Source organism: Streptomyces sp. NPDC005141 (assembly GCF_053599975.1).
In genome coordinates this window covers 57672-112610 of the sequence record NZ_JBSFYW010000018.1, presented here as the reverse complement: position 1 = coordinate 112610, position 54939 = coordinate 57672, and the positions used below count along the sequence as shown (strand labels likewise).

Annotated in this window: 46 protein-coding genes and 8 pseudogenes (1 of these 54 cut by a window edge); 27 read left to right on the top strand and 27 right to left on the bottom strand. The window is 68.6% G+C overall.

Translation table 11 applies throughout. From position 1 onward, the window contains the following. On the top strand, positions 1-1331 hold a 1331-nt coding region (locus ACWD68_RS16920; protein WP_451807194.1), incomplete at its 5' end, for an FG-GAP-like repeat-containing protein. 143 nt (positions 1332-1474) lie between these two features. Here the strand turns inward: ACWD68_RS16920 and ACWD68_RS16915 are convergent. Continuing rightward, a pseudogene (locus ACWD68_RS16915) lies at positions 1475-1686 on the bottom strand (S8 family serine peptidase); the annotation flags it as partial. 30 nt (positions 1687-1716) lie between these two features. After that, entirely contained in the window at positions 1717-2361 is a 645-nt protein-coding gene (locus ACWD68_RS16910; protein ID WP_451807193.1) for a DsbA family oxidoreductase, read from the bottom strand. 588 nt (positions 2362-2949) lie between these two features. Here ACWD68_RS16910 and ACWD68_RS16905 point away from each other — a divergent pair. Continuing rightward, positions 2950-3162: pseudogene (locus ACWD68_RS16905) on the top strand (IS630 family transposase); the annotation flags it as partial. Positions 3163-3255: 93 nt separating this feature from the next. On the opposite strand, the gene ACWD68_RS16900 reads toward ACWD68_RS16905, so the two are convergent. After that, complete coding sequence (locus tag ACWD68_RS16900; protein ID WP_451807192.1) at positions 3256-3729, bottom strand: VOC family protein; 474 nt, start codon at positions 3727-3729, stop codon at positions 3256-3258. An 892-nt stretch (positions 3730-4621) separates the two neighbouring features. Then, a complete protein-coding gene (locus ACWD68_RS16895; protein WP_451807191.1) occupies positions 4622-5077 on the bottom strand; it encodes a MarR family winged helix-turn-helix transcriptional regulator in 456 nt (151 codons plus the stop codon). A 191-nt stretch (positions 5078-5268) separates the two neighbouring features. Here ACWD68_RS16895 and ACWD68_RS16890 point away from each other — a divergent pair, with 191 nt between their 5' ends. The 4 genes from ACWD68_RS16890 to ACWD68_RS16875 all read left to right on the top strand — a co-directional run bounded on the left by ACWD68_RS16890 (position 5269) and on the right by ACWD68_RS16875 (position 11206). Continuing rightward, the gene (locus ACWD68_RS16890) at positions 5269-6306 is read left to right on the top strand and encodes a hypothetical protein (RefSeq protein ID WP_451807190.1); all 1038 of its coding nucleotides are present in this window, start codon (positions 5269-5271) and stop codon (positions 6304-6306) included. A gap of 135 nt (positions 6307-6441) precedes the next feature. Next, positions 6442-6717, top strand: a complete 276-nt coding sequence (locus ACWD68_RS16885) for a hypothetical protein (protein ID WP_451807189.1) — start codon at positions 6442-6444, stop codon at positions 6715-6717. Further along, the gene (locus tag ACWD68_RS16880; RefSeq protein ID WP_451807188.1) at positions 6704-7459 is read left to right on the top strand and encodes a transposase; all 756 of its coding nucleotides are present in this window, start codon (positions 6704-6706) and stop codon (positions 7457-7459) included. The genes ACWD68_RS16885 and ACWD68_RS16880 overlap by 14 nt, the downstream gene beginning before the upstream one ends. A 369-nt stretch (positions 7460-7828) precedes the next feature. Then, positions 7829-11206, top strand: coding sequence for a S8 family peptidase (locus ACWD68_RS16875; protein WP_451807187.1), 3378 nt, complete (start codon positions 7829-7831; stop codon positions 11204-11206). Positions 11207-11349: 143 nt separating this feature from the next. Here the strand turns inward: ACWD68_RS16875 and ACWD68_RS16870 are convergent, their stop codons facing one another. The 4 genes from ACWD68_RS16870 to ACWD68_RS16855 all read right to left on the bottom strand — a co-directional run bounded on the left by ACWD68_RS16870 (position 11350) and on the right by ACWD68_RS16855 (position 13405). After that, on the bottom strand, positions 11350-12348 hold the full coding sequence (locus ACWD68_RS16870) for a helix-turn-helix domain-containing protein (RefSeq protein ID WP_451807186.1): 999 nt from the start codon (positions 12346-12348) through the stop codon (positions 11350-11352). A 219-nt stretch (positions 12349-12567) separates the two neighbouring features. Beyond that, positions 12568-12705 (bottom strand): VOC family protein, encoded by a 138-nt coding sequence (locus tag ACWD68_RS16865; protein WP_451807185.1) that lies wholly within the window; start codon positions 12703-12705, stop codon positions 12568-12570. Continuing rightward, a complete protein-coding gene (locus ACWD68_RS16860) occupies positions 12705-12887 on the bottom strand; it encodes a hypothetical protein (protein ID WP_451807184.1) in 183 nt (60 codons plus the stop codon). Before ACWD68_RS16860 ends, ACWD68_RS16865 begins: the two co-directional genes overlap by 1 nt. Before the next feature lie 38 nt (positions 12888-12925). After that, positions 12926-13405 (bottom strand): winged helix-turn-helix transcriptional regulator, encoded by a 480-nt coding sequence (locus ACWD68_RS16855; protein WP_054236497.1) that lies wholly within the window; start codon positions 13403-13405, stop codon positions 12926-12928. 60 nt (positions 13406-13465) lie between these two features. On the opposite strand from ACWD68_RS16855, the gene ACWD68_RS16850 reads away from it, so the two are divergent. Then, a complete protein-coding gene (locus ACWD68_RS16850; protein WP_451807183.1) occupies positions 13466-14923 on the top strand; it encodes an MFS transporter in 1458 nt (485 codons plus the stop codon). A gap of 382 nt (positions 14924-15305) precedes the next feature. Here ACWD68_RS16850 and ACWD68_RS16845 read toward each other — a convergent pair. From ACWD68_RS16845 to ribH, 3 genes and pseudogenes are all read right to left on the bottom strand, one after another. Continuing rightward, positions 15306-15608: pseudogene (locus ACWD68_RS16845) on the bottom strand (cytochrome b/b6 domain-containing protein); the annotation flags it as partial. Positions 15609-15884: 276 nt separating this feature from the next. After that, positions 15885-17720, bottom strand: a complete 1836-nt coding sequence (locus ACWD68_RS16840) for a glycoside hydrolase family 15 protein (RefSeq protein ID WP_451807182.1) — start codon at positions 17718-17720, stop codon at positions 15885-15887. 167 nt (positions 17721-17887) lie between these two features. Beyond that, positions 17888-18331, bottom strand: coding sequence for a 6,7-dimethyl-8-ribityllumazine synthase (gene ribH, locus ACWD68_RS16835; RefSeq protein ID WP_451807181.1), 444 nt, complete (start codon positions 18329-18331; stop codon positions 17888-17890). Between ribH and ACWD68_RS16830 the strand changes: the two genes are divergently transcribed. Next, positions 18268-19161, top strand: a complete 894-nt coding sequence (locus ACWD68_RS16830; protein ID WP_451807180.1) for an alpha/beta fold hydrolase — start codon at positions 18268-18270, stop codon at positions 19159-19161. The genes ribH and ACWD68_RS16830 overlap by 64 nt on opposite strands. A 422-nt stretch (positions 19162-19583) precedes the next feature. On the opposite strand, the gene ACWD68_RS16825 is transcribed toward ACWD68_RS16830, so the two are convergent. Continuing rightward, positions 19584-20153, bottom strand: coding sequence for a CGNR zinc finger domain-containing protein (locus ACWD68_RS16825; RefSeq protein WP_451807179.1), 570 nt, complete (start codon positions 20151-20153; stop codon positions 19584-19586). A gap of 225 nt (positions 20154-20378) precedes the next feature. Between ACWD68_RS16825 and ACWD68_RS16820 the strand changes: the two are divergent. After that, a pseudogene (locus tag ACWD68_RS16820) lies at positions 20379-21072 on the top strand (Bax inhibitor-1/YccA family membrane protein). A gap of 302 nt (positions 21073-21374) precedes the next feature. Here ACWD68_RS16820 and ACWD68_RS16815 read toward each other — a convergent pair. Both ACWD68_RS16815 and ACWD68_RS16810 read right to left on the bottom strand, forming a co-directional pair. Beyond that, positions 21375-21821 carry a MarR family winged helix-turn-helix transcriptional regulator gene (locus ACWD68_RS16815; RefSeq protein WP_451807227.1) on the bottom strand — a complete coding sequence of 149 codons (447 nt, stop codon included), beginning with the start codon at positions 21819-21821 and terminating at the stop codon, positions 21375-21377. 291 nt (positions 21822-22112) lie between these two features. Further along, positions 22113-22436: pseudogene (locus tag ACWD68_RS16810) on the bottom strand (TIGR02611 family protein); the annotation flags it as partial. A gap of 218 nt (positions 22437-22654) precedes the next feature. Between ACWD68_RS16810 and ACWD68_RS16805 the strand changes: the two are divergent. After that, on the top strand, positions 22655-23128 hold the full coding sequence (locus ACWD68_RS16805) for a VOC family protein (RefSeq protein WP_451807178.1): 474 nt from the start codon (positions 22655-22657) through the stop codon (positions 23126-23128). A gap of 220 nt (positions 23129-23348) precedes the next feature. On the opposite strand, the gene ACWD68_RS16800 is transcribed toward ACWD68_RS16805, so the two are convergent. Next, a complete protein-coding gene (locus ACWD68_RS16800; protein WP_451807177.1) occupies positions 23349-24797 on the bottom strand; it encodes a dihydrolipoyl dehydrogenase family protein in 1449 nt (482 codons plus the stop codon). Between the two features lie 952 nt (positions 24798-25749). On the opposite strand from ACWD68_RS16800, the gene ACWD68_RS16795 reads away from it, so the two are divergent. Beyond that, positions 25750-26832, top strand: a complete 1083-nt coding sequence (locus ACWD68_RS16795) for a DUF475 domain-containing protein (protein WP_451807176.1) — start codon at positions 25750-25752, stop codon at positions 26830-26832. A 938-nt stretch (positions 26833-27770) separates the two neighbouring features. Next, positions 27771-28865: a hypothetical protein gene (locus ACWD68_RS16790; RefSeq protein ID WP_451807175.1), complete on the top strand. Its 1095-nt coding sequence runs from the start codon at positions 27771-27773 to the stop codon at positions 28863-28865. 1241 nt (positions 28866-30106) lie between these two features. Here the strand turns inward: ACWD68_RS16790 and ACWD68_RS16785 are convergent. Then, entirely contained in the window at positions 30107-30901 is a 795-nt protein-coding gene (locus tag ACWD68_RS16785) for a hypothetical protein (RefSeq protein ID WP_451807174.1), read from the bottom strand. 161 nt (positions 30902-31062) lie between these two features. On the opposite strand from ACWD68_RS16785, the pseudogene ACWD68_RS16780 reads away from it, so the two are divergent. Next, positions 31063-31226: pseudogene (locus ACWD68_RS16780) on the top strand (IS5/IS1182 family transposase); the annotation flags it as partial. A 184-nt stretch (positions 31227-31410) separates the two neighbouring features. Here ACWD68_RS16780 and ACWD68_RS16775 read toward each other — a convergent pair. Then, positions 31411-33000 (bottom strand): hypothetical protein, encoded by a 1590-nt coding sequence (locus ACWD68_RS16775; RefSeq protein ID WP_451807173.1) that lies wholly within the window; start codon positions 32998-33000, stop codon positions 31411-31413. A 550-nt stretch (positions 33001-33550) separates the two neighbouring features. On the opposite strand from ACWD68_RS16775, the gene ACWD68_RS16770 reads away from it, so the two are divergent. The 6 genes and pseudogenes from ACWD68_RS16770 to ACWD68_RS16745 form a co-directional block, all read left to right on the top strand. Further along, on the top strand, positions 33551-33694 hold the full coding sequence (locus ACWD68_RS16770) for a hypothetical protein (RefSeq protein WP_451807172.1): 144 nt from the start codon (positions 33551-33553) through the stop codon (positions 33692-33694). Positions 33695-33759: 65 nt separating this feature from the next. Next, positions 33760-36087 carry a tetratricopeptide repeat protein gene (locus ACWD68_RS16765; RefSeq protein WP_451807171.1) on the top strand — a complete coding sequence of 776 codons (2328 nt, stop codon included), beginning with the start codon at positions 33760-33762 and terminating at the stop codon, positions 36085-36087. Positions 36088-36643: 556 nt separating this feature from the next. Continuing rightward, a complete protein-coding gene (locus tag ACWD68_RS16760) occupies positions 36644-37426 on the top strand; it encodes an intradiol ring-cleavage dioxygenase (protein ID WP_451807170.1) in 783 nt (260 codons plus the stop codon). 340 nt (positions 37427-37766) lie between these two features. Next, on the top strand, positions 37767-39974 hold the full coding sequence (locus ACWD68_RS16755; RefSeq protein ID WP_451807169.1) for an ATP-binding protein: 2208 nt from the start codon (positions 37767-37769) through the stop codon (positions 39972-39974). Between the two features lie 771 nt (positions 39975-40745). Continuing rightward, positions 40746-40997, top strand: coding sequence for a hypothetical protein (locus tag ACWD68_RS16750; RefSeq protein WP_451807168.1), 252 nt, complete (start codon positions 40746-40748; stop codon positions 40995-40997). 63 nt (positions 40998-41060) lie between these two features. Further along, positions 41061-41262: pseudogene (locus ACWD68_RS16745) on the top strand (IS5/IS1182 family transposase); the annotation flags it as partial. A 527-nt stretch (positions 41263-41789) separates the two neighbouring features. On the opposite strand, the gene ACWD68_RS16740 reads toward ACWD68_RS16745, so the two are convergent. Next, on the bottom strand, positions 41790-42908 hold the full coding sequence (locus tag ACWD68_RS16740; protein ID WP_451807167.1) for a fatty acid desaturase family protein: 1119 nt from the start codon (positions 42906-42908) through the stop codon (positions 41790-41792). Positions 42909-42915: 7 nt separating this feature from the next. Continuing rightward, positions 42916-43971: a ferredoxin reductase gene (locus tag ACWD68_RS16735; RefSeq protein WP_451807166.1), complete on the bottom strand. Its 1056-nt coding sequence runs from the start codon at positions 43969-43971 to the stop codon at positions 42916-42918. 87 nt (positions 43972-44058) lie between these two features. On the opposite strand from ACWD68_RS16735, the gene ACWD68_RS16730 reads away from it, so the two are divergent. After that, on the top strand, positions 44059-45198 hold the full coding sequence (locus tag ACWD68_RS16730) for a PucR family transcriptional regulator (protein ID WP_451807165.1): 1140 nt from the start codon (positions 44059-44061) through the stop codon (positions 45196-45198). A gap of 410 nt (positions 45199-45608) precedes the next feature. On the opposite strand, the gene ACWD68_RS16725 is transcribed toward ACWD68_RS16730, so the two are convergent. Genes ACWD68_RS16725 through ACWD68_RS16715 form a run of 3 tightly spaced genes read right to left on the bottom strand, consistent with a single transcriptional unit; the run spans position 45609 to position 47361 of the window. Further along, positions 45609-46055 (bottom strand): DUF6069 family protein, encoded by a 447-nt coding sequence (locus ACWD68_RS16725; protein ID WP_451807164.1) that lies wholly within the window; start codon positions 46053-46055, stop codon positions 45609-45611. A 5-nt stretch (positions 46056-46060) separates the two neighbouring features. Continuing rightward, positions 46061-46357: a hypothetical protein gene (locus ACWD68_RS16720; RefSeq protein ID WP_451807163.1), complete on the bottom strand. Its 297-nt coding sequence runs from the start codon at positions 46355-46357 to the stop codon at positions 46061-46063. A 5-nt stretch (positions 46358-46362) separates the two neighbouring features. Continuing rightward, a complete protein-coding gene (locus tag ACWD68_RS16715) occupies positions 46363-47361 on the bottom strand; it encodes an RNA polymerase subunit sigma-70 (RefSeq protein ID WP_451807162.1) in 999 nt (332 codons plus the stop codon). Between the two features lie 82 nt (positions 47362-47443). On the opposite strand from ACWD68_RS16715, the gene ACWD68_RS16710 reads away from it, so the two are divergent. The 4 genes from ACWD68_RS16710 (at position 47444) to ACWD68_RS16695 (ending at position 50460) form a co-directional block, all read left to right on the top strand. Further along, on the top strand, positions 47444-47587 hold the full coding sequence (locus ACWD68_RS16710; protein WP_451807161.1) for a hypothetical protein: 144 nt from the start codon (positions 47444-47446) through the stop codon (positions 47585-47587). 117 nt (positions 47588-47704) lie between these two features. Continuing rightward, entirely contained in the window at positions 47705-48589 is an 885-nt protein-coding gene (locus tag ACWD68_RS16705) for a hypothetical protein (RefSeq protein WP_451807160.1), read from the top strand. Between the two features lie 732 nt (positions 48590-49321). Next, positions 49322-50041, top strand: a complete 720-nt coding sequence (locus ACWD68_RS16700; RefSeq protein ID WP_451807226.1) for a DUF4142 domain-containing protein — start codon at positions 49322-49324, stop codon at positions 50039-50041. Between the two features lie 59 nt (positions 50042-50100). Beyond that, positions 50101-50460 (top strand): hypothetical protein, encoded by a 360-nt coding sequence (locus ACWD68_RS16695; RefSeq protein WP_451807159.1) that lies wholly within the window; start codon positions 50101-50103, stop codon positions 50458-50460. 59 nt (positions 50461-50519) lie between these two features. Here ACWD68_RS16695 and ACWD68_RS16690 read toward each other — a convergent pair. Both ACWD68_RS16690 and ACWD68_RS16685 read right to left on the bottom strand, forming a co-directional pair. Beyond that, positions 50520-50792: pseudogene (locus ACWD68_RS16690) on the bottom strand (PepSY domain-containing protein); the annotation flags it as partial. A 25-nt stretch (positions 50793-50817) separates the two neighbouring features. Further along, complete coding sequence (locus tag ACWD68_RS16685; RefSeq protein ID WP_451807158.1) at positions 50818-51054, bottom strand: DUF5302 domain-containing protein; 237 nt, start codon at positions 51052-51054, stop codon at positions 50818-50820. A gap of 378 nt (positions 51055-51432) precedes the next feature. Between ACWD68_RS16685 and ACWD68_RS16680 the strand changes: the two genes are divergently transcribed. Further along, positions 51433-52896, top strand: coding sequence for an FG-GAP and VCBS repeat-containing protein (locus ACWD68_RS16680; RefSeq protein WP_451807157.1), 1464 nt, complete (start codon positions 51433-51435; stop codon positions 52894-52896). 275 nt (positions 52897-53171) lie between these two features. Next, positions 53172-53582 carry a DUF3224 domain-containing protein gene (locus ACWD68_RS16675; protein WP_451807156.1) on the top strand — a complete coding sequence of 137 codons (411 nt, stop codon included), beginning with the start codon at positions 53172-53174 and terminating at the stop codon, positions 53580-53582. Positions 53583-53686: 104 nt separating this feature from the next. On the opposite strand, the gene ACWD68_RS16670 is transcribed toward ACWD68_RS16675, so the two are convergent. Beyond that, positions 53687-54268, bottom strand: coding sequence for a dihydrofolate reductase family protein (locus ACWD68_RS16670; RefSeq protein WP_451807155.1), 582 nt, complete (start codon positions 54266-54268; stop codon positions 53687-53689). Between the two features lie 65 nt (positions 54269-54333). After that, a complete protein-coding gene (locus tag ACWD68_RS16665) occupies positions 54334-54519 on the bottom strand; it encodes a hypothetical protein (protein WP_451807154.1) in 186 nt (61 codons plus the stop codon). Between the two features lie 75 nt (positions 54520-54594). Here ACWD68_RS16665 and ACWD68_RS16660 point away from each other — a divergent pair, with 75 nt between their 5' ends. Next, a complete protein-coding gene (locus tag ACWD68_RS16660; protein ID WP_451807153.1) occupies positions 54595-54753 on the top strand; it encodes a hypothetical protein in 159 nt (52 codons plus the stop codon). A gap of 92 nt (positions 54754-54845) precedes the next feature. On the opposite strand, the gene ACWD68_RS16655 is transcribed toward ACWD68_RS16660, so the two are convergent. Beyond that, positions 54846-54939: the end of a hypothetical protein gene (locus ACWD68_RS16655; RefSeq protein ID WP_451807152.1), read on the bottom strand. The gene runs 131 nt beyond the window's last position; the window shows 94 of its 225 coding nt (coding positions 132-225); the start codon falls outside the window, past its right edge; it ends in the stop codon at positions 54846-54848.

Genomic DNA, 54939 nt, shown 5'->3' with positions numbered 1-54939 from the left:
TCGCCGCGGACGGCAAACCCCCCGCAGGCAGACCCGCCATCACCACCACCGTCACCATCGGCCGCACCGACCTGACCCAGACCAACGGCAGCGTCCTGTCGGCCATCCGGCTCGTCCCACATGCCGACCGGGATCTGGTGCTCGTCAAACTCGCCGCCAGGATCACTGACCCCGCCATCAAACCCGTGCCGTTGGCGACCACGCCCGCCGCTGCGGGAGAGGAGCTGGTGAAGGCCGGATTCGGACGCACCAAGACCGAATGGGTGCCCGACAAGCTCCACACCGGCACGTTCACCGTCGCCTCCACCACGGACACGACAGTGGACCTCAACGGCTCCGACACCGCGACCGTCTGCAAGGGCGACGCCGGCGGTCCCGCCCTGCGCACCGTCAACGGCACCAGCGAACTCGTCGCCATCAACTCCCGCTCCTGGCAAGGCGGATGTTTCGGCAACGATCCCACCGAAACCCGCACCGGTGCCATCGACACCCGCGTCGATGACATCGGTAATTGGGTCGATCACGCCACCTCCCGCAATCCGGACGACCTCACCGGTGACGGCAAGGCCGACCTTGCGGCCATCAAGTCCGACGGCATTCTGTGGATCTACCCCGGCACCGGAAACGCGAGCGGCAGCACCCTCGGCACCCGCTTCCAGGCCGGCACCGGCTGGCAGAGCCAGGACGCCATCACCACCGGCGACCTCAACAACGACGGCATCGGTGACCTCCTGTCCCGTCAGGCATCCGACGGCACGTTGTGGGTCTACCCCGGCACCGGAAAGCCCGGCATGGAGGCCTTCGCCACCCGCTACCAGGTCGGCAGGAGCTGGCAGACCCAGAACGTCACCCGCACCGGGGACTTCAACAGTGACGGGCTCACCGATGTACTGACCCGTCAGGCATCCGACGGCACATTGTGGGTCTACCCCGGCACCGGAAAACCCGGCATGGACACCCTCGGCACCCGCTACCAGGCCGGCACCGGCTGGCAGAGCCAGGACGCCATCACCACCGGCGACCTCAACAACGACGGGCGCACTGATGTGTTGTCCCGTCAGGCATCCGACGGCACATTGTGGGTCTACCCCGGCACCGGCAAGGCGAGCGGCAGCACCCTCGGCACCCGCTACCAGGTCGGCAGGAGCTGGCAGACCCAGAACGTCACCCGCACCGGGGACTTCAACAGTGACGGGCTCACCGATGTACTGACCCGTCAGGCATCCGACGGCACATTGTGGGTCTACCCCGGCACCGGAAAACCCGGCATGGACACCCTCGGCACCCGCTACCAGGCCGGCACCGGCTGGGGACCGTACCGCATCATCTGAGCGGCGGGGACGATCTCCGATACTTCCCCGCACCCCTCTCAAGGGTGCGGGAAGATCGGTGCCCAGTTGCTCCTCCTGAGGCATGCCCTCCTTTTCCGCCGCCTCGGCAACGAGTTGGGCAGCTTCCGAAGTGTCACCGGCTGGACCTTGCCGTTGAGGATCCGGGCTCCCGGCGCCACCCGTTTGTATCTCCCCCGGACTTGGCCCCGGTCCCGGCCGCGATGGACGCTGCATGGGTGCCGTGGCCGTAAAGGTCCTGTGTCGTCGGTGCGTCGGAAAAGTTGCGCTCGACCACAACCTGGCCTGCAAGATCGGGGTGGGCGGTGTCGATGCCGCTGTCCGGAACGGCGAGCCGCCGGAGACCCGGACCCTGGAGGAGACGGCTTCACGCCGCCGCTCGATCCGCCCAGGCCCTTTCCAGCGCCTGCGTGAACATCTCGGCCGACTGGACGCCATTCACCGCGTATCGCCGGTCCAGAACAAAGAAGGGCACGCCGCTGACGCCAACATCGGACGCGAGTCGCTCGTCGGCCCGCACCTCTGCGGCGAACGCCTTCGGATTGTCGAGCACGCTGCGAGCTTGCGCCCCGTCCAGCCCCGCTTCGACGGCCAGACTTACCTGAGTCTCCCTGTCGTAGACCGAACGCTCTTCCGCGAAGTTCGCCCGGAAGGCGAGATCCATCAGCTCGGCCTGCCGCCCATGCTGCTTGGCGAAGTGGATGAGACGGTGCACATCGAAGGTGTTGCCGAAGACCCTTCCACCGATGCGGTAGCCCAGCCCCACGGCTCGCGCCATGGCCGCGGCCTGCTCTTCGCGGGCGACCTGCTGCTCACGTGTGCGCCCGTACTGTGCCGCGACCGCGTCGATGATCGGCACCGCACCGTTCTCGGCCCGGGGATTGAGCTCGAACGACCGGTGGATGACCTCCACCTCGTCCCGATGGGCGAAGGCTGCGAGCCCCTGATCGAAGCGAGCCTTGCCCACGTAGCACCAGGGGCAGGCAATATCGGTCCAGACCTCAATATGCATGTCCATATCTCCTGTCATCTTCTCGGTAGGGTTCCGCGGCCCTCCCATCACGCGAGGGATCGGGCGGGCGACCTGCAATATAGACGACCGCCCGTCTATGCCATGACAGCGAGCTTGACGGGCGTGGTGTCCATGGGTCTGTTCCGTTCGAAGGGGGGATCCGATGGCTAGTAGCCGACCGGTCGTCTAACTCGCAAAAGTAGACGCCCGGTCGACGAGAGTCAAACGAGAACGGCCGTGAGGAGCGACACTCGACAGGGAGAGCCGGGATCGGGCGAACCCCATCAGCGCCGCCCCGGAAACCGGCCGGCGAACGTGGGGTGCCACCGAGAGCCCGAGCCTGACCCGGGTGGCAACTGGCCTCAGCTGCCTTGGAGTAGATCTGTCGGCTTCCGGCCCTGGGCGGCGCTTGCTGCCCTCGCACTCGACGAGGCAGGGAAAAGAGGGCGGTGGGCACCTGACTTGGTAGTCCGATCGGGCTGGTCCGGGAAGCCTGGGCGCCGAGCCACTTCGCGGAGTCCAGCAGGTTCACCGCGATGAGATGCGAGGTGAGGCGGGTGATCACCGGGAACCGTACAGCGTCCGCAGCACCCGACCGCAGACTTGCGTGAGTTCTTAGCGGCGAACACCGGCGTGCCTCACTGCGTTTCAGCTGCCTTCCCACGCCCCGGACCTGAACCCGCGGAAGGTGTGCGGTCTTTGGTCAAGCACGACCTCGGCAACCCCGCCGCTGCCGACCTGGGTCAGATCAACCGGACCGTGAAGCGCAAGCTCAGGATGCTGCCGTACCGGCCCCAGTTGCGCTGGGAGCCTCGACGAGCCGGGGACCGCGAGTCCAGAGGTGGCGTCGGTGCGTCGCGGTTCCAAGCTCGGTCAGGCTCCGCCGCCAGGATGTCAGCGGCCGGGGAAGCGCTCGGTGATCTCCTGAAGGACCCAGCCGTTGCCGTCGGGGTCACTGAAGGTGGCGTAGGAGGCGTAGGAGTCGCCCTCGGGGTTACGGCCCGCGATGCGCTCCTGGCCGGGGAGGTCGTGTGTGATCCTTCCGCCGGTGTGGTTGTGGAAGAACCGCCCCCGAGCGTCATGGAACACCTCGCTCACCTCGACGCCTCGCTCCAGGAGGTCCTTACGGGCCGCCTCGATGTCGGTGACTACGAGATAGAGGCCCTGAGTGGAGCCGGGCTCGGCAGAGGTGAGGCCTTCACCAAAGATGATCGATGCCTCGGATCCCGGCGGCGTGAGGTGGACTGCGCGCCACTCCGCGATGGGGGCGGCGTCTATGTCCAGGCGGAAGCCTGCCTTCTCGTAGAAGTCCTTGGCGCGGTCGACATCAGAAACGGGCAGGACGAGGAGCTCGAGCTTCAGGTTCATGGTTTCGTCTACTTCCTGTGAGTCAGGCGTCCGGAGCGAAGTCGTCACCGGTTCAACTGGTTACGAGCATGCGGCGCCACCCGTCACCTGTCAAGCAGGTGACGTGTTGATTTGGATCCAATTCGGGCATCCACGCGCCCACAAGCGGGCGTCTCCCCAGCCCAGACCTACGGAAGCCAGCAATAGGCCACCGTTCAGCGAGTCCGAAATGTCTAAAAAATTCACCCCGCAGCCCACCCGTCCGAGCCCTCGCCTTCAAGGTGCGATGTCGAGGAGCTTGGCGATTGGCGATTCCCGCGGTGTGCCATCTGAGGCGATCTGAGGCGCACGCAGAGTGGCGGACCGGCGTCTGAGCGCCGGGCGCTTCGGGAGCGGTTGCACAGGAAGGCGGCCGAACGGTTCGCCAGAGGTAACGAGCGTCCACTTGGCGCCTACGACCTGTGCGTCGCATCCGCTCGGTGCAGTGCCGCCGGAAGGCTTGGAACGAAGACGGGCCGAGGACGGACGGCAGAGCCTGACCTCGCAGGGCTCGACCTCACGGCCGCCGCTGAGTAACTAGCTGTTCGCAGTCCTCGATCTAGCCGGACGAGGGCGCGGCCGCACACGGCCGGCAGCACCAGCACCAGCACCAGCACCAGCAGGATGTCGTCGGCCCCGGCGGAAGGAACGCAATGGCTGTGCCGCGCTCCACCACACACCTTGATCTCGCGGGTACTTACTGAAGCATCGGCAGCGGGCGGCGACCGGGTACGCCTACTCCTGGACAGACAGCGCCACCTCGCCCGGGTACGCGGTTCACACGCGCGCCGCGGGGGCCGGCTGCGGCTTTCGTGAAGGTGCGGGCCTGGCAGAGAGGGAGGGCCCACCCGAGGCGCTCCCGGTGATCCGCCGCTTACTCGGCCCAGGGGTCGAAGCCTGCCTCGAGGACGTCCTCGAGGGTTGCGCGGAGCCGGGCGGCCCGATCCGCACCGAACTTCTCTTCGAACTGGGCCTGCACCGTGCGCCAGTAAGGAAGCGCGGCCTCCATACGGCTCTGGCCGTCCGGCGTAATGGAGACGACACGGGCGCGGCGGTCGGTCGAGGAGGTTTCGACGGTGACCAGGTTCTCTCGGGCCAGCGGTTTGAGGTTGGTGGCCAAGGTGGTGCGGTCCATGGCGATTATGTCGGCGAGGGCAGTGATCGTTATGGCCTCGCGGCCGCTCAGATGCCGGAGGATGCTGAACTGCGTCGTACGCAGGCCCGTCGGGGCGAGAGCCTTGTCGTAGGCGGCGCCCAGGTATCGAGCCGCCTTGCGCAGAGCAAGGCTGTTGCACGCGTCTACAGCATCCGTCGCCTCTGTGAGGGCCATGATCTCCTCCAGATTTCAGATCAAAATTAAGAGTACATGCGCCTAAGCGGCCTCGGATGCCGCCCCCGCCTCGCGCAGGAGGCGTCAGGGGCCACGCTTGCCATACCCTCAATAGGAGCATATGCTCCTATCTCCGAGGAGATGCTCTCCAGCCCTGCACTCCCCTCCCCCACTAGGCCAAAGGTCACCTCATGACTACCGCGACCGGATCGCCCGCCGAGCGCGAGCAGACACCCCCTTCGACAGGACGAGCCCCGAAACCGAGTCAGGGCGCTCGTAGGCCGCCGCTGAAGGCGTGGCTCCAGCCGACGCTCATTTCCCTGATCGTCGTGGCGGCCTTCATCGCCTGCTACGTCGGCCTTCAGCGCGATCCGCAGCCGCATCAGGTGCCGATCGCCGTCACCGGGCCCAGTCTGCCGGGAGAGGTTCAGGAGGCCCTGGGTGACACGGTCGAGGTCCGCCCCGCCGCAGACGCCGCGACGGCACGCCATGCACTGGAACAGCACGACGTTGTGGCGGTGCTCAGCGCCGAGACTCCCGATCACTTGAGCCTGAAGATCGCCGGAGCCGCCGGTACGTCCACCACGTCGGCCGTGAACGAACTCATCGACGCCTATGCCCATGGCGCCGGAACGCACGTCACCACCGAGGACGTCATACCGCTCGCGAAGCATGACGCTCGCGGCCTGGCGGGCTTCTACGTGGCGTTCGGCGTGTCGCTGGCCGGCTTCGTCCTGGGCTCGAACGTTCTGGGCCTGACCGGCATCATGCGTCTGCGCCACCGGCTGCTTCTGCTGACCGGCGCCTCCGTCGCCATCGGGATCGTGGGGGCGATCCTCGTCGGCCCGGTCCTGGGCGCCGCCCCTGCACCGCTCATCCCCCTCATGTTCGTCCTGGCCCTGCTGGCCGCGTCGGCCGCATTCACCACCAAGCTCCTGGGAACCCTCCTCGGACCGATCGGGTTGCCGATAACCACCCTCGTACTACTGACCGTCGGCAACGCCACCAGCGGCGCCGTCATCGGAGCCAACCTGCTGCCCGCCGGGGCGAGGGCGATCTCCGCACTTCTGCCGCCCGGCGCTGCCGTCCGCGCTATCGCCGATCTGAGCTACTACGGCGGTTCCCACCTGGCCATCCCCGCGATCACGCTGGCCCTGTGGGCGGCAGTCGCCGGACTCGTACTGGCCTGGCATCCCCGCCTGGCGCGACGCCGGGCAGTTGCCGGCTGACCGTCACCTCACCGAACCCGCTGTTCCGCCCGGGACAAACCCGGCACGAGCAGCGGTTTCGTTTGAGCCATGACCAGCGTTCGCCAGTTCCCTGACGGGTGACGTCGGACTTGCGGCCATACCGTCACCCCTTGATTGAGTGACAAGGCGGTCCGGTCAGTCCAGGCCGCCAAGGCGTCCGGGATGGTCTGCCTGCGCGTCCCGCACGACACCATCGACGGCCGACGGATCCAGCAGGTCTGGAACGTCGCCTCGACGACCAACGCGATCCTGGAACTCGGCGACAAGCTGGTCTGCCAGGGGATCGAGCGGGTGGTGATGGAGGCCACGGGCTCGTACTGGCGCCCGCGCTGTCTCGGACCTGTTCGGCATGTCCGGGCGGGCCATGCTCGACGCGATGGGCGCCGGTGAACGCAACCCCCGCACCCTCGCCGACCTGGCCAAGGGCAGTCTGGTCAAGAAGAAGCCAGCCCTCATCGAGGCCCTGACCGGCCAGTTCGAGGATCATCACGCCCGGCTGCTGCACGTGCTGTTGGCCACCGTCGACCATCTCACCGCACAGGTCCAGGAAGTCGACCGGCTCATCGCCCGCATGCTGGAGGAGGTCACCACCCCGTGCGACGGGCCGGGAACGGGACTGTCCACCCGCGGCGTGGACGCCCGCATCCTGGCCGAGAAGCTGGACGTCGTCCCTGGGATCGGGCCGGCCACCGCGCAGATCATCATCGCCGAGATCGGCGCGGACATGAGCCGCTTCCCCACCCCTGAACACCTGGTGTCCTGCGCTAAGTTGCGCCCCCGCACGATCCAGTCCGGTGCGAAGAACACCACAGGCCCGGCCGGGCAGGGCAATCCCTGGCTCAAGGGGGCGCTTGGCGAGGCCGCCAACGCCGCCGCCCGCACCGACACCTTCCTCGGCGCCCGATACCGGCGCATCGTCAAACGCCGCGGCCACGCCAAGGCCCTGGTCGCCGTCGCCCGCTCGCCACTCGCCATCACCTGGCATCTGATCAACGACCCGGATGCCTTCTACCAGGAGCTCGGCTCCGACTGGCATCAACGCCATCTCAATCCCGCACGCAAGACCCGCGACCTCGTCCGGCAGCTCCAGGCCCTCGGCCACCAGGTCACCCTCGAACCCGTATCCGTCTGACCGAGCCCGTCCCGACAACCGGTCCGCAAGCGGCCCGGATGCTGCCGCCTGCCCTCCCGAACCTCGATTTTCCGATCAGCTTCAGAGTCAAGCTAAGGGCTCTGGGTTACGGCACAGTACTCGCCGCCGAGGGCAGCAGAAGGGCTTCCGGTCGAGCCGGCAAGGAAAGACTGTGCGTGATCTCCGGCGGCCGGCTTGACACCACCCGGGGAGCGACTCGCTCGGTTCGTCCATGAGCCGCCAACCTGGCCACTTTTGCCCTCTTTATGAAGTATGGGGGTTGGCGTAAAGGTGACTTGACGCCTGGTGGACAGGGCAAACTGCTGACCTCGGCACTTGACGGCACCACGCTGTCCTCCCATGAGAGACATGAACAACAGGTGGCGTCCCGGGATCCGCCCTCCCCGGCCTCGGCATTCGGCGGCGGCCGCCGCCCTCGTGGCGCTCGTGGCCGGTCTGACCGCCGCCCCCGGCGCCGCTCAGGACCTCGGCCCGCACACCGGGCGAACGGAAGCCGCCGCGCAGACCGGAGCGGCCCGGTCGCCGATCATCTCCCGGCATCAGCTCACCCTGATCACCGGCGACCGCGTCACGCTGGAGACGGACACCTCGGGCAAGCAGAGTGTGTCGGTCGAGCCCGCCGAGGGCCGCGATCGAGTCGCGTTCATCAAGCGCCAGGCCGGTCGCGACTGGACGGTCATACCCGCCGATACACTGCCGCTGCTCGCGGCGGGCCGCCTCGACAAGGCGCTGTTCAACGTCTCTGCCCTGGTCCGGGGCAAGTACGCGCAGCGGTCGAGCCTGCCGCTGATCGTCGAGTACGCCGGGGACGCGGGCACCGCCCGGCGACAGCTGACCGCCGCCGGTGCCGACACCGTCCGCCCCATCGGCGGGACCACCTTCGCGACCCTCGGCGAACACCGCGCGGACGCCGCCGGGTTCTGGAAGGGCATCGCCCCCGGCCGGGCGGACGCCACGTCCTTCGGAGCGGGTGTGCGCCGGGTCTGGCTGGACGGCCACTCAAGGATCCAACTCGACAGGACGGTGCCGCGCATCGGGGCCCCGCACGCCTGGGAGAAGGGCTACACCGGCACCGGCGTCAAGGTCGCCGTACTCGACACCGGTTACGACCCCGACCACCCGGACCTCAAGGGCCTCGTCACCGAGTCCGCGAACTTCACCACCGAGCCGAACACTGACGACCTGAACGGTCACGGCACCCATGTGACCTCCACGGTCGCCGGTTCCGGCGCGGCCTCCGACGGCAAGTACAAGGGTGTGGCACCCGGTGTGCAGATCCTGTCCGGCAAGGTGTGCACCGCGGACGGCAATTGCGACAACTCGAACATCGTCGAGGGACTGGCCTGGGCCGCGCAGCACGGCGCCAAGGTGATCAGCCTCAGCCTGGGCGACACGGACACGCCGGAGACCGACGCCCTCGAGGCGATGGTCGACACCGTCACCCGCGACTACGGCACGCTGGTCGTGGCTGCGGCCGGCAACAGCGGCCCCGACAAGGTGTCCTCCCCCGCCTCCGACGACAATGCCCTGGCCGTCGGCGCGGCCGAGGACGACGACGACGTCGCCGTCTTCAGCTCGCTCGGTCCCCGGGTGGGCGACTCCGGACTCAAGCCGGACATCATCGCCCCCGGCGTCAACGTCGTCGCCGCGCGGGCGGGCGGTACCACCGCCGACGACGGCTATGTCGCGATGAGCGGCACCTCCATGGCCACGCCCCATGTGGCCGGCGCGGCAGCCATCCTGTTCCAGGAGCACCCCGACTGGACGGCGGAGCAGGTCAAGCGCCAGCTGATGCAGTCGACGAACGGTGCCAAGGAGCACGGCGCCTACTTCCAGGGCGCCGGACGCGTCGACATCGCGCGGGCGGTCGACCAGAACGTCGGCGCCGACACCACGGCGCTGGACTTCGGGCTGATCCGGTGGACGGACGGCAAGCGGCCCCCGGTGACCAAGACCCTCACCTACCGCAACCCGGGCGCCGCGCCGGTCACCCTTCGGCTGAAGGACAACCCGAGCAGCGGGAAGAAGGACGTGCCAGCCACCGCCGGGCTGTTCCGGCTCAGCGCCGACACGGTCACCGTGCCCGCGCACGGAACGGCGGACGTCACCCTCACCGCGTCCCCGGAAGCCGCCACGACGTACGCCCCTTACAGCGGTGTGGTCACCGCGAGCACCGCGGACGGCCAGGTGTTGGTGCGCGTCCCGTTCGGCATGGACGTCGAGCAGCCGTCGTACGACCTGCGCATCGACATGAAGAGCCGCACGGGCGCGGCCCCCGACAACGCCTACCTGCTGGTCAACTCGGCCGACGGCAAGGCGTACGAGGTCGAGGCGCTCGGCAGGAGCAGCACGGTGGTGCGGCTGCCGAAGGACACCTACTCGGTGAGCGGCTTCTACTTCGACGCCTCCTTCACCGAGGGCACCATCGTCGGCGTGCCGAAGGTCGTGATGAGCGCCGACCGGCAGGTGACCATCGACGCCCGGAAGGCGAAGCCCGTCACGGTGTCTGCACCGAGTCGCTCCGCGCGCATCATGTCCGCAGAGATCGGCACCATCAGCATGGCCGACCAGCTGCTCTCGGTCACCATGAACAACGCGATCGGCACCGACCACATCGACGGCGTGTACGCGGTGCCGACGGCCCGGTCAAAGGATTCGAAGTTCACGTACCTCGTCACCAGCGTCTGGGGCGACCCGGCCGGCCCGGACGGGAACCCCGCCTCGGTCTACTACCTCACGCGACCGGTGCACGGTGCCATCCCGGCGGATCCCGCCTACCACCCCCGCAAGTCGGAACTGGCCAGGGTGAACACCACGTTCGCCGCCACCACGCCGGGGACGACGGCCATGCGCCTCGTGTGGACGTACGTCGACAACATCCGCTTCAGCGGCCGGGCGATGGAGGGGATCCCGGTCCCGGCCCGCCGGGTCGACTACTTCTCGGCGGCCGACGGCCTGCGCTGGCAGACGGCCTTCGACCAGAACAGTTTCCTCGACCCGAACGCGCACGGGCAGAGCTACCTCAGCGACCTGCACGGCTACAAGGCCGGCTCCCAGGTCGAGGAACGCTGGAACGGCGGGATCCAGGCCGTGGGCCTCTCGGACCAGATGGCCGCCTTCCGTGAGGGCGACACGATGTTCCGGCCATTCCAGTCGGCCGCCAACGGCAACCTCGACCTGGTGGCCGACACCACGTCCGGCCTGCCCGAGGTGAAGCTGTGGCGCAACGGCGAGCTGGTCTCCCAGGACTGGAGCATGAGCGACGTCCCGGCCGACGCCACCCCCGCCGACTACCGCCTGACGGTCGAGCACAACCGTGACATGGCCCCCAGCTCCGTCTCCACGAGTGTGCGGGGGGAATGGCGGTTCCGGTCGCAGAGCACGGCGACCCGGCAGGCGCTGCCGCTGTACGCGGTCCGTATGTCGCCGAAGCTGGACGAGTGGAACCGGGCCGAGGCCGGCCGCAAGGTCGACATGCCGGTCCTGATCCAGCGGACGGCCGGCGCCCCAGCATCGCCCATCCGCGTCTTCACCACCGAGGTCTCCTTCGATGAGGGGAGGACCTGGAAGTCGGTGCGGGTCAAGGGCTCCGGCATGGAGCGCACCGTGACCGTGGAGCACCCGCGCCGCGCAGCGGGCGGCTCGGTCAGCCTGCGCGTCTACGTCGAGGACGCGGCGGGCAACTCCTTCAAGGAGACCGTCATCAAGGGCTACCTGCTCAAGTAGACGCCTTCGCGGAGTAGCCACGTCCTCGAGTAACTGCTTCCGCGAGTAGCGCAGTCCGGCCGCAGCGGCCGGACGAACGGGGACAGGGCCCGCCGGACACGTCCGGTGGGCCCTGTTCGTGTGCGTTGCGGCGTCCGCCGTGCTCAGAGCCAGTCGCGGCGGGCTGCGTGCCAGCCCAGCTGCATACGGGTCACGACGCCCGCAAGGCTCATCAGGCCCTGGATGCGCCGCTGGACGGTGCGCTTGCTGACCCGCAGCTGTCCGGCTATCGCCTCGTCCGTCATGCCGGCGACCATCAGGGAGAGCAGGTGCCGGTCCTCCCCGACCGGCGAGGCGGCATCCGTGGTGCCGGCGCCGCCGATCTGGCCCTCCTCGGTCACCCGGAGCGGGGCACCGATCTCCCAGTGGTGTTCGAACAGGGCGATGAGCGCGTCCAGCAGGCTGCTCTCCCGCACCACCGCGGCCCGCAGTTCCCGGGGGTTGCGGGACGTGCCCGAGGCGGCCAGCGGCAGGATGGCCACCGAGCGGTCGGCGATCGCCATCCGCAGCGGCAGCAGAGGCACCGCCCGGGCGACCTCTCCGGCGCACACGCCCTTGACGACGTAGTCCACCGAGTCGGGGTCGTCGAAGTACGCCTGCTCGTACAGGGCTCTGTAGAGCACGCCCCGGTCCAGCGCGTCGAACTCCTCCTGATTGCTCTCCGGGGACATGGCCACGTACTGGGCCTTCACGAACCACATCATCTCGCGGCCGGCGCCGTGCTGGAGCTGGCGCAGATGCTGGCGTAGTGCCGCCGCGCCGGTGATGATCTCGACGACCTCGCCCGTGCTCCGGGCCCATGCGCTGCGGCGGTGTGTCTCCGCAAGTTCGTAGACGGCCGCCCGGGTCTGTTCCAGGGCGTCGAAGTGGCGTTGGAGCCGGGGCATAAGAGCCACCTGCGGCGGCACGGCCGTGAACCATTCGGGATTGTCCTCGACCGCCGACGCCAGGCCCTTGTGCTCCAGCGCGCGCAGCAGCAGCCGCGCGGTCACGACGTCGAGGTCCGAGCGGCCGGAGATGTCCTGAGCGGACGCCGTCCCGGTGGCGACCAGAAGACGGTACACCTCGCTCTCATCGGCCGTCAGGCCCATCGTCTCCAGCATGTCGCCACCTTTCTCACCATCCGGGCCGCCTCCGCCCGGGTTTCCGCGGGGGGAACGCGGTCGTCCCGGCGGATGATTCCACCAGCCCCTGCGACCAGGCACCACGACGGTTGTCGCCGGCGATCTGGTTCACCGTGTCGGGGCGGTGCCGTCAGCATCCGGTGGACCCCGGGCGGGGCCGCTCGAGTGTCACAGACTGTGGGCCACGGTCTGGCGAGGTTAGTACAGCGGCAGTTCGGCGCCACTGGGCAGACGCACCGCTGTCAGCCTGCACCAGCGCTGTTCGCTGACCGGGCGGGTGATCTCGGCGCCCCGCGCACGCAGTTCCCCGAGCTGGGCGTCGAGGTCGTCGCACATCAGACAGAACTCGTGCTGGGGGCGCCCTCGGTGGGGTGTACGGCGAACTCTGCCGGGGGCAGCTTGAAGATCAGCCACCCGCCGCCCGCGTCGACACCGGGGAAGGCGAGGACGTCGCGGATGAAGGCGCGGTCGGCCTCCGCGTCCTGGCTGTAGAGGATGGCGTGGGCGGCGTTGATCATGCCGGACCTTCGTTTCGCTGAGGTGGGGACCGTTCGGTCTACGGGGTCGTCACCGGGCCCGACTGGTCCCAGCCGGGTACGAGGTCGTCACGGTGGACATCTTCCCCGTGGACCCGCTCGCCGCAGGTCTCGCACACTGTGTGGGTGACGAGTTCGTGATCCCGGTGCCGGATCCGGCCGGGCGGTGCGGTGACGACCCAGCGGTCGCCCCAGCCGATCAGCTCGCGGGTGATGGCCCCCAGATCGCGCCCGGCCTCCGTCAGGTAGTAGCCGCTGTAGCGGGCGTCGTCCGGCAGCGGGCGCCGTTCGAGGACGCCGCTCTCCACCAGCGCTTTCAGGCGCGCGGCGAGCCGGTCCGTGGGAGCGCCGGTGTTCCTGGCGATCTGTCGGAAGCGGTGGTTGCCGAGCATGACCTCGCGGATCGCCGGCAGGGCCCAGCGGTCTCCGATGATCTGGAGGGCCGCGGCGAGGGAGCACGGGCGCCCCGCCATGTCCCGGGGGTCGATGCGTGTGGTCATTGTCCCAGTATCACCCGGCAGGGTTTGATTTCCAAATCACCCTGTGCTTGGGTTGCATCCATGCTGCTTCGATTTTCAAAGCACCCTCGGGCGGCCGCCGCAGTCGTCCTGGTGGCCGTCTTCATGACCAACCTGGATCTGCTGATCGTCAACGTCGCGCTGACCGCCGTGGGAGAGGACTTCTCCGGAGGCGGCGGCGCAGCGGGCCTCGGATCGCTGTCCTGGGTCCTCAACGCCTACGCGATCACCTTCGCCGCGCTGCTGGTGGTGGCCGGGCGTGCCGGTGACCGCATAGGGCAGCGGCCGGTCTTCCTCGCCGGGATCGCCGTCTTCACGCTCGCGTCGCTGGGCTGTGCCCTGGCCCCGAACCTGGGAACCCTCATCGTGGCCCGGGTGGTGCAGGCCGTAGGGGCGTCGGCCCAGATCCCGACCTCCCTGGCCCTGTTGCTGGCGGCGGTGCCGGCCGAGCGCCGCACCCAAGCCACCCGCGGCTGGGCCGGGGTCGGCGGACTCGCCGCGGCCGCCGGGCCCGTCGCCGGTGGCCTGCTGACCGAGGTGGACTGGCGGTGGGTCTTCGCCGTCAACCTGCCCATCGGCATCGCGGCGCTCGTCGTCGGCCGATCCGCGCTGCCGAAGCCGGCCGCGCAGGAGACCGGGCCGCTGCCCGACCTCCTCGGCGCCCTGCTGGTCATCGTCTCGATCGCGTCGCTGTCCGGGGCGCTGGTGCAGGCACGCGACCAGGGCTGGACAAGCGGCGAGACCCTACTGCTGCTGGCCGTCGCCGTGATCGGCGGCGCCTCGTTCGTGCTCCGGTCCCAGCGGCACCCCCGTCCGCTGTTCGAGCTGGACCTGCTGCGGCTGCCGCGCTTCGGTGCGGCGAACGCGGGCAGCCTCCTGTTCGGCGTGGCCTTCTCGATCATGCTGCTGTCGAACGTGCTGTGGTGTCAGGAGGTCTGGCACTGGAGCGCGCTGCGCACCGGTCTCGCCCTGGCTCCCGGCCCCGCGCTCGTGCCCGTCGTCACCGTGCTGACTACCCGCGCCGCGCAGCGCTTCGGGCAGGGACCGCTGATCGCGGCGGGCGGCGTGCTGTTCGCCGGTGGCATGGTCTGGTTCGCGATCTTCGCGTCGGTCACACCGGACTACGTGAGTGAGCTGCTGCCCAGCCAGCTGCTGACCGGTGCGGGAGTGGGCCTGGCCCTGGGCACACTGGTGGCCGCCGGCGTGCACGCGGTACCGGGACACCGTGCGGCGACCGGGTCGGCGCTGGTCAACTCAGTACGCCAGATCTCGGCCACGATCGGCGTCGCCGTCCTGGTCGCGGTCGTCGGCTCCCATGTCGACGCCACCTCACACCACGACTTCCGGGTCGTCTGGTACACGGCCGCGGCGCTGAGCCTGGTGACCTCGGCGGTCGGGGCGCAGCTCAGCCGAGGGCGGGGCCAGGGCCCCGAGCGGACGGGACCCGCCGCGCCGAAGGAAGCCGAGGCGACGGGGCGGGCTCTGCCGCAGACACCCTGACCGGCCGCTGCCGTCATGCCATCGCGAACGGGCGGCTGCACACATTCACCACCCGTTCATGGACGCGGCCGCCGAGGGACGGCGAAACGTACGCGGTGATCCGCACGCACCGGGCAGCCGCGCGCCCGGCGGACCGGGAGAGGACGGGCCGGGGAGCAGGTAGAGACCGGCCAGGCTGCGCAAATTCTCAATGCGGTGAGAGTCGAGAGCACGTAGACCTGGGATGTCGGAGGACGATCACCGGCTACCGGATCGACCGCCCGACCGGGATGCTCTCCGCCATCGGCCACACCAGCCAGGGCGTGAGCGGTCCGACCAACTTCGTCATCGACCCCAGTGGACGATGACTCTACGTCAACAACAGCACAGCCGACAGCGTCGCCTAGTTCGCCGTCGGGCCCGAGACGGGCGAGCTGACGCCCGCCGGCCGGACGACTCCCTTCCCCATGTGTACAAGGACAACGAACGCAATCGCCCAGGCGACGGAGTCGTGGACGAAGATCGCACTTGTGCGGGAGACGAAGGGCAAGAGCCCCGCGAACCACATGAGCAGTCCGGTGGCCATCATGACCAGCACGGCGCCGGCAATCCGGCCCGCGTAGAGCTTCTGGCCTGCGTTGAACTTGCCGGCGGGCCGGGCTTCAGGTGACATCACCCGGCGGCGAGCGGCGCGCAGTCTCCAGGGCGCAAGAGGCCGCCACTCTGGCGTCCTTCGTGCTGAACGCGTGGGAAGGGACCCTCATCGCCACCAGAACGGACCGTTCGGCCAAGCCGTTCGAGTCCTTCTTCACCGTGGTCTTCGGAGTCATCCTGCGATAGGGACATCCTGCGGATCTTGGTTCAGGGTCCGCATGCCGCCCACCCCTGCATCGGCGAGGTGGACGAGGCCCGGCCGGCGTTCAGGTGTGGAGCGACGAGGTTGGTGCGCGTCCGACGGATGAGCAGGACCAGGGACGACGCCTCAGGCGGACGAGTCCTCCAGCCGGGCTCGAGACTCCGCCTGGCGGATGGCCCAGGCCGCGTTGACAAGCCCAATATGGCTGAAGGCCTGCGGGAAGTTGCCGAGCAGTTCGCCGCCCGGTGCGACCTCCTCGGCAAGGAGCCCCACGTCGTTCATGAAGCCTGCCGCCCGCTCGAAGACGGTACGCGCCTCCGCGACATCGCCCGCCAGCGCGAGCGCCTGGGCCAGCCAGAACGTGCACAGCAGGAAGGTCCCCTCATCACCGGGGAGGCCGTCGTCTGCCGCGAGGTAGCGGTAGACCATCCCGTCGGCATCGGTGAGGCGGGTCCTCACGGCGTCGATGGTGGCCATCATGCGCGGAGTATCGGCCGGCTCGAACCCGACGATCGCCAGCATGAGGGCCGACGCGTCGAGCGTCTCGGAGCCGAGCACCTGCGTGTATGCGCCGGCCGACTCGCTCCACCCGTCACGCTCGATGACGGCACGGATCTCGCTCCTGGCCTGACGCCACACCGGCTTCCGGTCCTGTGCACCCAGCTCTTCGGACAGCTCCAGGGCGCGGTCCAGGGCGACCCAGCACATGAGCTTGGAGTACAGAAAGTGCTGCGGCGCACCGCGTACCTCCCAGATCCCCTGGTCCTTCTCGTGCCATCGGGCGGCGGCGCTGTCTGCGAGTCCGGTCAGGAAGGTCCTGGTGTGTTCGTCGAGGCCTCCCAGGTAGTGGCGCAGCTTGTGGAAGGCGGCGAGCAGCTCGCCGTAGACGTCGAGTTGGCGCTGTCTCCAGGCGTCGTTGCCGGTTCGGACCGGCCGGCTCTCACGCCAGCCGGGCAGATGAGGCAGCTCGCGCTCGCTCAGGTCGCGCTCTCCGCGGACACCGAACATGATCTGCAGGTCTTTGTGGTGGTCGGGGTCCCCGTCCGCGGCGTGCGCCATCCAGCGGAAGAAGTGTTCAGCCTCGTCGGGGCAGGCAGCCACCCATAGTGCCTCCAGGGTGAAGGAGGCATCTCGTACCCAAGCGAAGCGGTAGTCCCAGTTGCGGACCCCTCCGACTTCCTCGGGCAGCGAGGTAGTCGGCGCCGCAACGATGGCGCCGGTCGGCTGGAAGGTGAGTGACTGCAGTACACGCCCGCTGTGGTGCACCAGATCCGCCCACGGCCCTTCGTATGTCTGGTGGCGCTGCGACCATGCGCGCCAGCCGGCCAGAGTGTCCTGCAGGTGGGTGAGGATGTCCTGTTGGGACCAGGCCGTGGGGCTGCCGCCTGCCGGTACCTGGTGGAGGGCGAAGGCCGCCCACTGGCCGGTCCGCAGTGTCGGGGCGCATCTGGCCATGTCCGTGATGTCCAGGCGGTACGGAGTGCTCAGTCCGATCGTGTCCGGGCCACCGTGGCAGTGCAGCCCCCGTCCTTCGTCGACCGGCGCCATGTGGGGCCTGATCAGGCCGTATTCCGGTCGCGGGGCGAACTCCATGTCGAGTGTGACGTGACCCTCGGTGCACCTCACCGCTCTGAGGAGGAGGTGGGGCGCGTGTCGGCCGAGGTTGTGACCCCATTCGCTGCGCCCTGTGGCGAGGGCATCCGTGACGGTGACGACTCCGGTGGGAGTGCGGAAGGTCGTCTCAAGAACCATGGTGCGGTCCACGTATCGTCTGCTTGCCGTGTGAGGGCCGGCCGGCCGGATGTGCCAGTGGCCGGCCTCTGGGCCCAGAAGCCGCGCGAACAGGGAACGGGAGTCGAAATGTGGCAGGCATAGCCAGTCGATGGATCCCCGGCTGCTGACGAGTGCCGCGGTGTGACAGTCGGAGAGCAAGGCGTAGTCCCCTATGGGACGGTCGTTCATCCGAGGCACCTCCGAAACGGCAGTCGCAGCAGCCCTCGGGAGCGGACCAGAGCGTTGAGGTGCGGCAGTACGTCTCTTTCGCATTTTCCTACAGGCGGGATACACGCGCACCTCCCTGCCCTCGCGCCATGCCCGCTCAGTGGCACTGGAGGCAAGGTTTGCTTCGCTCAGCTCTGGGGACCGTTGGGCCACTGCAATGCCAGAGCGGTGGCAACCGCGGCAGTGACGGCCTCGTGGCCCTTGTCCTCGCGGGATCCTTCGAGCCCGGCGCGATCGAACGCCTGGTCCTCGTTGTCACAGGTCAGTACACCGAAGCCGACGGGGATCCCGGCGCCGGCCGATACCTGCACCAGCCCCTGGGTGACGCCTTGGGAGACGTACTCGAAGTGGGGGGTGCCGCCGCGGATGACGACGCCGAGCGCAACGATGGCGCCGTAGCCACGCCCTGCCAGGACCTTGGCCGCGACGGGAAGTTCGAAGCTGCCGGGAACCGTCGCCGCGCTGATCGGCGGATTGGCGTTGACCTCCACGGGAACGCCCTCCACGAATGCCGGCTCTCCGCCTTGGGGGAGGTCCTGCGGTACCGACCGCCAAGACCGCCTCGTCGGCATCACAGTCGGAGAAGTTCGGCTCGGTATCCACATCCCCGGGCCTCTCGCCGGAGTTCAAAAAGACATTCACCGACCACTACATCGAGGCCAATGGCCTGCGCCAGCACGCGGTGATCGGAGGCGAAGGTCCGCCTCTCCTGCTGGTACACGGCTGGCCGGAGAACTGGTACGCGTGGCGCCTGATGATGCCGGCCCTGGCGCGTAACCACACGGTCATCGCGGTCGACCAGCGCGGCATCGGCCTGACCGAGAAGCCTCCGAGCGGATACGACACCGGCACTCCGGCCAAGGACTTGGCCGCGCTGATGGACAAGCTCGGCCGCGAGCGGTTCTCTCTCGTCGGCCACGACACCGGCATGATCATCAGCTACGCGCTGGCCGCCGACCATCAGGACCGGGTGGAGCGCGTCGCCCTGGCCGAGGTACCCGGGCCGCCCGGAGTCGTCCCGTCACCACCTCTGTTCGTGCCCGAGCCGCTCAACAACAGGCTGTGGCACATCCCGTTCAACCGCGCCGACGCCAAGTTGGTCGAAGAACTCGTCTCAGACCGGGAAGATGCCTTCAACGGCTACGAGTTCAAGATCCAGGGCGGCGGAGTATCCAAGGCCGCCATCGACATCTACGTCCGCCTCCTCTCCAACCCCGAGAGTCTGAGCGGCAGTTTCGGCCTCTACCGCGTATGGGACGCCACTGCGGCAGTTTCGGCCTCTACCGCGTATGGGACGCCACTCTCGCGCAGAACGAGAAGCGGGCGAAGACGAAGCTGCGGATGCCCGTTCTGGGAATCGGCGGCCAGGACAGCTGGGGGAAGGCCGTCGTCGACTCGATGAAGGGGGCAGCGGTGATCGTGCAGTCAGCTGTCATCCCAACACCGGGCACTGGCTCGTCCAGCAGTCGCCCGACAGGATGGTGGCAGTCCTCACCAACTTCCTGAACTCCGGACGCAGCGTGGCGGACCAGGGTGCCCGTCACGCCCCCCCCCAGCGCCGGAAAACCGATTGCCCGATTGCCTCGCCCGTCTGCCCGTCTGCCTGCCTGCCTGCCTGCCTGCCTGCCTGCCTGCCTGCCTGCCTGCCTGCAGGAGGGTGCACGCCGCGCGCAAGTCGGACTCCAGATGGGGACAGGCGCCCACCAGCCACATCAAAAGGCAGGGGCTCTCCCGAGCGGACGGCTGGCCTCCTGTTTGAGAGGCTTGGAGCAAATTCCAGCGATCGGGCGACCGGATCAGGTCAGGCGTAAGCCATCTGGCCGACTATCGCGCGGACGTTGAAGCCTCGTTCCGTCCGCTCATCCGCTTGCGGGCACGATACGCGGCGGCCTTGAATTTGTTGCCACACGGGTCCATGGCACACCACTCCCGCCGCCTGCCCCGGGACCGGTCGATGTAGACCTGCGAGCACTCGGGATCGCCGCACTCCTTGAGCAGTGCCACCTCCGGCCCACCGAGGACCGAGACGGCGTCCCGAGCAACAGCGGCGAACGCCTGCTCGACCGACGCTTCGACATGCTGTCCGCCCGAGGTGAGCTGCGGGACGGGGGTGGGCTTGCGCGCGTAGTCATTGACGAGCGCCAGCGCGTCCTGGTCGTAGGCCTGGCCGGACATCCTCGCCAGGATCAGCCCATAGACGGCCTCTCTGAGCTCCAAGGCCTCGCGAAGGTCTCTGACCTTGACAGGGATCTCGCGCTCCGTGATCCCGCTTTCATGAAACCACGCGCTGAGGCTCTCAGGTGAGGCCATGTCCTCACGGGGCTTGGAGCGGTGCCTGTAGCGCAGCGTTCCTGCGAAGTCGAGCGCTGGGGCACCTCCAGGGAATGCGTGCATGTCACCACTTTAAACAGTGACGCACCGGGGCGCAAGGACCCGTCCCCAGGTCCGCCGAGGCCCGCGGACCGGATGACATGACCGCAACCCGGCCGCCCGCCACAATCCATTGTCACCTCCTTGACAGGTGACGATAGGCGTGTGACCGTGCAGGAGCGACGCATGGTGCGGCCGTGGATGGACAAGAAGGAAGGCCGTCCGATGTCTGGCACAGACAAGCGATCGCTGAAGAGCAGCAATCCACTCCTCCGCCAGTGGAAGGCTCAGGACGGTCGCCCGGGCAGCCGGCGGTCCGCCAGCGCGGGAGGCTCGATGAACACGGGCACCTCACCGTCGCTGGTCACGATCGACCTCCGCAAGGACACGGAAACGGCCTACGACTCCGGGCTCAGCCCTCCCGCACCGAACACCGCCGGGACCATGACGATGGACGACGTGATCGTCCACACCGCCATGACCCTCGGAATGGTCATCCTCACAGCAGTGCCGTCGTGGGTCCTGCTGCCGGTGGATCAGACGCAGCTGAGCAGGTCCTACGGCATCGCGGGTGGCGCCGCCCTGACGGCCTTCGTCCTCTCCATGACCCAAACCTTCAACAGTCGGCCGACCCCGGCCCTGATCATTCCTACTGCTCACGGCGGCGAATCTCGTGTTCTCCGCGTTCAGCGACGGTGAGGGACTCGGCTTTCGCAGTGGCGGCCTTGGCATCGTTTTCGGTGTCATCGGTGTCGTCCTGGCGGCAGCATTCCTGGCACTGCATTTTCGGCAGGTCGAGGACGGCATCGAAGACGGCGCCCCGCGAAGCGATGCCTGGCTCGCGGCCTTCGGACTCACCCTGACCCTCGTGTGGCTCTACGTGGAACTTGTCAACCTGCTGACACTGGTGCGGGAAGAGGACGTCTTTTTTGACGTCGGTTGACCTTGCCGCCTCTTCAGCAGTGGCAGCCAGAGGCGTTGGCCGAAGCGGAAGTCCGCGGCGTTTCGCCAGGTTCAGGTCCCGGTGCGCGGTGCGTTTGAGTTGACGGGCAGTCGAAACGGGTGTGCGCTGCGGGTGGCCGGCAGGACAGGCCCGTGCCGACCGGACCGGCGCGGCCCTCATGGCAGAGGCGAAAACTCGGGCCGAAGAAGGCTCGGAAGGACGCTCCGGCACCTGCAACTGGGTCACGACTGCAACTGCGCCGAGCAGCGCGTCATTTGCCGCTTCGGGATCGCTCCGAAGCGCTATTTCGGCTGCGGGGCGAAGATGGCCTCGATGATGCGTCCGAGCGAGACGCGCAGCCGCGCCGCGTCGCTTGCCCCGTAGTTCTCATCGAACTTCTCCTCAATCGCCTGCAGCAAGGGTCGGGCCGCTTCTGCCCGTGAACGTCCCTCCTGCGTGATCGTGACCATGCGCACCCGGCGGTCGTCGGGCGACGGCTCGACGGTCACCAGACCTTCCCGTGCGAGCGGCTTGAGGGTGGAGGCGAGCGTCGTCCGGTCCGTGACGATCCCGTCCGCGAGCCCGGTGATCGTCATGGATCGGGAAGCGAGTTCCTGCAGGACGGTGAACTGCGTTACCCGAAGGCCGAGGGGAGCCAATGCCTTGTCACAAGCCGCACCGAGGTATCGGGCAGCTTTGCGCAGAGCGAGGTTGTTGCACGGTTCGTCGAGGACTGCCTGTGCCTGCATCACGAATGCTGAACTGCCTCGCCCCCAGACCGACGGGGGCCAGGGCTCTGTCGTAGGTCGCCCCGAGATACCGGGCAGCCTTGCGCAAAGCCAAGCTGTTGCAGTCAGCACGGTTCGCCGTAGAGGTCATGATCTCCTCCCTAGGATCTCCACCCATGATAGGAGCTAATGCTCATATGTGGTTCCTCCGCTGTTCGGGCGGCGCCGATCCACCGGCCGTTGTGGGCGAGAGGGGCGCGTTCGCTCGGCCGCTGTCCGACCTGCGTAGCGAGCGCCGCCGACGCAAAAAGCATTCCGCCGCCTCACCCCCGGCCGCAGAGCCCGCCGCGCCTCCTCGGTCACCTTCCGATTCGTCCAGCGCATGACGATCTGAGCCCACGCAACTTCACTCGCCCAGATCGCCATGCCGCCGAAGATCACCACCCAGCCGGGACCAGGAAGCGGCAAAAGGATCACGCCGGTGACGATTACCGCGAATCCCGCAACGAATACGCCGACAATTAGGGACGGTCCCCTGGGTCGGGGCACGCACCCGCCCGTTATCGCTGGGACACGGGTCGCGGCACCAGAACGTAACCACTCTAAGGAGTGACGAGGGGGCTTATTCCCCCGCAGACAGACCGCGCGGTGCTGGTCCTCTTCCCTAGGAGCATTCTTCAGAGCAGGTCTCGATGATGTCTCGATGATGCGTAGCGGCGGCCTTCCACAAGCTCTGCGCGCACCTGCCTGAAACCAGGTCAACTCGATGTATGGATGCGTCCTCGCAGGCAGAACCTTCAAGCTCGACGACGCCTGCAGTTGCGAGAACCAGGCCCAGGAGAGTGACTGGAGGAATGGACCTGAAGCTCGAACTCATTGTCGTCCCCGTCTCTGACGTCGACCGTTCGAAGGCGTTCTACGAGAAGGCCGGATTCCGCCTGGATCTAGACGCCAACGTCAGTGAACAGTGGAGGGCGGCACATCTCACACCTCCCGGATCCGAATGTGCGATCCTGCTCGGCAAGGGCCTCACCACAGCGGCGCCCGGCTCATGCCAGGGCCTGTATCTGGTCGTCCCCGATATCGAGGCGGCACGTGATGAACTCCTGGGCCGTGGAATCGACGTGAGCGAAGTCTTCCACGATGCAGGCGGACTGCTCTTCCACACCCATGACGGCGGCGAGATCGTGCATGGAGTCGAGGGACAGGAACGCAAGACCGGCCCGCACCCGGACCGCGCTTCGTACGGTTCATTCGCCACCTTCAGCGACCCTGACGGCAATGGTTGGGTGCTGCAGGAGATCACCCAGCGGGCCCCGGGCCGCTGACGCAAGTTGGACGCTTTGGACCTGGCGGTGCCGCTTTGGACCTGGCGGTGCCACGAGCGTCTCGATGCCACTGGGGGCTCCCTGCGTCCAGGAGAGCGGTGCGAGGTCGCCGTCAAATGGGTGCGGCAGCGCCGCCTGTGACGTCGATGGGCCCCGGTTCGCAGGAACCGGGGCCTTTCAGCTCCACCGCAGCCGCGGTTTTCAGGTCATCGCCGTCGTCTCACTTGGCGCGGTCGCGATATGCCTCGAGGAGGCGGAGCCAGACTTCACTGATCGTCGGAAACGCGGGGACTGCGTGCCACAGCTGTTCCACGGTCGCCTCGGTGGTCACCGCGACAGTCGCCGAATACAGCAGTTCCTGAACTCCCGGACCGACGAAGGTGACACCCAGAACCGTGCCGTGGTCAGGGTCGATCAACACGCGTGCCTTCCCGCGGTAGCCCTCGGCGTACTGAGCTGATCCCGCGAGGTGGGCGAGGTCGAAGTCCACCACGTCGACCTGGCGCCCGATGCGCTCGGCTTCCGGAGTCGTCAGGCCCACGCTCGCGACATCCGGGTCGGTGAAGACCACCTGGGGAACGGCCTTGTGGTCGGCCGTGGAGGCATGCGCGCCCCACTTTCCGGTGTCCAGCGGCCTGCCCTGAGCGCGTGCCCCGATGATCGCTCCTGCGATCCGCGCCTGGTACTTTCCCTGATGGGTCATCAGTGCCCGGTGGTTGACATCTCCGACCGAGTAGAGCCAGCCGTCCTCGATGGCGCTCACGCGGTAGGTGTCATCCACCTCCAGCCAGCCCCCCGGTGTGAGGCCGACCGTCTCCAAGCCGATGTCCCCGGTGTGGGGGGAGCGGCCGGTCGCGATCAGGATTTCGTCTGCGGCCAGCGAGTCGCCGGTCGACAGCGTGATCTGTACAGGGCTGTCAGGGCCGTCCTGGCGTGCCACCTCGGTGACCGTGACCCCGAAGCGCAGGTCGACTCCGGCCTCCTCCAGAGAGGCCGCCACCATCTCTCCGGCGAAGGGTTCCATGCGGTGGAGCAGCCCATTCCCCCGTACCAGCAAAGTGACCTGGGAGCCGAGCGCCTGCCACGCCGTTGCCATCTCGACCGCGACCACGCCACCGCCGACCACGGCCAGCCGATCGGGGACACTGCGCGCGGAGGTCGCCTCACGGTTCGTCCAGGGGCGGACCGAATCAAGTCCCGGCAGGTCCGGGAACGCGGTGACGGTGCCCGTGCACACCCCGATGGCGTGCCGTGCGGTGAGGCGGACCGTGTCGCCGTCGTGGGTCTGGACCACGACCTGCCGTGGGCCGTCCAGACGCCCGTGACCCCGCACCAAGTCCACGGACACCGACTTCAGCCAGGCGACCTGGTTTTCGTCCTGCCAATTGGCGGACATTTTATCGCGGTAGTCAAAGACCGCGGGAATATCCAAAGGCCCCTCGACAGCGCGCCTGAGGCCCGGTATGCGGCGTGCGTCGGCACGTGCGACTACCGGTCGCAGCAGCGCTTTACTGGGTTCGCACGCCCAAAAGGAACACTCTCCGCCGAGCAGCTCATTTTCCACAATCACTGAAGTGAGACCGGCAGCGCTCGTTCGTTCAGCCAGGTTTTCTCCTACAGGACCCGCACCGAGAACGACGACATCGTAAGTCCGAGAACTGTCACTCATGCCACTCCAGACACTTGATATTGCTACTATCGGCCTACGGCACGGATAAGCTCGAGCATGACGTCCCCGCCACTGTTATGCGGCGTGGTGGCATATCTTCTCCCGCACCGGGCGACTCCCCCTGCCATTTCGCCACACCGCATGGCCGCCAGTCCTGCGCATACATGCGCAGCCTGTCGGCTTCCCTGGAACCGGTGCAGGCACCCGATGGATGCTGCCGGATCACCGCACGCCGACCGGCGTCGGCTGCAACCTGGCCTTTCGTCGGTACCCGGTTTTGTCTGGCCATGGCGGGCCCGTCAAACCCTCGCTCCCAGCGGAGCCGGCATTCCTGGTTCGTGCTGCGTACGGCTCGTGCCAGTTCGCACACCTCCAGACGGCCAGCAACGGCTCCTCGCCCGTGGGCAGGGTCGCTCCCACCGGGCGCTCGCTCTCGGTGCGGAGACACCTTCGTCCGTCGCGCTCAGTCTCTCACCGTCGCTTCGTCGTCGCCGCTCAGAAGCCGACGCGCCCAGAGTGGCAGACAGCCTCACAGGCAAGTGGCCCGACGGGCGTCACCCGGTCACACGTCTGGAGGAACTGGCACGGCTCCCCGCTGTCGACAGCGGGGAACGGGTTCTTGGTGCGGTAGACCCTTACAAGCCGCGGCCACCCCGGTGCCGACGTTGCATCGTCCTCAGCAGTGTTGCGGGGCTGGATGGTCAAATGAAGCACACCCGGCTGCGGGGCGTCCTGGTGCGATTACAGGTTCGCGCCGGCAAGAGCGAATTCACACCACGCGCGTGCCGCCACCAATGATCGAGCCGCCCCAAAACCAAAAGCACCAAGGGAAAGCTCCTAAACTGCGAGAATCCGCTCTGAGTCCGGTAGCAATTCACTTCATGAAGGTGCTTCAGTCGCGGGGACACTGCTCAGCTGCAAAAAATCTGCTACGTACATGATGAGGTAGCCAGTGCTTCTGAAAACCTTCGGCTGGTCGTTCGTAATTACCGTGCTCGGTCTGATTGCGGCGGTGTTCTACGGGGGGTGGACGGCATTCTGGATCGTCGCGATTCTGGCGGTCCTCGAGATCTCATTGTCCTTTGACAACGCGGTCATCAACGCCGGAATTCTGAAGAAGATGAGTGCCTTCTGGCAGAAAATCTTCCTCACTGTCGGTGTGCTCATCGCCGTCTTCGGCATGCGGCTGATCTTCCCCGTCGCGATCGTGGCCATCAGTGCCAAAATCGGGCCGATCGAGGCCGTCAACCTCTCGTTCAACGATCCTGACAAATACAAGGAACTGGTGACGGACGCCCATCCGTCGATCGCCGCCTTCGGCGGCATGTTCCTTCTCATGATCTTCCTCGACTTCATCTTCGAGGAGCGTGACATCCAGTGGCTGCACTGGATCGAACGCCCGCTCGCCAAGCTGGGCAGGGTCGACATGTTGTCGGTCTGCATCGCGTTGATCGTGCTCCTGACCGCCTCGGCCACCGTGGCCACCCACGCCCATCAACACGGCGGCCAGCACGCGGACAAGGCCGAGACCGTTCTCCTGGCCGGTGTCGCCGGTTTGATCACGTATCTCGTGGTCGGCGGTCTGTCCGGGTTCTTCGAGAACAGGCTCGAGGAGGAGGAGGAGCAAGAGGCCGTGGAGGCTGGGAGTCCGGTCTCCATCAAGGCTGTTGCCGGCAAGGCGGCGTTCTTCTTGTTCCTCTACCTCGAGGTCCTCGACGCGTCCTTCTCGTTCGACGGTGTCATCGGCGCCTTCGCCATCACCAACGAGATCGTGCTGATGACCCTCGGCCTCGGTATCGGCGCCATGTACGTCCGTTCGCTCACCGTGTATCTGGTCCGCCAGGGCACTCTGGACGACTACGTCTACTTGGAACACGGCGCGCACTACGCGATCGGCGCCCTGTCGGTCATCCTGCTCATCACCATCCAGTACGAGATCAACGAGATCATCACCGGTCTCGTCGGCGTCGTCCTGATCGGCTGGTCCTTCTGGTCCTCAGTACGGCGCAACAAAGCTCTCGCATCGGCACTTTGACTCGTTCGCCGGTTCGACACGGGGATGGGCATGGGACTACTGGGCGGTGCGGCCGCCGTGCCTGCCGTCCGTGGTCAGTGCCGGTCGACGAGGCCCGTTTCCCAGGCCCAGGCAGCAATCTCCACGCGGTTTCGCGCTGCCGCCGCTCGGCCTGCCTCGACCAGCAGGGCAGGACCGCTCCACGGACTCCACTGCCTGCAGCCCGTCCGCGGCTTCGGCGACGACCTCGATGTCGTCCTCGGGACCCAAAGTCATCGCGAATCCGGCGCACGGTGGCGGCTCTGCGATGCGGGTGCAGCGCCGACGCGTGGTAGCCAGAGGGCGCCAGGCTGGCTCAGGATCCGCTTCCGCTCCAGGTTCGGGTACATCCGGATGGCCGTGGTGCCGGGCACGCTACTCAACTCCCCCGCCCGCTCTCCTCCCGGCCCCGGCCTTCCCTGTCCGCCAAGCTCCGAACGGAGCCCGATCAACAGGTGCGGTACAGGAAGTGCTCACCTACCTCGGTGCCGCGCTACCCCAATTCGCCTCCCCTACGACTCGGTTGTTGGGCCTTCAGCGCGCCCTTCGCACCGCGCCCGCAGCCGCGGCCATGTCCGGCTGCCCGCAGGCCTGCTGCACGGCATGCGCCTGCGCGGGCACCGGGAGCCATGGCAGAAGAGCCCCCACCGGCTGGCTGAAGCGTCCCGACCTCAGGTCGATACCCGGCCAGTACGGCTGTTCGACGCCGCGGTCGTGAACAGCGGCTCCGCAGAGGTTGCCACCCACCCGGCCACCCTCACAAAACCACGACCTTTGACCCGTGTGTTCTGTAAGCCTGGGACCGAGGTCGTCGGCAGCGTGGGCGGTCGTAGCCCCGGCGTTGAGGCACGGCCGCCCCCTCATGTGAGGATGCGGTCATGACGTGGATGAGGGAATGCAGGAGGCGACCGGTCAGGCTCGTGGCCGCGGCAAGTGCGGCGCTGGCACTGACCGCCTGCAGCCCGATCGGTTCCGACGACGGGCGCTCCGGGAGTCGCGAGGCGGAGTACAAGCGCGTCATCGAGGACCCTCACCCGGACCCGGCCGACGTCATTGAGGCGGCCGGCGCACCCAGTGGCGTGATCCGCGCGGACGACGGCTCGCTGCTCCTGACGTACTACGCCGGCAACGTCGAGGACGACGAAGGACCGGCCGCCTCCGCCTGGCGCATCGTCTCCCCCGACGGCCGAACGGTCACCGAGCACGCGGAACACACGGACGCGGAGGCGGGGCAGGCCGCGTTCAAGGGAATACGCGGTGGCTTCATACGAGTGCCGCCCGGGGTGGAAGCCAAGGAAGCGTACGCCCTCGATGTACACGGCAAGCGGCACAAGGTCGTCATCACAAAAGCCGCGTTGCGCACCCGCCCCGGCGACATCCTGCTCGTCGCGCCGGAGCCGATCCTCGTCTACCGCCCCGCCACGCGCACCGTGGCGCGACCGGCCGGAGTCTGGGAAAACGCCATCCGACTCGCCGTCGACGAGCGGGGCACGGTCTGGAGCCTGGACCAGCCCGTCGCTGAAGAACCCTTCAGCGTCGTATGGCAGCGCGGCGGTCGCACGCTCGGCCGTACAGTCGTGCCGAAGCCGTACAGGGGAGGCACCCTCGCCGCGCGGGGTGGCACCGCAGCGTTGTCCCTCACCCAGGGCCACGGCACGCGGGGCCTGTTGGTGACGACGGACGGCGGCGGCCACTGGCAGACAGTCCTCGGCGGCGGAATCCCCTTCAGCACCCTGAAGCGTGGCCCCGAATGGCTCGTCATGCAGCTGCTTGCGGACGGACGACTGCTCGTCGGCGAGGAGGGCGGTCGCTACTGGCTCGCCGACGACCACACCAACAGCCACTTCCACGAGCTGAAGACGCCGGCGGAATTCACGTCGCTCACCGTCGACGGCACCACGCTCTACGGCATCGCGGATGCGACGACGGCGGCATACGACCTGGTGAAGGGCGAAGGCCTGTGGATCTCTCGCGACGGCGGAGGCGAGTGGCGACGCTACCAGCAGCGCGGATAGCGGGGGAACCGGTGCGTGGACGTATCCGCATTCGGTCTGGCAGTGGGCCGCCGAGCAGGATGAGGCGGGCCGCGCGGTGGCGCTGTCCTGGGCAGGGGGCGAGGAGCAGCAGCATGGTCTCGTCGGTGCCGTGGCCGTGGCCGGTGAGGGCGTAGCCGATCTGTACCGGCAGGTAGAGGTCTCCGAGGGTGAGGGCGTCGGGCGCGCCGAAGGTGCGCTGCAGGGTTTCCGCCGCGGTCCAGGGGCCCGATGCCGGGGGATGAGTTGGAGGCGGTCCATGGCGTCGGGCAGGGCCACGGCAGCGGCTTCCTCCAGGCGCGGGGCGCGATGGCAGGAAGGCAGGATCGCTGTGGCCCGGGCGCGGTCGACGCCGGCGCGGTGCCATTCCCAGGACGGGATCATCCGCCACACCTGCGGGGCGGGGGTGACTCGCATACCCTGCGGCGCGGGCCCCGGCGGCTCCTCTCCGTAGCGGGCCGGGAGGCTGCGCCAGGCGTAGTGGGCGCTGCCGGTGGTGATCCGCTGCTCCAGCACGCTGGAGATCAGCGATTCCATGACCAGGCCGGTGCGCGGGAGGCGCAGGCCGGCGTGTTTGCGGTGCGCTGGGGCGACGACTCGGTGCCGCGGGACGAACGCGGCAGGGCCGTCGTCGGCGCCGAGCAGGGCAGGGAGTGCTTCCAGCGTCCATGCGGCACCGGGCCCTCAGGCGTCCCCGGCGATCACAGTCCCGTCAGCGGGCTGACGTACGGGGTGACCTTCAAGGTGGCGGGGCCGTCAGGTGTGCGGCACGTACGTCACCACGTGCCGTCCGTCTCTCTGCGGCAGGTCGGATCGCCCGCACCGGGACGCAACACCCTCAGCGTGCGGGCCAGATCGTACGGCTCGGGCGGCACCCGTAGACGGCGGGGCATACCCCCAGACTAGGCGGCGCCCATGACAGGCCGTGGGTCGCGCATGGTCCCCGTCATGCGGCGAGGACGACAAGCTCCGCGCCAACCGCGCCCGCCGACGCCCCGTTCGACCCTCGACTTCGTTGGCGCGGGGCTGTCGTCCTTCAAGGTGGGGGGTGTGGTCATGTCTCGGAGTCGCCGACATCTCCGGCGGGGGTCAGCGTGAGGAATGACTGCTTCGCTGTGACTGAGCGCGCTACTTGGCCAGCCTGGCCAAGTAGCGCGCTCGGGTTCTGCGCGGCGCACATCGCAATATCGCTTCTGCGAGGGGAGGCGGTCCGCGCACGTCGCCTACTGCACGGCGACGTAGTCCGTGGTCGACGACTTCGCCCCGGAGGTGGAGTTCCCGTAGTACGTCCACCGCCACGTGCCCGGCCCGGTGGCCTTCACCGTGGTCCTGAGCGCCCCGCTGCTGTTCGACGTCGCCTTCTTGACCGTCGTGTACGAGGAGGCGCCAGCCGCCTTGAACTGCAGGCTCACCGTGCGGCCCGCGTACCCCTGGTACGTGTGCGTGTTCCAGTTCGCCCGTTCGACCCGCCCGGTCACGGTGATCGTCTTCCCTGCCGCGACCGGCTCCGGCGAGGCGTTGACGGTGACGCGGGTAGCCCGCTTGACCTGCAACGGGAGGTTCTTGTCGTCGGTGTCGTAGGCGTCGCCGGCGAGAAAGACCCGAGCGGCAGTCTTCCAGGTGCCGGCGTACTCGTTCCCGAAGTCGGAGTACCGCGGGTCGATGTACAGCCATTCCTTGAAGTCGCAGATTCCGTTCGCCTTGTCCACGACCTCGCAGTCGCTGGTGATGACGGAGCTGTGCAGCGTGTCCCCCGAGTCGGGGTGCCCCCGGTAGGGGAACACGGTCGGCCCGTAGTCGTATTTGAGCCTGGTCGTCATCCGGAAAGACGCGGGCACGACGACCTCCTTGGTGGTCCCGATGACGATCGGCTTCCCGCTGTTCACCGTGACCCGGGTGAAGGAGACCCCGCCCTCCGCCGCCCCGGCCGGCACCGCCGCCACCCCGGTGAACACGAGGGCCGCTCCCGCGGCCACCACCGCGCTCCGCATCGTCCTGCCCATCTTTACCTTCCCCATCTACGAGCCCGTCCTCTCCCCCACAGCCCGAAACGGGCGTGTGGGTGCACCGGCCAAAGGATCACCTCAGCGGCCAACTGTCGGACAGGGGAGGGCTGTTCGCGGTTGTACGCGGCGCGGCAACGATTTGATCACCACGGCATCGCCCTGGCTCGGTTCCTGGGTGGAAGGCCGTGAACCGGTCCCCGCGGAGATCCGCGCACTCGTCGAGCAGGCCGTCGCCACTCTCAAGTCCTGGCGACTCCTTCGGAGGCTTCGGTGCTCGACCAGCCGGATCACCACCCTCGTCCAAGCCGCCCTCACTCTCCATCTGGCCAGCTCAGACCGACGATGGCAAACCTCGCTGACAGTGGGTACTGCGGATCGTGTCCGCGCGGAGGGGCACTGACTGGTGGCTCGTCCGATGCAGCCAGCCGGCCCCTCACCCTTCGGTCGTCCGATGAGGCCTCTTGAGGAGACTCCGCCGGTAGTCGGCACATCGTCGTGGCGGGCGGTTTCTACCGACCCTGTCAACCCGGGACCGAGCAGTCCAGGATCCGTCCGTCCACCGTCCCCACGACCAGCCGCTGTTGCTCCGCCCGGTACGCGGCGGACACCGGCGTGACCGGGTGGCCGTGCGCGCGCAGGGTGTGCCGGGCTCGCACCTCGCCCGTCGCCGTGTCCAGGGTTTCCACCTCACCGGTGAGATACACGACGTACATCCTCCGCTCGTCGCCGTCGAGATCGGCGAGCGGCTTGTCGGTGCGGTACACCCAGCGTGCCTCTCCGTCCGGCAGCCGACGGCTCACAACGTACGTGCCCTCGCGGGCTTCCACGTAGGTGGCACCTCGTTCGTACGACCGGCCCGCGTGGACGAGCGTGTGTGTCAGCTCGACGGCGGGGCCGTACCAGGGCTGGAGTGCGGACGCCGGGTCCCAGCTCAAGGGGAAGAGGGCGCGCAGCGTGGCGGGGCCGTGGGCGCCTGGAGGATCGATCGCGTGGATCCACGGCGCGTCGTCGGCCGGGCCGGGGCTGTCCACATACAGCAGACGGGCGCTGTGTCTGACGCGCAGCGCCGGGGAGTTGGAGCGGCTGGGGACGAGGTCGAGGCGTGCCGCCTCCTGGTGCGTGGGGGCGAGCAGCAGCGCGGCGTGTGCGTCGCGCCCTTGCGGGCGCAGGGCGAGCCAGCCTTCGTCCGCGGCGCACAGTGTGGGGACCGACGGCACGTCCACGCAGTCCACCGCACCGCCGTCCGCCGTCGATATCCGCCGAACAGTGGTCGCTCGGTCAACCGGGCGACCCGTCACCTCGTCGCGCCGGTAGCCCCGGTACGACACCCACGCCGACTCGTCGTCAGGGGCCGCCTCGACCCGGACGCTCCCCTCCCCGTCCGCAGGAAGAGCCCACCTCAGCGCGCCCGGCGGATCCCAGCATTCGAGGTCCGTGTGCCGGCCGGTGGCGAGTACCCGGCCGTCGGCCAGCACCGCCAGGTCCCGCACCTCCGCCCGCCGCCGCCACCGGCCCTCCGTCAGCCGCGCGAGGGTGTCCTCCACACGCGGGTCGTAAAGGAGCCCGCTCTCGACCATCGGATGGCGCGTGTCGTCGGGGTCGACCAGACCGGCCGGAACGGACAGCCAGTCGTCCGCCGCGACGGCCAGCTCGAAGCCCTTGCGGAAGCCGCCGTCCTTGTCCTCGGGGGAGAGCAGCATCGCGAGCCTGCCGTCCTCCAGCCAGCGCAGGTGGCGTACTTGGCGGCTCTTGCTCAGCAGGTTCGTCACGCGCCCCGTCTCCAGGTGCAGCAGGAGCAGCTGTCCCTGAAAGTCCCACGAGCCGTCGTAGCGGCCGGTGCCGACGGCGACGAGCGGCAGCTCGGGGTGAGGTTCGATGGCACATACGGAGTAGCGGGAGGCAACGACATGACGCGGACGGAGGGTGCCGGCCTCGTACACGCCGATCCGGTGGCCGAGCCAGTGGCCCGTACCGCGCCACATGACATGCCCGAGGTCACCGGCCGCGATGACACAGCCGTGACGCGCGTCGGTCACCGCCCACACGGGCCGGCCGATCTCGGCGAACGGCTGGTCCCCGAGTATCCGGCGGACCGTCAGCTCATCCGGCACGACAACCCCTCTCCCCCCAGGTGGCGCACAGTCTGCCAATCCCGGCGCCTTCCTGCGGTCTTCCGAGGGAATCGACTCATCCGTGTAGTGATCGAGAACGATCCACGAGGCACGCGTACCGAGGCGAGCCAGGTCGCAGACTCACCTTGTCGTCGGCAGCCGGCCACGGCCGCGTGCGGCTGCCACGCGGATGGCCATGGCTGTCGCTACTGCTCCCGACACGAACCTCTCGACTTGGACGGCTGCGATCATTTGACGGCGAACCCGTGTGGCTGACCTGGGAAAATGACTGGGCTGCCGCCTCGTTGAGAGCAGCGGCTCTCACTGTGAATCCCCGCTTGATCAGCTGCCGCGCAACACTCAGTTCCGCGTTCTCCTTCGTGCTCGTCACGGGCTTCCCACCGTCGTCGATGTCCGCGCGACGCATCCACTTCGACAGCGTCACAAGCTTGGGCGCAGCCACATCTTTCCCACTCGCCCCACGGGGCAAGCCAGTTCAGATGTCACCCGATCGTTCAGCAGACCCGTCAGGTTGGAAGAGACTTGTGCGGTGGCCAAACTTCAGTGGCACCACGTCGCTGAAGAGCGCGTCGGTGTCCACTTCTTGGAATTGGGCTGTGCCGAGTCGGCGAGCGGTACCTGGCTGACGATCGACCAGGACGGGGGTGTCCCGTGGCTCTTGGCCGCCTCGTAGGTCCTCGTTTTCCGAGCGGGGACACTTGGTAGCCACGCTCTGACAGCCAGTGCTCTCATGAAGTCATGAAGGCTTGGGGGAATCGGCCGGGCGGCTGGTGGCTGGTGATCGGCGTGGCCATCGGGGTGTCGACGCTGTCCTGGGTGTCCCGGCTGCTGCCGGGAGTGGTGGGCGGAGCGGTGGTTGCCGTGGGAGCTGCCGTGGGAGCTGCGCTGACGCAGCGAGGGCATCACCTCGTCGAGGAGGGAGTACGCCAGAGCACCGAAGTCAAGAGCCGGCTCTTGGTGGACGATCGCGGAAGGCTGCCGCGTGTCGCGGATGTCGAGGATCTGATCGAGATCGGCGTCCATCCGGCTGCGCCGACGGCCGGAGCGGCCTGCTCCGGTTCTGCCGCTGCCCGGGTGCCGCCCTTCGTGCGGCGCGACCGCAGCGACGACATCGAAGAGGCCCTGCGTGCCCACCGCTTCGTCCTCGTTGTCGGCGAGTCGACCGCGGGCAAGTCCCGGACGGCGTTCGAAGCGGTGAGAGCGGTCCTTCCGGACGCGGAGTTCGTCGTACCGGATCCCGCCGAGCCCGCGTCGGTCAGGGCCGCGGTGGCCGCGTCGCGGCGGCCGCACCGGTCCGTGGTCTGGCTGGACGACGTCGAGCGCTACCTGGGGACCGGCGGTCTGACGCTGTCCCTGCTGCGCGAACTCACCGGCCGCGACGGCGTTGTCATCGTGGCCACGATCAGGGCTCATGAGCGGGCTCGCTTCACGGACGTACGGACTGCAGGGGCACCGGAGAGCCGTGACGGCGCGCGTGGCTTGGGCGCGGGGCTGCAAGTCCTGGCCAAGGCGCACGAGATACGGCTGGAACGGCGGTGGGCGGAAGGGGAGGTGGCCCGGGCTCGGGAGTGGGGGTGGCAGGACGAGCGCATCGCCCAGGCCGTGGACAGCGCCGGACGCTACGGCATAGCCGAGTTCCTGGCCGCCGGTCCCCAACTGTTCGCGGCCTGGCAGGATGCCTGGGCTCCGGAGGGCGATCACGTACGCGGGGCCGCGCTGGTCGCCGCAGCCGTGGAGGCACGGCGCGCCGGCTGGCACCGGCCGTTGCCCGTGGCGCTGCTGCGGGAACTCCACGAGGAGCACCTCGCCGCTCGGGGCGGCCCGGTGCTCCGGCCCGAGAGCTGGGATGCGGCACTCGATTGGGCGACGACACCGTTCTTCGCCACGAGCAGTCTGTTGCTCCCCCACCACGCGACGGAGGACCACTACTACGTTTTCGACTACCTCGCCGACGCCATCGACACCGCGCCTGAGTTCACAGCGATCCTGGAAGGCACCTGGGGTCTGCTGATCGCGGCGGCGGATCCCGCGTTGTGCGAGGACCTCGGGTGGGCGGCGCTGAGCTGGGCCGAGCCCGTGATCGCCCAGGGCGCCTTCCAGCGGGCGTGGGGACTGGGCGTTCGTGCGGCAGCTGTGGGTCTGGCGCGCGTGCAGGGGGACGCGCTGCGGTTCGAGGAGGCGTGTCGGCTGCTGCATACGGCCCTGGACTCCGCACTGCCGGACACCGACCCCGACGTACTGTTCGCATTGCGGTCGTCGCTGGCGTGGTGGAGCGGAGCGTCCGGAGACCCGCGCGAGGCCCTCGCCCTGGCCGCGGAACTGTACGAGGAGGCGGTTCGCCGGTACGGCGAGGATCACCCGCAGACAGTGGAGATGGCGCTGAGCCTGGCCCGCTGGACCGGCCACTGCGATCGTCCCGAGGAGGCCCTGGCCCTGGCGCTCACTGCCGCAGAGCGCTCCGTGCGCGCCCTCGGCGCCTCTCACCCCAGCACCCTGAGCTGCCGCTTCGAAGTCGCGGCTTGGACGATGCTGGGTGGTCACCTCGCAGACGCCGTTCACCTATGGCGCGAGTTGGTCGACGACGCGCAGCGGCTGCTGGGCCCGTACGACGGCCTTACCCGGGACGCCCGCTGGAACCTTGCCCATGTCCTCCGGCGGACCGGCGAGGAGGAAGCGGCACTGGACGTGCTGTCCGAGGTGATCGAGGCCCGGAGAGTAGCCTACGGCGACGGCCATCCGATGACGTTCGCGGTCCGTCTCCAGCACGCCGGCCAGACCGGCGCTGCCGGCCGGAAGGCCGAGGCACTCGACCTCCTCGCCCTGCTCGTCGAGGACACGGCCCGAGCGCTCGGCTCTCACGACGCCCTCGCGCTGGCCGCCCGGCACCAACGAGCCCTGTGGACCGCGCACTCGGGGCAGATCACAGACGCCGTCGCGGCATTCCGCACCTTGCTCGCCGATTGTGAGGCCGCGCTCGGCCGGGACCACGCACTCACCCGAGACACTCGAGCCCGGCTGCATCGCCCAGACGCGGAGATCTGGTTCTACAACGCGCCCTCCTGGTGATTTCACAGTCAACCGTGTTGACTCCACAGCCAACCGACCGTCGCATGGAACTTCGTCGTCCCGCCGACGAAGCCTGACACTCCTCACACCGCCGAGTGGCCTGCCGGGCGGTGTTGCTGTCGGTGGCAACCACCGGACAACTACCGCTCAGACAGCCCAAAGAATCCAGGCCCAGGATTGCGAATCCACCCCCACTGCGGTGGCTTCACCAGCTCCTCTGTCAGGTGTGTGCACGCCCCCGGTAGGTGCGGTTACCGCGTAGACGAGAACCCCCGGAAGCTGTGGACGTCCTGGCGGCGGCGGACGACTTCGAGGACGATTCCGAGGTGCCGGGTGGTCCAGTCGGCGAGGTGGCCGGTGTAGCCGCTGTCGGCCCAGACCCACGCCGGCCGCCTGAAGCGGGCTGGCTTCGACGAAGTCGTCCGTGCCGGGAAGCAGCAGGGCCTGACTGCTCCCCGGGCAGGGCGGATCCGGGCGGCGCGGGGTTTCGTAACGCGCCCGATTCATCGGTTGTCCGACCGATCCAGTAGGCCGCTGCACCGGTCATCGTGGCGGCATGACTGAAACCCCCCACCACGAACCTGCGGAGCAGACCGACGCCACCCGCAGATCCATCCTCGCCACCCTGGGTGGCGCAGCCCTCGGCGTGGCCGCTCTCGGAATCCCGGCTTCGCGGGCAGTAGCCGCGGCCCCGGGCGACACGCCTCAGGCCGCCGCCGGACTGGCAGCTGCCTGCGTTCTGACGCCCGAACAGACCGAAGGTCCCTACTATCTGGACCTCGAGACGGTCCGCAAGAACATCACCGAGGGCAAGGCGGGCGTCCCACTCACCCTCCGCGTGACGGTCGTTGACATCGCGACCTGCTTCCCGTTGCCCAACACGGCAGTCGACATCTGGCAGTGCGACGCGCTCGGTGTCTACTCCGGCTATGTCGCGGGCGGCTCAACACCGGACACCACATTCCTGCGAGGCGTGCAGTTGACCGACTCCGCCGGCGTCGCGGAGTTCACGACCGTCTATCCCGGCTGGTACGTCGGCCGCGCACTCCACATCCACATCAAGACCCACGCCGGCGGAACCGTGTCCAACGGGACCTACCACGGAGGCCACGTCTCCCACACGGGCCAGCTCTACTTCCCCGAGGCGTACAACACCAGGATCGCCGCCTTGACCCCCTACCGGAACAACACGGCCACCCGCACGCTCAACGCAAGGGACGGCATATACCGCAACGGCGGGTCCTCGACCCTGCTGAGCGTCACCCAGGCCGGCAGCGACCTCGGCAAGGGAGTGGTTGGCACCGTCATACTCGGTGTCAATCCCGCCGCAACGCCCTGACGCACCCTCTCGGGCCGCCGAGCCGATGAGACCGGATGGTTTCGCCCAGGAAGCCCGCGGCCAGGAATCGGGGATGACCCGGTACAGGACATGCGAGTTATGCGGAGCGGCGCTGACCGCCGGACCACACGGCGGTCGGCCGGCTCGGTACTGCTCCAATGCGTGCCGACAACGGGCGTACAGACAACGCACGATGCACAAAGGCTCCAGAAGGGGACAATCAACTTCACCGGATGCCTCCCCTCCTGATTCGGGTCTCGGGCTGCCGCAAGCGCTCGACTCCTTCGTCGGGCGACGACAGGAACTCTCCGTCCTGCGCACCCTGCTGAGAACATCGCGCTTGCTCACGCTGACCGGTGCCGGCGGCGTCGGCAAGACGCGGCTGGCGCTGGAGTTCGCCAAAGGGCTGCCTGAACGCTACGCGCGAATCGATCTGATCGAACTCGACTCGCTGCACGACGACGCTCCGCTCGCACAGTCCGTGGCCACCGCGCTGGGCGTGGGCGAGCGAGCGGGGCGATCCGGCACCGACGCTCTGGTCCGTGCGATCAGCAACACCTCCCGGCTTGTGATCCTGGACAACTGCGAGCATCTGGCGGAGCCGTGCGCTCGGCTGGCCGCGACCCTGCTGAGCCACTGCCCCCGGTTGCGGATCCTGGCCACCAGCCGGGAAGCGCTGCGGGTTCCCGGAGAGACCGTGTTCCGGGTCGGCGAGCTGTCACTGCCACCGACCAGCACCGGGGACGACCCCACCGCCCTCCTGCGCTCGGACGCCGTCCGCCTGTTCGTCGAACGCGCCGCCAGCCGTGCGCCCGGCTTCACCCTCTGGCGTGGCAACGCTGCGACTGTTGCCGAGATATGCCGCCGGTTGGACGGCCTCACACTCGGCATCGAACTCGCGGCGCGACGCGTGGGCACGCTCCCACTGGGCGACATCCTCGCCGGACTGGACGACCGGCTGTTCCAGCTGCCGCTTCTGACCGACGGAAGCCGGACAGGTCCCCGTCGTCACAACGGACTGACCGCCGCGATCGACTGGAGCCATCGGCTGCTCGAGCCGACGGAACAGGTGGTCTTCCGGCGCCTCGCGGTGCTCGTCGGGGGATTTGACACGGGGGCCGCCGAGGCGGTCTGCGCCGGCAGCGGCGTCGCCCCACGCCACATCCTCGGCATCTTGTGCGCACTTGAGGCCAAGTCGCTGATCGTACGGCTGCCGGGCAACGATCACCCCGCGCGGTTCCGGCAGCTGAACGCCGTTCGCGCCTGCGCCATGGAGCGTCTGATCGTGTCGGGCGAGCTGGAGGCCGTACGGCGACGGTCTCTCGACTGGCTGAACAGCCTCGCGGAACGGGCAGGTGGCGAGGTGTTCGCCGACCAGGCCGGTGGGCCGCTCACCGGCGAACGGGACAATCTCGCGGCGGCCCTGGCCGGCACCGGCGGCGCCGATAACCCCTCGCGCAACCGGCTCGCCCTGGAGCTGGCCCGCGTGTACTACCAGTATGAACAGCCTTCGGCCGCCCGCTCGCTGCTGGACGGACTTCTGCGGCTACCTGCCGGGCCTGCCCTCGGCGGCGCGGTAGCGGCACTCGCCACCCGGGTCGCCTGCCAGCAGAGCGACCTGGCCGCAGCGCTACGCCTCGGTGAGCAGGCGGTAGCCCAGGAACGCACGCGTGACCACCCCGCCGGGCTCGCCAATGCCCTGGACGCGCGGGCGGCGGCACGGCTGTGCCGCGGTGAATTCGCCGCCGCCGTCGCGGACCTGCGCGATTGCCTGCGTGTCGTCGCCACGCTCGGCCGACGGGAGGACACCGCATGGTGCACCCATCACCTGGCTTGGGCCCTGCTCCAGGCGGGCGAGGAGGCCGAGGCCGACTTGCTCATGGCTCGCTGTCTCCCGGTGCTCAGGGCGCATGGGCATTGGAGCCGGGCTGCCGCCGCCCTGCACACCGCCGGCGCCGTACGGCTGTCCCTGGGCCGTCTGGACAACGCCGAGGAACTGTTCGGGGAAGTGCTCCGGATCGTCCCCGAAGCAAGCTTCCACGCGCTGTACCCGGTCGAGGGACTGGCTCTCGTGGCCGCCGAGAGCGGTGACTTGCGGCGGGCCCTGCGTTTGTACGAGGCGAGCGCGCAGGCACGCCGTCGGCTGGACACCGAGCCGGAGGACCCGTGGCGCCGACGCGTGGAACTGACCGCAGCTCGTGCGCGGGCCGGCCTGTCGGCAGCTGCGCAGGACGCTGCTGTCAGCGGTGGCCGGAGACTGCGGGGGGACCGGCTCGTCGCATACGCCCTGCGGAGAGGGAGCGGCTACCCTCGCTCGGCGTCTGACGCCACGGTGGTCGTGGTTGACCAGTTCCCGCTCACGGGCCGGGAGTTCATGGTCGCCGAGCTCGTCGCCGAGGGGCTGACCAACCGCCAGATCGCCGCACGGTTGGGTCTTTCGGAGCGTACTGTCGCCTCTCACCTGGACAAGGTCCGCGACAAACTGGGCCTGCGCTCACGCACCCGGATCGCTCTATGGGCGGCCGCACGAACCAGGGACGATTCTTAGCGATGCGAAGCCCCTGTAGCCCAGCACGTGCGATCGGTCCCTGCTTCGGCAGTAGGGGGTCCTCCCCGGACGAGGCCCGGCCCAGGCACTGAGCTGGACTTCCGCGAGGCAAGTGGCCTGGGAGCGCGATCCCGCTCACCTTCGTGGCCTTGCCGCAGCTGTGTCCCGTCAGCCGGTGACATTCCGAATGCGCATTTCTGAGCATGCTGAAGGAAGGCCGCGTGAGGCCGGTGGCCGTGGCTCGTGGACTTCGACGAGTACGGCCAACGGCTACGACGGAACGGTCGGGCCGGGCATACCCCAAGGGCGGAGTCAGTGCCGCCCCGACGGGGTCCCTTCCCCGCGGACGTGTGAACGGATCGGCCGAGACCGTGATGATCACGTTGTCGCCTCACGGCGGCCGGTTCCGGATCTCCGCCCGCTGGTAGCCTCTGCACGCGCTGATCAGCGCAGCCGTCCTGGAATCGATCCTGCGGCTCCGTTCTTCGAAAGAGTGATGTGATCAAGCGGTTGCACATGACTGCCGGAGTGGTTTTGGCGGCAGTCATAGCTTTGTCCGGATGCGGTGCTACGAAGTCGGGCAAAGTGAAGTCCACTCCGCGGCCTGCGCCAACGGCAAGGTCTGGCAGCACGGTCGGCGCCGCCAGTGCCGACTCCGGGCCGAGTAGCGGTGAAAGCGGCGGCACGCAGCGTTCGCGGCCAACCGAGCGTTCCACCCCCACGGCGTCCCCCTCCGTCGCTGCCGTCCGGCCTCTGAAGGACGGCACCGCCGTGCTCACACACTGCGCGGACACGGACGACCCGGACGCGATCGTCGAGGTCAGGAATCCGAACGGGCGGCAGGGCCTCTTCGGCGTGAGAATCAGCTACAAGGACGCGCACGGCTTCACCATGAGCGAGACCTACAACCAGGTGCTGGTGTCTGCGAAGAGCAAAGCGAGGGTCCGGGTGGCCGTTGTCAGCGCACCCGTGGACGAGATCGATCGCTGTGAGGTCAATCCCCGGGCCACTGCCGTACGGTGACGGCCCACGGAGCTCACCTCGTCCGAAAACGGCCGGGCGCTGCGCGACGATCAGTCGATGGAACAGCGGATCGTTTTCGCTGTGCTGGCGGCCGCGGACGCGGGTGACGATGCGGGCTGGACCGTGTCTGTGGACTCCACGATCTGCCGGGCCGACCAGCATGCTGCGGGAGCCTCGAAAAGGGGGCGTACAGCCGACCCGAGCTTCCGATCATGCACTTGGCCGCTCCCGCGAGCAGCGGGAGACACGCGCCACCATCGCCGCCTACGCCAACCACATCCAGACGCTGAGCCTGCGGAACGCCGAACTCGAAGCGGAGAACGCCATCCTGCGCGAAGCTCTAGGCCAGGGTGGCACCGTGGCCTCCCTCCCTGTGACGCGTTGAATGCTGCCGGAAGGACTGCCGCAACCAGGGCCTGCCACCTGTCTTGCTTCGGCTCACCCGCCCACCCCGGCAGCAGCGCAGGGTCGGACACAGGGGCGGCGAGCACCGGTTCCGGCAGTGTCCACGCCACAGCCCATGCCTTCCACCCAGCCCGCCCGTCGGCAAACCGAGTGCGCGTACGCACCCGACTACCCGGCCCGACCACGGCAGGTCAGCGCACTACAACACCTCGCCGGGGGCTGTGTGCTGGGCTCCTGGCGCACGTCCAGGCAGCGCAGCCGGACACCGGGCTGCCCGGATCTAGTGTCGTACGGTCTGATGTCGCGGCCGCCCACCGTCCGCAACGGATCTCACCGAACCCGGCCGTGCCGCCGGTACGGCCGAAAGATCTGACCCAATACCGGGAATCAGGCCGCGACGAGCTCCTGCTCGCGGTCCGGTGTCTTGACCTTGGGCTTCTTGTTCGGCAGCGAGAGCCGGAAGACCTTGTGCCACGCGGAGAACACCTGCTTGGGCAGCGGCCCGGTGACGTACTCCAGCTCGTACTTCTCGAACAGCGCGCGCACCTTCACCGCGACCTCGGCGTACCGGTTGCTCGGCAGGTCCGGGAACAGGTGGTGCTCGATCTGGTGCGACAGGTTGCCGCTCATGAAGTGCATGGCCTTGCTGCCGCTGATGTTCGCCGAGCCCATCATCTGGCGCAGGTACCACTGGCCGCGCGTCTCGCCCCTGATCGACCGGCGCTCGAAGACCTGTACGCCCTCGGGGAAGTGCCCGCACATGATCACCGAGTGGGTCCAGATGTTGCGGACCAGGTTCGCGGTGAACGTGGCGGCGAGCGTGGGGAGGAACGACGGGCCCGACAGCAGCGGGTGGATCACGTAGTCCTTGAGCACCTGTTTGCGGATCTTGCGGCCCACGGCCTTGGCCCGCTCGCGGAACTCCGGGTTCTTGCGGCGGCGCTTGTGCAGGTTCTTGCCGAGCTCCAGGTCGTACGCCGCGATGCCGTACTCGAAGAAGCAGGCGTTGATGAAGTTCCACAGCGGCTGGCCGAGGTGGAACGGGTGCCACTTCTGGTCCTCGTCGACGCGCATGATGCCGTAGCCGAGGTCGTTGTCCTTGCCGATCACGTTGGTGTACGTGTGGTGCAGCTCGTTGTGCGAGTGCTTCCACTGCTCGGACGGCGAGACGTGATCCCACTCCCAGGTGGTGGAGTGGATCTTCGGGTCCCGCATCCAGTCCCACTGGCCGTGCAGGATGTTGTGGCCGATCTCCATGTTGTCCATGATCTTCGCCACGGACAGCCCGGCGGTGCCGAGCAGCCACGCGGGCGGGAAGATCGAGAACAGCAGCACGCCCCTGCTGACCAGCTCGAGCTTGCGCTGCGCCGAGATGACCCTGCGGATGTAGGCGGCGTCCTTCTCGCCGCGGCCGGCGATCACCTCGTCGCGGATCGCGTCCAGCTCGCGGCCGAGCTCCTCGATCTGCTCCGCGGTCAGGTGGGCGGTGGGGTCGATGGCGGTCAAGGTGCTCCTACCGTTCGATGTCGCAGGGGCCCGCCGCGGCGGACACGCAGGTCTGGATGAGGACGCCCGGCTCGGCCTCGGTGATCTCGCCGGTGCGCAGGTCGCGGACGGCGCCCGCCTTGAGCGGAGTGACGCAACCGAAGCAGATGCCCATCCGGCACCCGGAGGGCATGAGCACGCCGGCCTCCTCGCCGATGTCCAGCAACGGCGTGGCGCCGTCCGCGTCGACGGTCTTGCCGGTGGCGCTGAACGTGACCTCGCCGCCGTCGCCGGCGACGACGATGCTGGGGCGGAAGCGTTCGGTGTGCAGGCGCTCTTGTACGCCGTGCTCGGTCCAGTGCTCTTCGGCGGCGTCGAGCAGGCCCGCGGGCCCGCAAGCCCAGGTCTCGCGCTCGGCCCAGTCGGGCACGAGTTCGTCGAGACGGGCGATGTCGAGCATGCCGTCCGTGTCGGTGTGCACCTCGGTGAGCCGCAGCTTCTTGTCCGCGACCAGGTCGTGCAGTTCGTTGCGGAAGATCACGTCTCGCGGCTGTGGCGCGCAGTGGACCATGACGACGTCGTCGAACTCGATGTCGCGCAGCATGCCCATCACGGGCGTGATGCCGCTGCCGGCCGTCAGGTAGAGCACCTTGGCGGGCTTGGCCTGCGGCAGCACGAAGTCACCGGTCGGCTGGTCGAGCTGGATCAGCGTGCCCGGTTTCGCCCTGCGGACCAGGTGGTTGCTGACCTTGCCGTCCGGGATCGCCTTCACGGTGATCGTGACGCGGCCGTCCTGGCGGTTTGTCGGCGAGGTGACGGAGTAGGCACGCCACAGGCGCACCCCGTCGACGTCGACCCCGATCCGCACGTACTGACCGGCTGTGTGGCCGCGCCAGCCCCGTCCCGGCCTGATCACGATGGTCGCGGCGTCACCCGTCTCGGGGTGCACGGCCTCGATACGCCCACGCAGGTCAGCGCCCGCACGCAGCGGGCTGACCAGGTCGAGGTAGTCCGACGGCAGCAGCGGCGTCGTGACCATCTCCAGCAGTTTCCACGCCCTGCTGCGGAGGGCTGCACTCGTCATGACTCCAGCTTGCTGCGCCTCAAGGCGTAAAGTCCTGACCGCAGGACGTAAATCTGGTCGGCTGAATTGTTCGCAGGGAACAAAAACGTGAACCATGCAATCCGTAGGGCCAGCGAACTGGCCCTGGACGAGACGACGGTCACCGCACTCCGGGCCGCGCTGAAGGCCACCGCCGACGAGGTCGTACAGGCGATCATCGACGAGGTCCCTTCCTACGCCAACGCCCTCTCGGGCCACATGGGCGCCACCATCCGCCGAGCCGTCCGCACCGCCCTGGGGCACTACCTGGACCTCGCGAGCGGGAACGCCACGGGCGGCGACGGCGGTGACGCAGCCTACGAGCTGGGCCGCGGCGAGGTCCGCGACGGCCGTTCGATGGACGCCCTGCTCAGCGCCTACCGCGTCGGCGCCCGCGTGGCCTGGCGATGCCTGGCAGCGGGTGCCGTACCCGCGGGTCTGCCCGCCGCCGAGGTCGCCAAGTTCGCCGAGCTGACCTTCGCCTACATCGACGAGCTCTCCGCCGCGAGCGCCGCGGGCCACGCCGACGAACTTGCCGCCCGGGGCAGGGATCACGAGCGCCACCTGGAGCACCTGGCCCGCGACCTCCTCGCCGGCGCGAGCCCGGACGTGCTGCTGGCTTCTGTTCAACGGGCCGGGTGGCAGCCTCCGGCTTCGCTGACCGCGGTCCTGCTGCCCGCCGCCCAGGCCCGGCCCGCCTACCGCGCGCTCGACCCGGGCACCCTCGTCCTCGACGACCTGCCGGATGCCACCGGTGTGCTGCTCGTCCCCGATGCCGACCGATCACATCTCTTGCGGCAGCTGACCGACCGCACCGCCGTGGTCGGCCCGGCCCGGCCATGGACTCGTGCGTCCGCCTCGTACGCACGAGCCGTACGCGCGCGCTCCCTCTCCTCTGATATTCGCGACACCGAGGACCACCTGCCCGAGCTGGTGCTGAGCGCTGACGCGGACGCGTTCGCGGACCTGCGTGCCCGAGCCCTCGCACCGTTGCGGACCTTGCCTGTCGCGACCGCACGGCGGCTGGAGGAGACGTTGCGGGCGTGGCTGCTGCACCAGGGCAGGCGGGACGAGGTGGCGGCGGCGTTGTTCGTCCATCCCCAGACGGTCCGGTACCGGATGTCGCAGCTGCGGGAGGTGTTTCCGGATCTCGCATCGCCACAGCGGGTCCTTGAACTGACGCTGGCGGTCGGTCTTCGGGTCAGCTGACGCGTACTTCGACCGTCCACGACCGCGTCCGCGAGCGGTCCGGGAATCGTGCCTCGTTCTCAGTGCCATCAGCCGGCTCATGCGGCCTGGGGAAGAGCGGCAGCCTGACGTCGACCCGAGAGGGCCAGATCCCGGCTCGAGCCGCCGCGCAGGGGCCGAATCGACGTGTGAGGCGCGCGACGGCGAGGTCGGCCAGGGTGAACGCGACCGGGGTACCCGGTGCGCCCCGTCCGAAGCGGATGGCGTGTGGTCTTCAGCCCGCAAGGCGCCCTGTGCGCCTTCGCACACGCGACTCAGCTTTCGAGTTGACCAAGAAAAGGAACCTGGAATGGAGGGTGGCAGCAACGGGGGGCCACGTTGGTGCGCGCGGCGCAAGCCCTTGCACCGCGCGGTGTCCCATTGCGGGATCGTCAATCGGTCCGGGTGCGCAGGCTCCGCGCCAGGGTGGGGATCATCACCGTCGCAGGGACGAGGTGGAGCCCGAGGAGGGCGGCGGTGGTGGCGGTGTTCGCCCCGGAGAGGAGGGGCGGAACCAACGAGATCACGGTCAGCGACACTGCCGTCCACACGAATCGCTCGGCGGGGCGAGCGCTCCAACGAAGAAGAGCGACGGCAATGACGATGCCCACGACCGAGAAGAAGCCGGTCACCACGGCGAACCCGGACAGCGGGATCGTCTCGCCACCATCGGGAACCTCGAAGTCGACGCCAACGGCCTGGGCAAGCGCAGCGGCGAGGGTGGTGGCCACCATCGCTGCGAGCGTGGCAAGGAAGCCGGTGCCGGCGAGCCCGCGGAGTCGATGGGTGTGGCTGGTCCGGCCCGATGCCGGGCCTGCGCCGACCCCGGTGTCATTCATGCTGTTCATGTCGTTCCTCCATCATTCGGCAACTGGCTTACGGGGTGGGTTGACTGGCGTGTGACGGTCCTGGCCCTGGGGGTGACGACGCGCACCCTCGCCGTGCGACGGCCGGGGTTCCGCAGGGCGCGGACGCCGGTGCCGCGGAGCCAGAACCCGGCGCCGCGCCCGAGGACCGGCCCGGGCTCGCCGTCGCGCAGCTCCAGCTGCACCCGCCCGCGGGTGACGACGCCGAACGCGTCGCACCACTCCGCCGCGACCACCGCGGCACGCGCGCCACCGCGCAGTGCGAGCGTCCACACCGGGACTACTCCGTGCCGTCCGCCGGCAGGCGCTCCGATAGCCCGAGCCTCGGGAACTGATCGTCGTGGAACGTGACGATCTCGGTGATCGCCCCGCTCGTGACGCGCAGGACGTCGATCGTCAGCGGCAGGTACGCGCCCTCCCGCTTCCGCCAGAGGTAGAAGGCGACGGCGGGCTGCCGGTTCACGGAGGTAAGAACGGCGCGCAGGCCCTTCATGCCCTCGAAGCCGCTCTCGACCCAGTCGTTCACCACCGCGTCGCGGCCGACGTACAGGCCCGGCGTGGGCGGCATCGAGCAGCGGACGTCGTCCCGCAGCAGCGCGGCGAGCGCGTCGACGTCCGTGGCCACGCTGGCGTCGGTATAGCGGCGCACCAGCTCGCGCGTCCCGGCGTCCTGTTCGCCGCCGGTCCAGTCCTGCCGCTCGGCGGGCAGGTGCTCACGCATGCCGGCGCGGGCCCGCTGCAGCGCGCTGTTCACGGAGTTGACGGAGTCCCCGAGGAGCTCCGCGACGTCCTTCGCCGGCCAGCCGAGCACGTCCCGCAGGATCAGCACGGCCCGAGGACGCGGCGCGAGGTGCTGGACTGCGACCAGGTACGCCAGCTCGATCGTCTCCCGCGCGACGGCGACGGCCTCCGGCTCGTCCGCGTCTCCCGCGGGCAGCTCGTCGAGCAGCCGGTCCGGGTAGGGCTGCAGCCACAGCACCTCGCCGCCGGTCGCGGGCTCCGGGCGGCGTTTGGCGAGCAGGTCCAGGCAGGCGTTGGTGGCGATCCGGTACAGCCAGGCCCGGAACGTCGACCGCCCCTCGAAGGTCTCCCGCCGCCGCCAGGCACGGAGGAACGTCTCCTGCACGGTGTCCTCGGCGTCCTCGAACGACCCGAGCATCCGGTAGCAGTGCACGTGCAGCTCCCGGCGGTGCCGCTCCGCCAGCCCCGAGAACGCCGGCTCGTCGACCTCGCCCAGCCCGCTCACGCCCAGCTCCTCCAGCAGCCTGTCCGCACTCATCACGTCATCCTTCCGCCTCGTCGTATCCCCTCGTAGGTGTGACGGGTGCGGGCGCGAAAACTCATCACCAGGGTCGGTCGGCATGGCCACCATCCCCGGCGCGACCCAGTCCACCTACCAACTCACCTCAAGTGACCGCTCGCGCGACATCACCGTGAAGGTCGCGGCCAAGCGCACCGGTCACACCAACGGCACCGCCATCAGCAAGGCAGCCCACGTCAGCTGATCACCCGGCGACTCGTAGGGCCCCGCCCGGCCGCGGCCGGTGAACGATCCCCTGGGCCGAGGCGTCACAGTTTCGGTGGCGGGTCCGTCCACCATGCCGTCCGTCCTGGGGGGAACCATGCGAGGAATCAGACTGCGCCGGCCGCTCGCGACAATCGCCCTGCTCGTCACGGGAGCTGCGGGAGCTGCGGGAGCCACAGCCTGCGGCACCGGAACGGCGGTGCAGGTCGGCAGCGACAACCGGGAACGCACCGAGCGCGCCCACCAAGTCTCCGAGGCGTGGAACGGCTCCCAGGCCGCGAAAACCTGGCGGGAGGGATACTTCCCACTGGGGGATCCCGTCCGGCTGCCCGAGGGCGCCTTCCACAACGGCGCCGACAAACGCGCATACCTGAGCGGGAACTTCACACTGCGCGGCAAGCTCCCCGACTCCACGGAGAAGAAGGGCGAGATCCACTGGCGCGCCGGTGGCTCCCTGACTGTGTCGGTCGACTCCGCACACACCTCGTACGAGCGGTTCACTCAAGGCAAGGGCACAGGATCCGCCCTTGTCGTCACCGGAGCGCGGCTCGGCGAGACGACCCTCCTCACCAGCCGGGGCCAGGCGACCGTGCCCGCCTGGCACTTCACGCTCAAGGGGTACGACACCCCGCTCACCCGCGTCGCGGTCGCCGGACCGGCGAAACCTCCCAAGTCTCCGATCAAGTCCCTGACGCTGCCGTCCGATGATCTGTGGCCCCTGGGCGGCCTGGTCTCCATCTCGCAGGACGGACGGAGCGTCACGCTGCGCGCCCATCACGGCTCCTGCGACAAGGGCCCTGTGGTCGACGTGCTCGAGACGACGGGCAGCGTGGTCCTGTCCGGCTGGATCCGCGGCCGCTCCGACGGCCCCTGCACAGCAATCCTGCTCGCCAAAAAGGTGACGGTGAAACTGGACCGCCCCGTCGGCGAGCGCCTGCTGCTCGACGCCTACACCGGCGGGCCCGTGCCCTACGAAAAGTGACCAGGCAACGGAGGCGCGCGTGCCCACCCGCATCCGGTAACGGTGGGAGTCGTTGAACAGGTCCAGCGCAGCGGCTCCCCCAGCACAGGCACGATGTGAGGGCCCGAACCCGCCCGGTCCCGGGCCCTCGCCCGGGGTCGCAGTTCGTCGGGCCAGCAGGTTCCTGCTCCTCAGGCCAGCCCTGCCAGGCGCGCCGTCACCCGCCCGTTCGCCTGCACCACATGCCGGCACCACACCGCATGCCACGACCCCGCTGCCACAACCCGAACATCCCGTTCGTCACAACGCCCCCGCCGGACAGAAGTCAATAGCCCCGTCCGGGACAAATCATGCGACAAGAGCGCAGTCGGGGGCGGTCGCCAACTCGGCCGTCAGGCGTCGGTGCACCCAAGTGACAGAGGGTCGCCCAGACGGGTAACCCCTTTCCGGGACAGTGGATGCGCCATCCATGAGCAGTAATGGTCCGTGTGATCGTCCGTGCGCTGACAACAGCCCGGAGAAGACCGTCAGCGGCGCATGCTGAGCCGGCTCAGCGACCCAGGCACGGCTTGGACTGGTCCCAGGCTCATCCTGTGTGCCGTCCATGAATTTTTCGCACGGTCCGCTGAGTCCGAATGGCTCCCCGTACGTACTCCTCTTCGGCCGCCCCGACCAGGCGACGACAGATCGGCGACAAGCCGACAGGCAGGAGGAACGGTGCAGCGTTCGCGCAATGTGATCGGAACACTTTTCGTGGGTGGTGCTCTAACGCTGACACTCGCCGCTCTCGCCTACCCGGCGATGCTCGGCCTGGACACCGTGTCGACCTCGAACGACCGGATCATCGCCAACACACAGTGGGGACCGCTGACGGAAGGCGAACGGGACTTCGTGGTCAAGGTGCGCGCGGCCGGCCTGTGGGAGCACCCGCTCGGCCTGATCGGCCTGCAGAAGGGACAGAGCAAGGCCGTCAAGACCGCGAGCCAGCACCTCGTCGACGGGCACGCCGCCCTGGACACCAGCTGCCGCAAGATCGCACCCATGCTGAACATCACGCTGCCCAACGTGGCAAGCCCGCAGCAGGAAGGTTTCGTCACCCAGCTGAAGGCAGAGTCGGGGCAGCAGTTCGACACCGACTTCGCCAACATCCTGCGAATGACCCACGGCTCGATCTTCAACGCGATCGCCAAGGTCCGCTCGACCACCAAGAACACACTGATCCGCGCCCTGGCCGATCAGGCGAACAACACGGTGCTCGACCACATCACCGTGATGGAGAAGACCGGCCTCGTCGACTTCGACACCACGGTCTTCAACCAGACCACCCCGCCCAAGCTCCCCAGCTCCGACATGACCCCACCGAACCCGGCGCCCGGCCAGCCCCAGGTCGTCCTCAACCCCCCACCCAACCCCACCTCCACACCACTGGACCTGGACGCCGCGGTGAACGGCGCGAAAGTGAATGGCGGGTAGCCCCGCCCGGCCATGGCTCGACCATGCACGCGCTACCGAATCGGGTGGACACTAGATCAGTGCGCGAAGCATTCGTCCACGAGGCGGTCGTGATCATGGAAGCGGGCGGTGATGTGAGAGCCCCAGGAGCGGCCATCACCGTCGCGCTCTGCGGGCACTGGGAACACGAGCCGCCGTGCCCGCTCGCTCCGCACCACACCGCCGCGGAGCGCTCAGGCGACGAGGTGCGACTACGAGTGCTGTTCGCAGCCGAACCCGCGGTTGAGGCCGAAGTCCGCAGCCGGATCGAAGCAGCGTTGTCCAAGGCCAGTCTTGACCGCCCGGACGGTGCCATCACACGGTGGCAGCTCCTCGGCACACGGCCCGGCCTCGTCCAGGAGGACGAGGCGGGCCGCGCCGGGCGACTCATCCAGGGCTAGAGCACGTCCTCAAGCCCGGCGCCACGCTGCCGACTGCCGCGGAGACGTCGACGCCCACGTCATCCGGCAGTTCGGGCGTAACCGTCAGCCGTCGGAGGGGGTGGTTGTGGCCGGCGTGGCGGAGCCGTGGCGGTCCAGGTCAGACCGGTCGTGGATAGGGCCAGCAGACCGAGCGCGAGCCACAGTCCCGTTGTGGCGTGCCGGCTCCGAGTGCGCCGTACCTCCTTCTTCGCGGCCCGGTCGGGCAGCAGCAGACGCCGTGCGGTCCGGGTTCCGCGCTGCCGGCGCCACCACAGGACCAGGCCGCCGAGGACGAGGACCCACAGCCAACTCGCGGCGAACTCCGACTATCGGGACTCAGCCGCCGCTCTTTCGACGGAACGACCGCTGACTCGCGGCCGGGCCGTGCGCGCCGTGGACCTTCGACTTCTTGGTGCTCGCAGTGAGGTCAGTGGCGTCCGCCTGCAGACCACGCTTGCGCGCCAGAGCCTCCCGAAACTTGCGCTTCAACTCGTCCTGACCGTCATCGTCGGGTGCGAGGGAACCGCTCTCGCCGTCAACCGGCTCTTCGGGCGATGCAGACTCTGTAGCCATGGTGACCTCCTGGGACGGGGCAGTGGAAAGCACAGCTTGTCATGGCGGGCGCCCATCGAGGCACCCGCTTCCTCCACCACTCGCACTCGCCACCAGCCTGGCGGCGAGACCCGGACCGGGCGGCGTACCCGAACGCGTCGGGGCGTTGGCCGCACCCTCCGTGGAGCGGAGCGCCCCCGGATCAGGGCCTGCCGATGCCTCCCTCATCGCAACCCCGGGCGGTCATCACGGCTTCCTTCCAGCAGGGGCGGGAGAACGACGGCGAAATGCCCGGCAGGATTCCAGGGCTATGCCGGGCAACCCTTCGTACGCCTCAGGAGTCACCTCCCGAAAAGTCCTGGTCCCCGCCCAGTTCCGTCGTCCCATTTGGAGCCCGCCATGCGTACGCACCGCCGACCGGCCGCTGTCCTGGGCTGTGCCCTGTTGTTGGCGGTCGCGGGAAGCGGCGCGAACAGGCCCTCCGACCACTCCTCCCGTCCCGCCGCCGGAAAGCCCTCCGAACGCCCCGACCCCGGCGACTTCAACGGCGACGGCTACGACGACTTCGTGGACGTCGTGGAGTCGAAGTCCAAGGACGGCGAGAAGTACGAGGCGAACCTTGTCGTGGTCTACGGATCGCGCTCGGGCCTCGACATCACCACGGCACGACGGACTTCAGCCGGTACCGAGAAGTACGCGATGTTCATGTCGGAGCCCCTGCGCACCGACCTCGACGGCGACGGCTTCACGGACCTGGTCGCCAGCCGTGGCACGAGCAGCACTCAACACGAATCGTTCGCGCTGTTCGGCGGCGCGCGCGGGCTGAGCACCGCCCGCCGGCTCGATCTGCCCGAAGGCTTCCGCCCGCTGGCCGCCGCCGATTTCGACGGCGACGGCTCCGTGGACCTGCTCGACGGCGGCCAGGACGGCTCGGGCGACCCCTACGCCACCGGGACGAACGGCGACGGCCTGCTCCTGTACGGCCCCTTCGACCGCAAGGGGGCACCGAGCCGACGGGCCGTGCTCGACCTCGGCCAGCACGGCTACACCACGCCCGGCTCGGCCACCACCGGTGACTTCGACGGCGACGGCAGGGCCGAGGTGGTGTTCACGTACTCCTTCGACGCCGAGGAGGACGAGAACGCGCCCGCCGACCTGCACTCGATCGGCGTGTACGAAGGCGGCGAGCAGGGGCTGGTGCGTAACCCCCGTCAGGAGGGGGCGATCGCGGACCTGGCGGAGACCAACGACGGCCCAAGAGTCCCGGCCACCGGGGACGCGGACGGCGACGGCCTCCCGGACCTGCTCGTGCCCACCCTTCTCCCCGTGGGCCCGGCGGACATGCCCAGCGCGGGCGGCGCCCTGACGATCATGTACGGGGCGAAGTCCGGTCTGGACACGGGCCGCGAGCGGACCGTGATCGGCGGCATGGGCACGGCCGACCGGCGCCGCACCGACTTCGGCTCGTCGCCCGCCGTCGGCGACGTCGACGGCGACGGGAAACCGGATGTCGTCGTGAACACCCCGCGCTTCCGGCGTCACGACGGCAAGGTGACGCTGCTCCCCGGTGGAGCGGACGGGGCACAGTCCCTCGACGGCGAACAGGTGACCGACGCGGAGACCAACGGTCTGCCCGGCACCCCGAATCCGTACTACTGGAATGCCTTCAACCACCACCCCCCGCTGCTCGACGTCAACGGCGACGGCCACGCGGACGCGGTCGTCTTCGGGCCGCTTTACGAGAAGCGGAAGGGCGCGTATCTGGTGCTGCAGGGCACGGACGACGGGTTCGACCCCAAGAAAGTACGACTCTTCACGCCGGACGACCTCGGCGTACCGCTCCTGATCCGTGAGCGGGAGTGAGCCCGTATGTGCCGGACCTCGGCGAGTCCCTGAAAATGAGTCTCCACAACGGTGAAGGCACCTGACGCGCCACCGGTGCGCACGTCGACAGACCAGGACATCCCCGCGCCCGAGGCGAGCGCGTGACCGGGACCCTCGCCGCGCTTCGGCCTACGCCTGCTTCCAGGCTGGCGTGTGGGATCTCAGCTTGTTCCTTGACGTTTCTGTCGCCCCTCGTTGCCCTGGTCGGCGATGGCCTGGCCGCGTTTGTCAGAGCACATCGGTACGGTCGGTGCATGAGAGCCAATGCGACTTTCGCTGTCGAAGAGTTCGTTCCGACTGAGCTGAAGCCTGTGCCGGCCGTGTCCACTGGGCTGCCGGTAGGTGTCGCGACGATGGAGAAGCGCTTCGAGGGAGAGGTCGCGGGCCGCTCGGCGACACTGTTCACTGCCGCGTTCGACCAAGCGACCGGCGTCGGTACCTATGTGGCCATGGAGTCGTTCGAAGGCTCGCTGCACGGGCGGGAGGGTTCCTTCAACTTCGTGCACTCGGCGACAACGTCCGGCAGCGACCGCACTGCGGAGTTCTCCACCATCGTGCCCTCAAGCGGAACCGGCGAGCTGACTGGCATCTCCGGACTGGTAGGCCCGCATGTTGAGGTGTCGCGTATTCGTCAGCCGAGACGTGTTCATGCCTTGATGGAGTGACGGACAGTGATGTTCGGGAGTCTCCCCCTCCGCTGTTTGTGCCCTCGCCCAATGCGAGATGTCACCGTTCGCAGTGGACTTCTTCGCGTACCCGCTCAGATCGGTCAACGGCGCACCCGATAGCGCAGGTGAAGCACCCGGTTGCCCTGAATCACCACGTCAGGATCCTCCAACAGGTGCTGCGCGTGGACCGACCCGAAGTAGCGCTTGCCGGACCCGAACACGACGGGTACGACGTCCATGCGCACCTCGTCGATCAGGCCCGCGGCAAGCACCTGGCCACCGACGTCGCCAGCGGCGACCTCGACCGTGCGGTCACCCGCAAGCTCCTGCGCCTTGGCCATGGCTGCCTCGACGCCGTCGACGAAGTGAAACGGAGCCCCGGGGTCCCAGCCCTCGGGCTCCGGCCGGTGCGTCACGACGACCACGTGGTCGATCCCGCCCGGAGGCTTCCCGTCCCAGCCGTCCGTCATGTCGAAGACGTGGCGGCCGACGAGTGTCACCCCGATCTGGTCCCAGTACGGCCGGGTGTAGTCGTAGGACGTCTGCGACACCTTCACCTCGCCGCTCTCGTCCAACGGGACGTCACCGCTGGACAACCAGTCGAACAACGGTCCGGGCTGGTCGTTCTCGTCCGCGACGAAGCCGTCCACCGACACCGAGCTGTACATGACCACCTTGCCCACGGGGCTCTCCTCTGCTTCGGGGTGCCCCAAATTAGCGTGTCGTGAGCTGTCACTCCTGTAAGAAATCAATCGGCCGACAGCGGTCGGCCGTCCAGCGCGTGGCCGGGATGTTCGCGCAGGAACCGTCGCCGGACTTCGACGTACCGGGTCGGCGCGAGCCCGGTGAACGCCCGGAACTCGTGGCCGAAGTGGGCCTGGTCGAAGTACGGCCTCGTGCCGGAGGGATGGCCGTTGACGCTGACGGCACGCATGGCATCTGGTTCGACTACCAGCTCGGCTGAACGGCGGGCTCTGGACCGCCGACGCCGCGGGGGCCGTCAGGAGCGGTGCGCAGACCACCGCCGCGAGGGCCACGGCAGCAGCGAGGGCGGATCATCCACCAGGACTCGGCGGGCATCCCGGGCGCGGTGGGGGCGGAGGACCTCGCCATCGGCCGCGGCTACGAGCAGGGCGACGCCGAACGCGGTTACGTCACCGTCCAGTAGTACGGCGGCTCGAACGGGCCCGACACCGCCCGCAGGCCGGTCAAGTTCACCCAGAACACCGCCGAGGTGCCCGGCTCCTCCGAGAACGAGGACTACTTCGGCTCCGCCATCGCCGCCGGCGACGTCAACGGCGACGCTACGCGGACCTCCCCGTCGGCGCCCGCGGCGAGGACCTCGGCACCGAGC

Excerpts from the sequence above, each read along its gene's own strand:
- ACWD68_RS16910 (WP_451807193.1), bottom strand. The coding sequence starts at position 2,361 with ATGCATATTGAGGTCTGGACCGATATTGCCTGCCCCTGGTGCTACGTG.
- ACWD68_RS16900 (WP_451807192.1), bottom strand. The coding sequence starts at position 3,729 with ATGAACCTGAAGCTCGAGCTCCTCGTCCTGCCCGTTTCTGATGTCGAC.
- ACWD68_RS16895 (WP_451807191.1), bottom strand. The coding sequence starts at position 5,077 with ATGGCCCTCACAGAGGCGACGGATGCTGTAGACGCGTGCAACAGCCTT.
- ACWD68_RS16890 (WP_451807190.1), top strand. The coding sequence starts at position 5,269 with ATGACTACCGCGACCGGATCGCCCGCCGAGCGCGAGCAGACACCCCCT.
- ACWD68_RS16880 (WP_451807188.1), top strand. The coding sequence starts at position 6,704 with ATGGGCGCCGGTGAACGCAACCCCCGCACCCTCGCCGACCTGGCCAAG.
- ACWD68_RS16875 (WP_451807187.1), top strand. The coding sequence starts at position 7,829 with ATGAACAACAGGTGGCGTCCCGGGATCCGCCCTCCCCGGCCTCGGCAT.
- ACWD68_RS16870 (WP_451807186.1), bottom strand. The coding sequence starts at position 12,348 with ATGCTGGAGACGATGGGCCTGACGGCCGATGAGAGCGAGGTGTACCGT.
- ACWD68_RS16865 (WP_451807185.1), bottom strand. The coding sequence starts at position 12,705 with ATGTGCGACGACCTCGACGCCCAGCTCGGGGAACTGCGTGCGCGGGGC.
- ACWD68_RS16860 (WP_451807184.1), bottom strand. The coding sequence starts at position 12,887 with ATGATCAACGCCGCCCACGCCATCCTCTACAGCCAGGACGCGGAGGCC.
- ACWD68_RS16855 (WP_054236497.1), bottom strand. The coding sequence starts at position 13,405 with ATGACCACACGCATCGACCCCCGGGACATGGCGGGGCGCCCGTGCTCC.
- ACWD68_RS16850 (WP_451807183.1), top strand. The coding sequence starts at position 13,466 with ATGCTGCTTCGATTTTCAAAGCACCCTCGGGCGGCCGCCGCAGTCGTC.
- ACWD68_RS16840 (WP_451807182.1), bottom strand. The coding sequence starts at position 17,720 with ATGAACGACCGTCCCATAGGGGACTACGCCTTGCTCTCCGACTGTCAC.
- ACWD68_RS16830 (WP_451807180.1), top strand. The coding sequence starts at position 18,268 with ATGCCGGCTCTCCGCCTTGGGGGAGGTCCTGCGGTACCGACCGCCAAG.
- ribH (WP_451807181.1), bottom strand. The coding sequence starts at position 18,331 with ATGCCGACGAGGCGGTCTTGGCGGTCGGTACCGCAGGACCTCCCCCAA.
- ACWD68_RS16825 (WP_451807179.1), bottom strand. The coding sequence starts at position 20,153 with ATGCACGCATTCCCTGGAGGTGCCCCAGCGCTCGACTTCGCAGGAACG.
- ACWD68_RS16815 (WP_451807227.1), bottom strand. The coding sequence starts at position 21,821 with ATGCAGGCACAGGCAGTCCTCGACGAACCGTGCAACAACCTCGCTCTG.
- ACWD68_RS16805 (WP_451807178.1), top strand. The coding sequence starts at position 22,655 with ATGGACCTGAAGCTCGAACTCATTGTCGTCCCCGTCTCTGACGTCGAC.
- ACWD68_RS16800 (WP_451807177.1), bottom strand. The coding sequence starts at position 24,797 with ATGAGTGACAGTTCTCGGACTTACGATGTCGTCGTTCTCGGTGCGGGT.
- ACWD68_RS16785 (WP_451807174.1), bottom strand. The coding sequence starts at position 30,901 with ATGGGGAAGGTAAAGATGGGCAGGACGATGCGGAGCGCGGTGGTGGCC.
- ACWD68_RS16765 (WP_451807171.1), top strand. The coding sequence starts at position 33,760 with ATGAAGGCTTGGGGGAATCGGCCGGGCGGCTGGTGGCTGGTGATCGGC.
- ACWD68_RS16760 (WP_451807170.1), top strand. The coding sequence starts at position 36,644 with ATGACTGAAACCCCCCACCACGAACCTGCGGAGCAGACCGACGCCACC.
- ACWD68_RS16735 (WP_451807166.1), bottom strand. The coding sequence starts at position 43,971 with ATGACGAGTGCAGCCCTCCGCAGCAGGGCGTGGAAACTGCTGGAGATG.
- ACWD68_RS16725 (WP_451807164.1), bottom strand. The coding sequence starts at position 46,055 with ATGAATGACACCGGGGTCGGCGCAGGCCCGGCATCGGGCCGGACCAGC.
- ACWD68_RS16715 (WP_451807162.1), bottom strand. The coding sequence starts at position 47,361 with ATGAGTGCGGACAGGCTGCTGGAGGAGCTGGGCGTGAGCGGGCTGGGC.
- ACWD68_RS16710 (WP_451807161.1), top strand. The coding sequence starts at position 47,444 with ATGGCCACCATCCCCGGCGCGACCCAGTCCACCTACCAACTCACCTCA.
- ACWD68_RS16705 (WP_451807160.1), top strand. The coding sequence starts at position 47,705 with ATGCGAGGAATCAGACTGCGCCGGCCGCTCGCGACAATCGCCCTGCTC.
- ACWD68_RS16685 (WP_451807158.1), bottom strand. The coding sequence starts at position 51,054 with ATGGCTACAGAGTCTGCATCGCCCGAAGAGCCGGTTGACGGCGAGAGC.
- ACWD68_RS16680 (WP_451807157.1), top strand. The coding sequence starts at position 51,433 with ATGCGTACGCACCGCCGACCGGCCGCTGTCCTGGGCTGTGCCCTGTTG.
- ACWD68_RS16675 (WP_451807156.1), top strand. The coding sequence starts at position 53,172 with ATGAGAGCCAATGCGACTTTCGCTGTCGAAGAGTTCGTTCCGACTGAG.
- ACWD68_RS16665 (WP_451807154.1), bottom strand. The coding sequence starts at position 54,519 with ATGCGTGCCGTCAGCGTCAACGGCCATCCCTCCGGCACGAGGCCGTAC.